This window comes from Aquaticitalea lipolytica, assembly GCF_014641635.1.
Classification (GTDB): Bacteria; Bacteroidota; Bacteroidia; order Flavobacteriales; family Flavobacteriaceae; genus Aquaticitalea; species Aquaticitalea lipolytica.
In genome coordinates this window covers 230,685-282,758 of the sequence record NZ_BMIC01000003.1, presented here as the reverse complement: position 1 = coordinate 282,758, position 52,074 = coordinate 230,685, and the positions used below count along the sequence as shown (strand labels likewise).

Here is a 52,074-nt window from a genome sequence, read left to right as displayed (position 1 = left end):
ACCGTTTTTAGCGGCTGCAAATATACAACCCTTTTTTATTACTAAACAAAACTTTTTTACCCTTTTTTTTACCTTTTTTTTTATGTGTTCATTTCTAGGGTTTTGCGACATGTTTTTTTTGCATTAACGATTGAGCTTTTGTTTGAACTCTTTTATAATTGTTGCAAAACAATTATAAAAAGTGAGTAGTGAAAGCGTGGTGGGTTACTTTTTTGTAAACCAAATGCCTTAATTAAAACATATATAATAATTTATACCTATATATATATTGTATGAAAGTATTTATACTATTATCTTTGCAGACTTAATTAGCATTTGAATTTATGATTAATATAACTCTACCTGACGGAAGTGTAAAACCGTTTGAGAATAATGTAACTCCAATGGATGTTGCAAAAAGCATTAGTGAAGGATTGGCTCGAAATGTTATTTCGGCTAGTTATAATGGTACTACTATTGAAACTAATACTCCTTTAAATGTAAATGGTTCTCTAATTCTATATACTTGGAATGATAAAGAAGGTAAGAAAGCTTTTTGGCATTCTACTGCTCACGTATTAGCACAGGCTTTAGAAGAGTTATATCCTGGTGTTAAACTGTCAATTGGTCCTGCAATTGAAAATGGATTTTATTATGATGTAGATTTTGGAAGTCAATCTATTTCTGAAAAGGATTTTAAATCTATTGAAGATAAAATGCTTGAGATTTCTAGAGAAAAGCATGACTTTATTATGCGTTCGGTAACTAAAGCTGAAGCGTTATCGTTATATAAATCTCAAAATAATGAATATAAGGTTGAGTTAATTGAAAACCTTGAAGATGGTACTATTACATTTTGTGATCATTCTACATTTACTGATTTGTGTCGTGGTGGTCATATTCCAAATACTGGAATTATAAAAGCTATAAAATTATTATCTGTTGCTGGTGCTTATTGGAGAGGTGACGAAAACAACAAACAGTTAACTCGTGTTTATGGAATTTCATTCCCTAAACAAAAAGATTTAACTGAATATCTTGAATTGCTTGAGGAAGCTAAACGACGAGACCATAGAAAACTTGGTAAAGAGTTAGAGTTATTTACGTTTTCAACTAAAGTAGGTCAAGGTTTGCCTTTATGGTTACCAAAAGGTGCTGCATTACGTGAACGTTTAGAGAATTTCCTAAAAAAAGCGCAAAAGAAGGCTGGTTATGAAATGGTTGTAACTCCTCATATTGGACAAAAAGAATTATATGTGACTTCTGGTCACTATGCAAAATATGGTGCTGATAGTTTTCAACCAATACACACACCTGCTGAAGGCGAAGAGTTTTTATTAAAACCTATGAACTGCCCTCATCATTGTGAGATTTATAACAATCGTCCTTTTTCATATAAAGAGTTACCAAAGCGCTATGCTGAATTTGGTACAGTATATAGATATGAACAAAGTGGAGAATTACATGGATTAACTCGTGTAAGAGGATTTACTCAAGATGATGCACATATTTTTTGTACACCAGATCAATTAGATAAAGAATTTAAAGATGTAATTGACTTAGTGTTATATGTCTTTGGTTCTTTAGGGTTTGAAAACTTTAAAGCGCAAGTTTCTTTAAGAGACCCTGAAACTCCTGAAAAATATATTGGTAGTGATGAAAACTGGAAAAAAGCTGAAGCAGCAATTCTTAATGCGGCTATAGATAAAGGTTTGGATTATGTTGTGGAAACTGGTGAAGCAGCATTTTATGGCCCTAAATTAGATTTTATGGTTAAGGATGCTTTAGGCAGAAACTGGCAATTAGGAACTATTCAGGTAGATTATAATTTACCTGAGCGTTTTGATTTAACTTATAAAGGCAGTGATAATGAACTACATAGACCTGTTATGATTCACAGAGCTCCTTTTGGGAGTATGGAACGATTTGTTGCTATATTACTAGAACATACAGGTGGAAACTTCCCTCTTTGGTTGATGCCAACACAGGCTATTATATTATCAATTAGTGAGAAATATGAAAAATACGCTGAAAAAGTTTTAAATTTGCTAGAAAATAACGAAATTCGCGCCCTCGCAGATAATAGAAACGAGACCATAGGTAAGAAAATTAGGGAAGCAGAAATGCAAAAAGTGCCTTATATGATTATCATTGGTGAGAATGAGGAAGGCGAAAACAAGATTTCAGTACGTCAACACGGAGGAGAAGATTTAGGCATGATTAGTGTAGATGAATTCTCGAAAATTGTTGAAAAAGAAATAAATAAGACATTAAAAACATTTAAATAAAAATAAGTTTAACTAAAATTATAAAGCCATAGCAATACGTAGAAACAGAGGTAGCTTCCAAAGAACAACTAAAGAAGAGCAGCACAAGATTAATTCGAGCATTAGAGTTGACAAGGTAAGACTTGTTGGTGATAATGTAGAGCCAGGTATTTATTCAACTAAAGATGCAAGAGCGCTAGCTGAAGAGCAAGGCGTGGATTTAGTTGAAATATCACCTAAAGCTGATCCACCAGTTTGTAAAGTTATGGATTATAAAAAGTTTCTTTACGAGCAAAAGAAACGTGACAAAGCTTTAAAAGCAAAGGCAACAAAAGTTGTTGTGAAAGAAATTCGTTTTGGTCCGCAAACTGATGATCATGATTACGAATTTAAAAAGAAACATGCTGAAAAGTTTTTAAAAGAAGGTGCTAAGCTAAAAGCTTTTGTATTCTTTAAAGGACGTTCGATTGTATTTAAAGAGCAAGGTCAAATTTTATTATTAAAATTGGCTCAAGATCTTGAAGAGTTTGGTAAAGTAGAACAAATGCCAAGATTGGAAGGTAAACGTATGACTATGTTTATTTCGCCAAAAAAAGGAAAATAGTTACTGAGATTAATTCAGTATAAAGATAATAAGCGAAAAGTAAATTAAAATTAGGAGAAAATGCCGAAAATGAAAACTAAATCAAGTGCTAAGAAACGTTTTAAACTAACTGGCACTGGTAAGATTAAAAGAAAGCACGCTTTTAAAAGTCATATTTTGACTAAAAAATCTAAAAAGCGTAAACTTGCTCTAACACATGACACTTTAGTGCATGCAGCAGACGAGAATAATGTTAAAATAATGTTACGTTTAAAGTAATATTATTTTAATTGGTTAAAACAAATTTATAAACCCTGGAGTTAGGCAAATAATATTTAGCAAGTGTCTTAAAGACCGCCTACTACAAAAAAACAATTAAAAAATGCCAAGATCAGTAAATTCAGTAGCAAAAAGAGCCAGAAGAAAAAAGGTTCTTAAGCAAGCAAAAGGTTACTTTGGAAGACGTAAAAACGTTTGGACAGTAGCAAAAAATGCGGTTGATAAAGCGATGTTATATTCGTATAGAGACCGTAGAGTAAATAAGAGAAATTTCCGTTCATTATGGATTACGCGTATTAACGCTGCAGCTAGATTACACGGAATGTCTTATTCAAAATTTATGGGTGGAATTAAAGCTAATAATATCGAATTGAACCGTAAAGTTCTTGCAGATTTAGCGATGAACAACCCAGAAGCTTTTGAAGCCATTGCAAAAAAAGTAAAAAAATAGGCGTTTCGCCAAAACAATAACAACTTTTCGTTTATATAAAAATCCGGTTCTTAATTGAACCGGATTTTTTTTTGTGTTAGTGGTTGTAGTGGCTTCCTTTTTATACATACTATAAAAAGATATAACGAAAAACACGACCTCAATGATAATTGAGGTAACGCCCTAAAAACACTAAGTTTTTTGTTTCTTTTTCTTAGCAGCTGGAAACAAGACATTATTTAAAATAAGCCTGTATCCTGGTGATGTTGGATGCAAATCGAGTTCTGTTTTTGGATCTCCTACTCTATGCGTGTAATCTTCTGGGTCATGACCTCCGTAAAACGTAAAAAAACCTTTGCCTTTTATGCCATGTATATACTTGGCCTCACTGTTAGATTTATTTTCACCCAATACTAGCACGTTAGACTTAATTTCATTTCGAGTAAATGAAGTTGTTTGACCCATAAACCCTTTTACTAAGGCAGTATGATTTTGGTTTAGCATGGTTGGAACTGGGTCCCATTTTGCTGAGAAATCCATTAATGTAAAATAATCTGTAGTTGGTGGGATTTGGCGCTTGTTAGTCATATCTATTGACGAAAATTCATAAATGTTTGGATTGCGCTCTAATATAAAATCTTTAAATGCAAAGGTTTTGTTGTAATCTATTTTACTTTGATAATTAGCATCACTCCCATCGCCATCAAACATTGGTTCGCAAATATCTACACCTTCTGCTGAGAGAGCTATATCAAAACTATCGGTTGCACTACACATAGCAAACATAAAGCCTCCTCCTATTACATAATCTCTGATTTTTAAGGCTACAGCTAGTTTTTCTTCAGAGACTTTAGAATATCCTAATTTAGCAGTCAGTGTCTCAGCTGCATTTTTTTCCTCAATATACCATGCTGCTGATTTATATGCTCTATAAAATTTTCCATATTGACCTGTGAAATCTTCATGATGTAAATGAAGCCAATCATAAAGTAGTAATGCATCACTTAATACCTCTTCATCATATATAACATCGTAAGGTATCTCAGCATAGGTTAACACCATTGTAACTGCATCATCCCAAGGTAAGTTCCCTTTTGGAGAGTAAACAGCAATTTTGGGTGCTTTTTCAAGTACTACAGCTTCCATGTTTTGTGATGGACTACTGATAAGCTCAAGTATTTCTTCGGCTTTAGAATTGGAAATAACTTCATAAGAAACACCTCTTATCTGGCATTCGCGTTGAATATCTTCTGCATCTGGTAATAAAAACGAACCACCTCTGTAATTAAGTAACCATTTTACTTTTAATTGTTTTTCGAGTGTCCAATAGGTAACTCCGTAGGCTTTTAAATGATTTTTTTGTCCTTCAGCATCCATTGGAATAAGAATATAAGACGCAAAAGTATTTGCTGAAATAAACAGGAATAATAATAAAGCAACTATCTTCTTCATAGACGAAATATACTCAAAAATTAGAGCTCACTGAAATACTTTAAGGAAATATTAGAGTTTATTTATAATTGTACTTCAAATTCTGGACAATCAATTCTGATGTCTGAATGTTGAAGTTCGGTATTCAAATAGTTACAAAAATGCCCATTTTCTGTTTTGCTATGAAACTTGCATGCATAACACATGCGTTGAACAGTCAACAAGCCAGAACGATTCAGCCCATAAATTAATTGAGTTATTGTTAGATACAATTGATCTAAATCTACATTATCAATAACACTCAATTGATCTTTAATAGGGTTTGCAAATTGCTCCGTTTGAAATACTACCGATTTGCCTTTTTCTGATAGAAAAACAGTATAGCTACGACTGTCTGATGAAGAATAATCCTTCTCTATAAGCTTCTTTTTTTCAAGCGCTTTAATGGCATCACTAATCGTTGGCTTGGTAATATTAAATTCACTAGCAAGATAACTAACAGTGCAATATTCTGCCTTATGATTGGCTATAAATACTAAGATTTGAATTTGTATCGGACTCAATCCATTAGCCTTTGCATGTTCCCAAAGCAATACTCTAAAAACTTCAGAAATGCGTTCCAAACCAACTACTATTTTACTTGAAAGGTTAGTTTGTTGATGTTCGATATTGAATATACTTTTTCCCATAAAAAGTCGCTAAGTTTGAAACTTAACAAACCTAATGAATTTATTGCAATGTTAATTGCAGTTTTGCATTTCTAAAATAAAATAACCTTTGTTATTGATTGATGCTATAACTTCTTCAGATGCCTTTTCAATATGGCAAAACTGACACTCTCTGGAAGTTAATTCTCCTGTTTTAAATGGTTTTGATTGTAAATAGTCTTTTCCAAAGCTAAAAATTTTAGAAGTATCTTTCAAATCATGTGGTACAAGAATATCAAAGTGCATGACTTTACCATCTTGTCGTTGAACATAGGTGTCCCAAACAGATATATACATAATTATGTGTTTTTAAAAGTTAGGATTCATTTTCAATAAAAAGAATCCTAACTTTTTAAATGATACAATTATCCTTTAACTGCATCTAAAGATGCCCCAAAATTGATGTGTAACACATGGCCATTTGGTGTTAACAAAGCTGGAACAGACTTCACTCCTGCCTTTTCGGCTTGCGAAATCTTTGATTTGTCTTCACCTAAATGTACAATTTCAACGTTTGAAGGTCCTACTAAATTAATAATATCGTGCTCTGCGCTTACACAAACTGGACAGCCTGCATGATAAAAAACTGATTTTTTCATAATAGTGAGTTTTTGGTAAATTGCATTATTGCAAAACAAATATAGTTAGGATTCCTAACTATAACAAATAAAATTTGTAAAATCATAAATACATTAAAAAATTACTTGATTTTTAGCTCATTGCCAGAAAGTAAGCTTGCAATAACTTTAGTGTTTGGAAACTGCTCTAAAATAATTTTAATAAAAACAGTTATTGGTATTGACATAATCATACCTGGTATTCCCCAAATAAAGCCCCAAAACATAAGCATTACTAGTACAGTAATAATGTTTATGGAGAATGATTTCCCCATAAAAATAGGTTCTAAAATACCTCCAAAAACCACTTGAACTAATGTGATTGATAGTATAAAAAAGAAAAGAGTACCCATAAGTTGTATTTCAACAAAGGCAAAAATAGCCAAAGCAATTACAGATATAAAAGAGCCTATCATTTGCACAAAATTGATAACAAAAGCGAAAAGTCCCCAAAAAATTGGAAAACTAACATCGAAATACACACAGGCTAAACCTATACCTATTCCTGTACCTAGACTTACTAAAAACTTTACTTTAATAAACTTAATAAGGTCTTTTTCAATTTTACGAAACGTTTTTACTGAAGCGTGCTTTTGTTTTAGAAGTGTAGCATTCATCAGTTTTTGAACATTTATAGATTCTGACAACCATAAAACCACAAAAAACGAAGTCATTAAAGCCATGCTCAAAAAATTGCTAACATAACCAAATATAGAACCTAAATTGTCTTTTTGTAAAATTTGAGTCATTATGTTTCCCTCTTTTTGCAATTGAACACCAAAAAACTCTTCTAATGAAATTGTTAATGCTGCTAATTTATCTTCAGCTTGCTGAAAAAAGGTACTATCTGATGACATTATTTGTTTGCTAGACAGATGAATTAATTCTGCTGTTATAGCCAAACCTCCAAGAATAATTAAAATAACTATAAAAACGCTTATAACTTTTGGAACACCACGTTTACCCAACCATCGTAATAATGGCAAAAACAATAAGGCAATAAACATTGATGACACCAATGGAATAAAGATAAACGATAAAATTTTAAGCAAATAAAATATGACTGGAATTACTAAAATGAGTAATAAAATATTTGTAGTACGTGTTTTATCCATGAGGCAATTGTTTTCTTTTAAAAGCCAACAAATATAACTTTTTAACTTTGTATTTATTGAAAGAAAAAGTTAAGTTTATTTTTAAAAAGGAACATCGTTATCCTCATCGTCGTCTAGAGATGGAGCATCAAAAGCATCACTTGGAGATGGAAAATGACTTGTTTTAAAAGTATCGTCATTTGCGGCTGCATTCATTTTGCTATGAAACTCTCCAAAAGGTGTGTCAAAATCATCTAAATTATCAAACTTACCAAGGTGCCCAATAAACTTTAAGCGTATGTTTTCTAATCCACCATTTCTGTGTTTAGCAACAATAAATTCTGCTTGACCCTCAGTTGGTGTATGCTCTTCATCATCCCATTCATCAATTTTGTAGTATTCTGGTCTATAAATAAACGAAACAATGTCTGCATCTTGCTCAATAGCTCCAGATTCACGTAAATCGGAAAGTAAAGGGCGTTTGCTTCCTCCTCTTGTTTCTACAGCACGAGATAATTGAGATAAGGCTATAACTGGAACACTTAGCTCCTTTGCTAGAGCTTTTAGGTTTCTTGAAATTGTAGAAATTTCTTGTTCTCTATTTCCTCCTTTTTGACTTCCTCCAGCTGTCATTAACTGCAAGTAGTCAATAATAATCATTTTAATTCCATATTGTGACGCTAAACGTCTTGCCTTTGCACGAAGGTCGAAAATAGATAATGAAGGTGTATCGTCAATAAATAGAGGTGCTTTTTCTAATGTTTTTACTTTAACGTTTAATTGCTCCCATTCATGCTTCTCTAGCTTTCCTGTACGTAGTTTTTCTGAAGATAGTCCTGTTTCACTCGATATTAAACGAGTTATTAATTGTACAGACGACATCTCTAAAGAGAAAAAAGCCACAGGAATATTGCTGTTTACAGCAATATTTCGAGCCATAGAAAGTGTTAGGGCTGTTTTACCCATACCAGGACGTGCAGCAACAATTATTAAATCACTTTCTTGCCAACCAGAAGTTAATTTATCAAGTTTTGTAAACCCAGAAGGAATTCCACTTAATCCCTCTTTATTAGAAATATCTTCAATTTTTTTCTTTGCTTGAATTACCAAACTCTGAGCTGTTTCTGTAGATTTTTTAATATTGCCTTGAGTAACTTCGTAAAGCTTGGCCTCGGCATTATCTAAAAGATCAAAAACATCTTTTGTTTCGTCATAAGAATCTTCAATAATTTCACTAGAAATTTTGATTAAACTTCGTTGAATATATTTTTGAAGAATAATACGAGCATGAAACTCAATATGAGCAGATGATGATACTCTTTGAGTTAATGAAATGAGGTAAAAATCACCTCCAACCAACTCTAATTTTGAATCTTTTTTAAGCTGACTTGAAACAGTTAATAAGTCGACAGGCTCACTGTTTTCAAATAATTTGAAAATTGCCTCAAAGATATGTTTATGAGCATCTTTGTAAAAAGCATCTGCGCTTAAAATGTCAATTACCTCGTCGACACCTTTTTTATCAATCATCATCGCTCCTAACACAACCTCTTCTAAATCAATGGCTTGCGGAGGGATTTTACCTTTTTCTAAGCTTATAATAGTGCTTTTATCAACTTTATAGCCTTGTATTTGGTTTGGTTGTTTCATGAATGCGAATGTAAATAAATTGTTAAGAAAAGCATTATTTTTAGAAAGCACAATCTTAACAACTCTTCAACAATTTAACTGTTAATAACTTAAAAATATTGTTAATAGCGATAAAAAAACTGAAGATGTTAGGCTTCAGTTTAGATTTTTATATGGCAAAGAAAAAATTAGCCTTTAAAAACTCCCATATTAGCATATTTATCCATACGCTCTTTTACCAATTCTTTTGGTGATAAGTTTTTAAGTTGGTTGTAATTTTTTTCAATTGCGTCTCTTACAGTTAAAAATGTTTTTTCTCTATCAATATGTGCTCCTCCTAAAGGCTCTTTGATAATATCATCAACTAGTTTAAGCTTTTTCATATCTGGAGCTGTAAGTTTAAGGGCTTCTGCCGCTTGCTCTTTATACTCCCAACTTCTCCATAAAATTGATGAACAAGATTCTGGAGAAATAACAGAATACCAAGTATTTTCTAACATCAATACTCTATCTCCTACACCAATACCTAATGCACCACCTGAAGCACCTTCTCCAATAATTACACAAATAATAGGCACTTTAAGCCTTGTCATTTCTAATATATTACGTGCAATTGCTTCTCCTTGACCACGCTCTTCAGCTTCTAACCCAGGATATGCACCAGGAGTGTCTATTAAAGTTACTACTGGAATATTAAATTTTTCAGCAGACTTCATTAATCGTAATGCTTTACGATATCCTTCTGGATTAGACATCCCAAAATTTCTATATTGTCTAGTTTTGGTATTATAACCTTTTTGTTGACCAACAAACATATATGTTTGATCACCTATTTTACCAAGGCCACCAATCATTGCTTTATCGTCTTTTACATTTCTATCACCATGCAATTCTAAAAAAGAATCACCACAAAGTGCTTTAATGTAGTCTAAAGTATAAGGACGATTAGGATGGCGAGATAACTGAACACGTTGCCATGCAGTTAGGTTTTTATAAATCTCTTTTTTTGTTTTTAAAAGTTTCTCTTCTATCTGTTTACATGTTTCAGTAACATCAACTTCACTTTCTTCTCCAATGATTTGGCATTTTTCTAATTGCTCCTGGAGTTCTTTGATTGGAAGCTCAAATTCTAGATATTCCATAGAATTAAGTTTAATTTTAGTTAGCATACAAACCTACATAAATTTTTCGTTTTTACTAGAATGAAACTAACGAAATATAACTTACAATTGGTCTGGTATTAAATTTAATTAATATCAAAGAGAATTCAAAAATTTAATTGTCTTTAGTTGATATTATTCTCTTTCTTTTTCTAATCTTAAAATTTTTAAAAACGCCATCTAATAGCACAGTAATTAATATTAAGATGGCTCCGTAATAGAATTGAGGACTCATTGTTTCGGTTGCAGGAAATAATAATAATGCTAATGCAATTCCATAAATAGGCTCAAGATTATACGATAAAATAACTGTATATGGGCTTATTAGTTTCATAACATGTACTGCGCCAATAAAAGCATAAGCTGTACATATTGAAGCTAATATGAATAGATATATCCAATCTGAAGATGATAGAATAAAAAATTCAACAGAAAACCCTCCTTTAAAAAAAAGTATAAAAAGAGTTATAAAAAAGACACCACTTATAAACTCATAAAATGAAATAACTGTTGCGCTATGTTTTTCAATAAACTTACCATTTATAACAGCAAATAATGTAGAAAATAATGCTGATGAAATACCTAGTAGTATTCCATTAATATATTTTATTTCGCTTTGAGTAATTAAAAAGACGCCTATTATAACTATAATTCCAAACAAAATTTCGTACCAAATTATACGTCTTTTATAAATTATTGGTTCAACAAAAGATGCAAAAAAGGCTCCAGTTGAAAACATAGCTAATGTTATAGATATGTTGGATTGTTTAATTGCTTCAAAAAAAGTTATCCAATGCAAAGCGATGATTATACCTGCAGCAAAAAACTTGATCATTGTACGTTTGTCAATAGCAATTTTTATCTTAATAATTTTAATGTATATCAACATTAAAACTCCTGCTATTAACATTCTATACCATACAAGTGGTATAGATCCAATTGAAATTAATTCTCCTAAAATGGCTGTAAAACCTGCAATAAATACTAAAAAATGTAAGTGCAGATAATTTTTTAGTTTAGCGTTTTGCATTGTACAGAAGATATATCGCTAAAATACCAAAAATAACATTTGGAAACCACACTGCAATTATTGGTGGAAAATCTGATTGAGATGCCATAACACCAAATACTTTGTCAAAAAAAACAAATACCATTGCGATACAAATACCAAAAGCCAAATTCACACCCATTCCTCCTCGTCGCTTAATTGAAGATACTGCAACTGCAATAATTGTTAATATGAAAATAGAAACAGGCAAACTCCATTTTTTATACAAAACCACTTCATAGCGGCCAATATTTGAAGAACCTCGTTCTTTTTCTTTTTTTATAAAACTGTTAAGTTCCCCATACTGTAAAGTCTCAGCGATATATTCAACAGGTGTTAAATCTTCTAAATCGAAAGTAAAAACAGTATCTTTTCTTCTTATGGTCTCAATGACATCATTATTATCACCAATTTTTCTCTTTACATAATTAAATAAGCGATATGTACTATCCTTCTCAGAAAAAGTTATTGCGTTAGCAAAAATTTTATACTTAAGTTTATTGCCTTCAAAATGTTCGTAAGTAAAATTATTTCCTGTTTTTTGACTAACGTCAAAATTGCTTACATATATATAATCGTTATCATTTATCTGTCTATAGATATTTTGAGTTTGTAACAATTGCTGATTACCAGATTTTAAGTGTTTGTAAATAAACTGATTATACCCACTACTCGCTTTTGGCGCTAAATATAATCCTAGAATTAATGCCATAATTGCAACAATAGATGCTCCAATTAAATAAGGTCTTAAAAATCTTGAAAAGGACACTCCTGAGCTTAAAAAAGCTACAATTTCTGTATTATTTGCAAGTTTTGAAGTAAACCAAATAACAGACAAAAACAAGAATAAGGGAAATAATAGGTTTGCAAAATAGATTGTAAAGTTTAGATAGTACATTGCTACCTCTCCAAACGGCACATTATTCTCTAATATTTTACCAATTTTCTCAGCAAGGTTTATAGTTATACCTATAGGTATAAACAGCAACAGCATCATTAAAAACGTGAATAAATACCGTTTAAGTATGTACCAATCAAGTATCTTCATTCTTTACAAACGATTATCCATTTGTTTTACCATCATATCTTTCCAAGTTCTAAAATCTCCTGCTAATATATGTTTTCTAGCCTCTCTAACCAACCATAAATAAAACCCAAGATTATGTATTGTTGCTATTTGAGCTCCTAATCTTTCATTTACAGTAAATAAATGACGTAAATAAGCTTTAGTATAATCTGTATCTACAAAGGTAATTCCCATTTCATCAACTGGAGAAAAATCGGCTTCCCATTTTTTGTTTTTAATATTAATTGAGCCATGTGCAGTAAATAACATACCGTTTCTTGCATTACGCGTAGGCATCACACAATCAAACATATCTATACCTAACGCAATATTTTCGAGAATATTGATTGGTGTTCCAACACCCATTAAGTATCTAGGCTTTTCTTCTGGTAAGATTGCAGTTACAACCTCTGTCATCGCATACATTTCTTCTGCTGGTTCTCCAACAGACAACCCTCCAATTGCATTACCTTGAGCGCCTGCATTTGCTATATATTCTGCAGATTGTTGGCGCAAATCTTTATAAGTACTTCCTTGAACAATTGGAAAAAAAGTTTGCTCATATCCATATTTATAAGGCAATTTATCGAGATGATTAATACATCTGTCTAACCAACGATGTGTCATATGCATACTACGTTGTGCATAACGATAATCACAAGGATATGGTGTACATTCATCAAACGCCATGATAATATCAGCACCTATTGTTCGCTGAATTTCCATTACGTTTTCTGGCGTAAACACATGATAGCTACCATCAATGTGCGATTTAAATTTAACACCTTCTTCTTTTATTTTTCTTCTTGACGATAAAGAATATACTTGATAACCTCCAGAATCTGTCAGAATATTTCTATCCCAATTCATAAACTTATGAAGTCCACCTGCCTGCTCTAATATAGCTGTTTGTGGTCGTAGATATAAGTGATATGTATTTCCTAAGATAATATCAGGATTAATATCATTTTTCAGCTCACGTTGATGCACTCCTTTCACAGAAGCAACTGTACCAACAGGCATAAAAATAGGCGTTTCAATAACGCCATGATCTGTTGTCATTACTCCTGCTCTAGCTTTACTTTGCGAGTCTTTTGCTTTTAATTCAAATTTCATAGGTGGCAAAGATAAATAACTCTATCACTTTGTTTCTTAATAAAATCAAAATTGTTAGCAAAACACCAAAATTCGTTAATAAGTGCACATATACACACTTTGTTTAAGGGTTATAAAACTTTATTTTTGCAACTGAAAAAACTAACAGTAATTATATGTCAAACACACAACAATTAGAAGATTTAGTCATTCAAGTAAGGAGAGATATCTTAAGAATGGTACACAAGGTTAATTCTGGTCATCCAGGAGGTTCATTAGGATGTGCAGAGTTTTTTGTAGCCTTATTTAATGAAATTATGGATAGAAAAGATGGATTTAATATGGATGGTATTGGAGAAGATATTTTCTTCCTTTCTAATGGACATATTTCACCTGTTTATTACAGTGTACTTGCCAGAGCAGGTTATTTTGAAGTTGAAGAATTAAATACTTTTCGATTAATAAATTCTCGTTTACAAGGACATCCTACAACGCACGAGGGTTTACCAGGAATAAGAATAGCTTCAGGGTCGCTAGGACAAGGAATGAGTGTTGCTCTTGGTGCTGCACAAGCAAAAAAATTAAACAATGATAGCCACTTAATATATAGTCTTCATGGTGATGGCGAATTACAAGAAGGTCAAAATTGGGAAGCAATAATGTATGCTGCTGCAAAAAAAGTAGATAATATTATTTGTACAGTTGATTTAAATGGTCAGCAAATCGACGGTTCTACTGATGATGTATTGCCAATGGGAAGTATTAAAGGTAAGTTTGAAGCTTTTGGATGGGTTGTTATTGAAATTGAAGAAGGTAATAATATAGATGCCATTCTAAAAGGAATGACTGAGGCGAAATCTAAAACTGGAAAAGGAAAACCAGTTTGTGTGCTATTAAAAACTGTAATGGGTAACGGTGTAGATTTTATGATGCATACTCATGCATGGCATGGTAAAGCACCAAATGATGAGCAATTAGCCATTGGTTTAGCTCAAAACGCTGAGACTTTAGGAGATTATTAATCATCAATTAAAAAAGACAAATGAAAACATATACAAATACAGGAAATAAAGATACACGCTCAGGTTTTGGAGCAGGATTAACTGAATTAGGAAAAACTAACGAAAATGTTGTCGCACTTTGTGCTGATTTAATTGGTTCTTTAAAAATGGATGATTTTAAAAAGAATCATCCTGAACGCTTTTTTCAGGTTGGAATCGCAGAAGCAAATATGATTGGCTTAGCTGCAGGTTTAACTATTGGTGGAAAAATTCCTTTTACAGGAACTTTTGCAAATTTCTCAACAGGAAGAGTTTATGACCAAATAAGACAAAGTGTTGCTTATTCTGACAAAAACGTTAAAATATGTGCTTCTCATGCTGGTTTAACACTAGGTGAAGATGGTGCAACTCACCAAATATTAGAAGATATTGGTTTAATGAAAATGCTGCCAGGAATGACGGTTATTAATCCTTGTGATTATAATCAAACTAAAGCAGCAACAATTGCTATTGCTGAACATCATGGCCCAGTTTACCTTCGTTTTGGAAGACCTAGTGTAGCTAACTTTACTCCAGAAAATCAAAAATTTGAAATTGGTAAGGCTTTACATTTAATTGAAGGAACAGATGTAACTATTGTTGCTACTGGTCATTTAGTATGGGAAGCTTTAGAAGCAGCCAAAACTTTAAATGAAAAAGGTATATCTGCCGAGGTCATAAATATTCATACTATAAAACCTCTAGACGATAAAGCCATTTTAGATTCTGTAACTAAAACTGGTTGTATTGTTACTGCTGAAGAGCATAATTATTTAGGTGGTTTAGGAGAGAGTGTTGCTCGCGTTTTAGCTAAGCACAAACCAACACCACAAGAATTTGTTGCAACAAATGATACTTTTGGTGAGTCAGGAACTCCAGCTCAGCTAATGGATAAATACGGATTAAATAGTGCTGCAATAGTTAAAGCTGTTGAAAAAGTAATGAAAAGAAAATAATATTTGTTTGGCAGCGTTTTTGATTATACAAATCAAATCTTAAAACGAATATTATGAAAAAATTGATTTTTAGTACAGTTTTATTTTCTTTCTTATGCTTTACGTCTTTTGCTCAAGTTGGAAGCGGCTTTGGTATTAAAGGCGGATTAAATTATAATGCTAATGGTGATTATTTTGAATCTATTGGAGATAATGCACAGCATCCAGATAGAAACATTGGCTACCATTTAGGACTTTTTGGCAAAATAGGTAACAAACTTTATTTTAAACCTGAACTCATTTATACTTACACAAAAAGTGATTATAATAATGATGATTTTATAATGAAAAAATTTGACGCACCTCTTTTAGTTGGTGTAAAAATTTTAGGCCCTGTTAGTGTCTTTGGAGGACCATCATTACAATATATTATTGATTCTGAGTTTGATGGTATCACCATAGATAATGTACACGATGATTTTACTATAGGACTTAACTTTGGAATTGGTCTAAACTTCAAAAACATAGGTATAGATGTAAGGTATGAAAGAGGCTTTAATGATAATGAAGCTACTTTTATAAATAGCAACTTAGGCTCTAGTACTGCAAGTAGAATTGATACTAGACCAGATCAACTTATATTGAGTTTATCTGTAGGACTATAAAAACAAAAAAGCCACTTAATAATTAAGTGGCTTTTATTTTATTACTTAAAATCTTATTGATTGTAATTTATTGTAATTGATGACTGTAAATAATCAGCAACACCATTAGTATCTGAATCTACTGTTTTAACAGTTTTAATAGTTATTATTCCATTACTAACAGTTCTACTTCTTTCATATTCGCCAGCAGCTAAAACCGGTTCTTGTTCTCCCATATTGGTGTCTACGGTATATGTAGTTTTCTGTAGCTCATTAATAGTTAAAACACCATCTCCATCGTCATCTAAATCTAAAAGATTAGGTATATCATCCGCATCTGTATCATCATTAAAAGGGTTCTCATCACCATCTAAATCTTCAATATGAGAAGGAATACCATCTTCATCATGATCATTCATTTCTGTTTGAAATAATTCAAACTTAAAAATTAAATTAGCATAAGCAGTAACTCCAAAAGGAGGTGAGGCATAATATGCTAAACCAGAAGGCAAAAACATTACACCAAGACCATAATTATCATAACTAACAGTTCCGTCACCATTTTCTACATAGCTTTCAGCAGTATTAAATGTAGGCATAATTAATCTCCAACCTTGAATAAGGTTTAATAAATCTATGGTTGTTGGGGTTACTGTACTATCAAAAATTTCTTCGTCTAATAAATTACCTGAATAATTAACTCTAACGTCATATGAAAACTTAGGAGCAACTCCACCACCTTGGTTCAAATTTAAAACATAATACTCGTATTCTGTTTCTAAGTAAGTAGTAGTTAAAATAGTAACATCATCTATTAACAAAGTATTATTCGCAGGATCTGGTAATGGCAAATAATTACCTGCGGCATCTTTAGGCAATTCAGAAATAATGATTTCTGATATAGTATGATTCGTTCCAGATTCAAATACTGAAGAATTATAATAATGCGTTTGTAAATAAAGGAGTAAAGAATCTTTGTCAGCTGCTTGCTGCTCTGTTCGATCTCTTTCTACAGGAGGCACATAACTATCATCATCTTTTTTACATGATGAAAATGTAACCATTAAACCAAAAACTAATAAAGTTAATTTTCCTAATTTCATTATTGCGTATTTTTGTCGCAAGATACGATTTTATAATATTTTTGTACAACAACATTAACGTTGTTTTTATAATTTTAATATGCGAGTAGATAAATTCCTTTGGTGTGTGAGATATTACAAAACAAGAAGCTTAGCAACAGAAGCTTGTAAAAAAGGACATATTAAAGTTAATGAACAGGTTGTAAAGCCAAGTAGAGAGGTATATCCAACCGATAAAATTGAACTTAGAAAAGACCAAATTTGGTATCAACTTACAGTAAATGACTTACCTCCAAATAGAGTTGGAGCAAAATTAGTTGACATTTACAGGGTAGACACTACTCCTAAAGAAGCCTTTGCAGCACAAGAACTTTTAAAATATTCTAAAGACTATTACAGAAAAAAAGGCGCTGGAAGACCGACAAAAAAAGACCGAAGAGATATTGACGATTTTTATGATGAAAAAGAATAAGCTTAATAAACTCTTTTGGGAAGAAAGGTATAAAAGCAATGACACTGGTTGGGATATTGGTGACATCTCTACTCCTATTGAATCCTATATTAATCAATTAGAAAATTTTGATTTAAAAATTTTAATCCCTGGAGCAGGAAATAGTTTTGAAGCTGAATATCTTTGGAAAAAAGGATTTAAAAACACTTATATTCTAGATATTGCTGAAATGCCTTTAAACAATTTTAAAAGAAGAGTTCCAGAATTTCCTGAAAATCAAATAATACATTCCGATTTCTTTAACCTAAATGATACTTTCGATTTAATTATTGAACAAACTTTCTTTTGTGCTTTAAATCCAGAATTGCGTGAAGATTATATTAAACAAATGAATAAGTTATTAGTAAAAAATGGAAAGTTGATTGGCTTATTATTTGATTTTGAACTTACAGAAGATGGTCCTCCTTTTGGCGGAAGCAAATTGGAATATATAAATAGGTTTTCAAAATTTTTTAGTATTAAAACACTTGAGCCTTCATATAATTCAATAAAACCAAGAGAGAATAGAGAACTCTTTTTTATCTTTGAAAAAACTAACTAAAGATGGCTGTAAACAAACACATAATCCTTAATCACCAAGAAATTAATCATAAAATTAAACGAATTGCTTATCAAATTTATGAAAGCAATGTTGATGAAAATGAAGTTATCTTAGCTGGTATTGATTCCAACGGTTATTTGTTTGCAAAAAAATTAAAATCTAATTTAGATAAAATATCAGATTTAAAATCTACACTTTGTAAAGTTGTAATTGACAAGAAAAATCCATTATCTGAAGTAAAAACTTCTTTGGTGACTGAAGACTATAAAAATAAATCTATAGTATTAATTGATGATGTTTTAAACTCTGGAAGTACTTTAATTTATGGTGTTAAGCATTTTTTAAATGTCCCTCTTAAACAATTCAAAACTGCAGTATTAGTAAATAGAAACCATAAGAAATATCCTGTAAAGGCAGATTTTAAAGGCATTTCACTTTCCACTTCTCTAAATGAACATGTAGAAGTCGTTTTAGACGGAAAACAGTTTGAAGCGTATTTAAAATAACTGTAAAATTACCTCTTCAACAATACTGTTAACAGATTTATTATCTACTGATAAGGTAACATTAGATTGGTTGTAAAAAACAGATCTTTCAAATAAATGTTTGCCAATAAATTCAACAAGTTGCTCTTCACTCTTTAGATGAGAAATTAATGGCCTTTTATTTTTCTCATCTTTTAAACGCATTACTAATTGAGGTATTGATGCCTTTAAATAAACGCTTTTAGAATCTTCAGCCTCAGTTATCAATTTCATATTATCGCCATAACAAGGGGTTCCTCCACCTAAAGAAATTACACTATTAGGCAATATTAAAACTTCTTCTAAATATTTCTTTTCAATTTTTCTGAAATAAATTTCGCCTTTTGTTTTAAAAATACCTGAAATAGTATTCTTTTCTTTTTCTTCAATATAATTGTCTAAATCTACATATTCAAAATCTAAAATTTGTGATAATTTCTTACCAATTGTAGATTTTCCAGAGCCCATATATCCAATTAAAATAATATTCATAAATCTGTTATAAATTGATTTTAAAAACCTTAGGAATTAATTTATAAAAAAAAACAAATTTATATTAAAAAAGCGTTGCATTATAAATTAATCGTCTTTATATTTGCACCCTCGTTAGAGAAAAAGACTCGATAGCTCAGTTGGTAGAGCACAACACTTTTAATGTTGGGGTCCTGGGTTCGAGCCCCAGTCGGGTCACAAAAAGTTAAGCATTTTGCTTAACTTTTTTTTTACCTTTAAACTTCATAAAGCGCACGTGGCGGAATTGGTAGACGCGCCAGCTTGAGGGGCTGGTATCCGTTTAGGATGTGGAAGTTCGAGTCTTCTCGTGCGCACTTTGCTTTTTCTTTTCATTATTATATAAATTAATTTTTCTATTTTTGTTTAATATTTTTAATTAAAATATGAACAATATACAAACTACTTTTAGCATTAAGGATCTTGAAAACTTATCTGGCATAAAAGCTCACACAATAAGAATTTGGGAAAAAAGATACAACCTTCTAGAACCAGAAAGAACAGAAACTAATATTAGGTATTACAATTTAGCAAGCTTGCAAAAGCTATTAAACGTGAGTTTTTTAAATAATAATGGCTATAAAATTTCTAAAATAGCCAAACTAAAAAGAGAAAGCATTCCTCTTTTAGTTAAAGAAATATCTGAAAAATCAGACTCAAAAGAAAATTCCATTAATGCTTTTAAGCTTTCAATGCTAAATTTTGATCAGGCTTTATTTTATAATACTTATGAAAGTCTTGCAAAAGAAAAGTCATTCAAAGATATATTCTATAATATTTTTATTCCACTGCTTTCAGAAATTGGAGTGTTATGGCAAACAGACTCAATAACTCCTGCTCATGAACATTTTATAACAACTCTTATTAGACAAAAAATTTTAGTAAATACAGAATTACTTCAAGCAAAGAATATAAACAAAACTTCAAAGACTTTTGTTCTCTATTTACCAGACAATGAAATACACGAACTTGGTCTTATGTTTATTAATTATGAAATAATAGCTAAAGGTTACCATAGTATTTTTCTTGGGCAAAGTGTTCCTCTAAATAATCTAACAGACCTTTTAAGTTTTTACCAAGACATTACTTTTATTTCGTATTTTACAGTTAAGCCAGATAAAGAGGATATTTTACATTATTTAGTTGAACTTAACGAAAAAGTGTTAAAAAATAGCGGCTCACAATGCTGGATTTTAGGTAAACAATTAGAAGAGTTTGATTTTAAAACACTTCCAAAACAAATAACTCCTTTCAGCACCATTGAAAGTTTAGTTAAAAAACTATAAAATATTAAGCAAATAAAATATTTTGTTTAACTTTTTTGTATATTTGTTAAACAATGAATAAATCGGTATCAATAATTGGCTCAGGATTTTCTGCTCTCGCAGCAGCATGTTACTTAGCTAAAGACGGAAATAAGGTTACTATATTTGAAAAAAATCAAACTATAGGAGGAAGAGCTAGGCAATTAAAAAAAAATGGTTTTACGTTTGACATTGGACCAACTTGGTATTGGATGCCTGATGTTTTTGAACGTTTTTTTGCAGACTTTAATAAACTTCCTTCAGATTATTACCAACTCGAAAGATTAAATCCTGCTTATAGCGTCTATTTTGGTCAAGATGACTATATAACTATTGAGGATACATTAGAAAAAATATGTGTTGCATTTGAAAGTGAAGAAACAGGAAGTTCAAAAAAGCTTAGAAAGTTTATAGCAAATGCACAACATAACTACAATGTTGCGATTAAAGATTTAGTATACAGACCAGGTATTTCGCCTTTTGAATTAATGACTCCTGTTACTATAAAAAAGATAAATCAGTTTTTTAGCACTATAAAAAAGGATGTAAGGAAAGAATTTAAGAATGACAGACTTTGCAAAATTTTAGAATTCCCAGTATTGTTTCTTGGTGCTAAACCAGACAACACTCCTTCATTTTATAGCTTTATGAATTATGCCGACTTTGGTATTGGTACATTTCATCCAAAAAAAGGAATGTATGAAGTTATTCTAGCAATGGAAACTTTAGCTCAAAGTTTAGGTGTAACTATAAAAACTCAAAACCCAATTGATAGAATTGTCGTAGATAAAGGTGAGGCAATTGGTATAATTTCTAATGGAGAAACTTTTATAAGCGATATTATTTTGAGTGGAGCTGATTATCATCATACAGAACGCTTATTAGACCAAAAATACAGACAATACTCTGAGCGTTATTGGGAAAAGAAGATTTTTGCACCTTCTTCTCTCCTATTTTATGTAGGCTTTGATAAAAAAATAAAAAATGTAAATCACCATACTTTATTTTTTGATGTAGATTTTGATACGCATGCTAAAGACATATACGACAACCCAAAATGGCCAGAAGAACCATTATTTTATGCAAGTTTTCCTTCTATAACAGACAATAGTACTGCTCCAGAAGGTAAAGAAGCTGGTATATTTTTAATCCCGCTAGCACCAGGTTTAAATGACACAAATGAGTTAAGAGAAAAATATTTCAATAAAATTATATCCCGATTTGAAAACTTAACATCACAAGATGTTAAACAACATATTCTGTTTAAAGAAAGTTTTTGTGTAAACGATTTTGTAAAAGATTATAACTCTTATAAAGGTAATGCTTACGGAATGGCAAATACCCTTATGCAAACTGCTTTTTTAAGGCCTAAATTAAAAAGCAAGAAAGTGAAAAATTTATACTTTACAGGTCAATTAACAGTACCTGGCCCTGGAGTTCCACCTTCATTAATTTCTGGAAAATTGGTGGCAGAACTTATAAAAAAACATCATAATAACTAATCTATGAAAGCATTATTCGATACCGTTTCTCATCAGTGTAGTAAGACTGTCACAAAGTCTTACAGTACATCATTTTCTTTAGCTACAAAAATGCTTTCTAATTCAATTAGACAAGATATTTACAATATTTATGGCTTTGTTAGATTTGCAGATGAGATTGTTGATTCGTTTCATGATTATGACAAAGAAACGCTATTTAATAATTTTGAAAATGATTTAAAGTTAGCTTTAAATCAAAAAATAAGTTTAAACCCTATTTTAAACTCTTTTCAAGAAACGTATCATAAATACGGTATTGAAAAACATTTGGTGGATTCTTTTATGGATAGTATGAGACTAGATTTGCATAAAAGCACATATTTATCGGCTGAAGAATACAAGGCTTATATATATGGCTCTGCTGATGTTGTTGGCTTAATGTGTTTAAAAGTATTTGTAAAAGGCGATGTAGTAAAGTATGAATCGTTAAAAGACTCAGCGATGAGTTTAGGATCAGCATTTCAAAAAGTGAATTTTCTAAGAGATCTTAAAGCAGATTATGAAGATTTAAGCAGGACTTACTTTCCTAATACTGATTTAAGTAAGCTAGATGAAGCATCAAAACAAGAAATAATTGCTGATATTGAGAATGATTTTTCTAAAGGTCTGCAAGGTATAAAACAGCTTCCACTAGAAGCTAAGTTTGGTGTATTTATGGCTTATAGATACTATAATCAACTTTTAAAAAAATTAAAAAAAACACCAGCTTTAGAAATAAAATCAACACGAATTAGAGTGCCAAATTATAAAAAAATAGAACTGTTAACTCGTAGTTATGTAAAATATCAACTTAATTTAATGTAATTTTGAGTATGCAAATTCTCTATTGGATAGTAATTTTTTTAGGCACATTCTTCATCATGGAATTTATGGCTTGGTTTACACATAAATATGTTATGCACGGATTTTTATGGAGTTTACACAAAGACCATCATAAAAAAGACCATAAAAGCTGGTTTGAGCGTAATGATGCTTTTTTTATTTTTTATGCAATTGTTAGTATGATTTGCTTCTACTTATGGAACTATGAAAACGTTTGGTTTTGTTTGCCAATTGCTCTAGGAATAATGGCTTATGGAGCTACTTATTTTATTGTACATGATATTTTTATTCATCAGCGTTTTAAACTCTTCAGAAATGCAAATAATTGGTATGCTAAAGGTGTAAGACGAGCTCATAAAATGCATCATAAACATTTAGGCAAAGATGAAGGAGAATGTTTTGGAATGCTAATAGTCCCTTTTAAATACTTTAAAAAGTAAATAATGAATCATTTATATCTATTATTAAATTTAGGTTCATTATCAATTCCCTTTTTATTTAGTTTTCATCCAAAATTGAAATTTTATAAGAAATGGAAATCATTGTTTATAGCCATTGCTTTAACAATGCTAATATTTATTCCTTGGGATATAATATTTACCAAAAATGGTATTTGGGGATTTAATGATTTTTACTTTTTAGAAGAACGCCTTTTTGGGTTACCAATTGAAGAATGGTTGTTTTTTATATGTATTCCTTATGCATGTGTTTTTACTCATTATGCATTAATATATTATTTTCCAAGTATTCAATTAAGAAAAAAAAACACAACAATACTCACTCAAGTTAGTGTTGCCATGCTATTGTTGTTATGCTTTGTATATTATGACAAATGGTACACCTTTGTTAATTTTTTATACGCAGTTATTTTACTACCAATAGTTTTAAAATATGATATAGAACTGCTTCGAAAATACTTTCTTACATTTTTAGTGATGCTCATTCCTTTTTTTATAGTTAATGGAATACTAACAGGTAGTTATATAGAAAATGAAGTTGTTTGGTATAATAATTCTGAAAACTTAAGTGTAAGATTATTCACAATCCCTATTGAAGATACTATTTATGCATTTACTTTAATATTGACGAATTTATTCCTGATGGAGTTTCTTGAAAAGAAATTATTCCAAAAGTAATGCATCTATTTTATCTCTAACTGTTTCACTATTCCAATTTGCTGCTCCAGACTTATCAATAATTATTTTTCCTTTCTTATTTAATAAAAATGTTCTAGGAATACTTCTTACTTCAAATAATTTAATTTGAGGAGTTTCAGATGGTATATATACATTAAATGAATAGTTTTTTTTCGATAAAAAGCTTTTTAAAACATCTTGCCCTTCATCAGATATAAAAACAAAATCTACTTTATCGCTATAGTCATTATATAATTCTTGCATGCTTGGCATTTCTGCTATACAGGGTGGGCACCAAGTTGCCCAGAAATTCACTAAAACAACTTTGCCTTCAGATTGATTAAAATTATACGCAATTCCGTTTATATCTTTTAATTTCCAATTATAATTTGTGATGTTTTTTAACTCAGATTCATCTTCTATACTTGGACTAAAAAGCGCTAACCCTTTATGCAATACAATTTGTATAGGTTGTCTAGTTTGCGGAATTAAAATAAGCGCAATTATGACTAAAAATATAATATTGTTTCGCTGTTTTTTAGAGATATTCATAACTAATAAAATTAAAGCATAATCTCTAAGTCGAAATTATGCTTTAAATCTAACAAAAAACAAAAGGTTTGCAAACCTTTATCTTGTTACAGTTCCTGATAGTGATGTAACAGGTCCTGCTCCCATAGATATAGTTGTATGGTTCATTGCGTTAATTGGCACTGTGTGGGCTAATGGTTTAAGTGTAAAAGGTAATGGGCTATTATCAGGACTAGGCTCTACAGAAATAACTATAGTGGCTCCTTTTAAATCTGTAGGAAACGTTAGTCCTGTTGGAGCATTTTGAAGGTAATCTTCACCTGGATAGGCTGGACCATTTCCAATATTGCCTTTAAAAGGCGATGTAGCCGCATTATCATCAGCCGCGTTAACATTAGTAAATGTACCTGTACTAACTGGCGTTCCGTTAATTACAGCCCAACCTTCATATTTCCAGCCTGATTGTAATTCTGGTAAACTTAAACCAGCAACAGCACTTCCTGAAGAGTTGTCTAAAAACCATACACCACTTGCTTCATTAGTATTATCGTTATCCGTTGGAGTTGCTAAAATATATTTTCCTGCAGAACTATTAAAATTCCCAACAATCGCATTAGAATTTACATTTGCCATTCCTCCCGAAAAACTTCCAGATAATACTTTAGTGGCTGCTGGCATAGGATCAGGATCTGTAGCTGGTTCTATAGATAAAACAAAATCTGTTGCACTACTTAATTGTTGTGCATTTACAACAAACGTTTGAGGAAATGTAACATTAGTAAATGTACCTGTTGAAACAGGTGCTCCATCTACAATTATCCATCCTTCATAAACATAATTGCTCCCAAGAGCTTCTAAACCACTTAAATTTAAGGTCAAATTTGAAGTTGCAACACTATTATCGTCGTCGCTACTACAAGATAAAGTCATAAAACCTATAACTATTACTACAAAAAACATCTTTTTCATTTCTTTTTTTTTAGAGTTAATACTCCAAAATTAATAGATGCTTTTTTCGTAAAATGTTAGCTATCTAACATTAAGCAATTTTTTTTAAAATTCTTATTTCCTTTCTACTGAAATCTATAACGTTTTCCTCTTTTAATTCATTCATCATTATATTTAACGTTGGCCTTGAAGTTCCTATTAATGATGCAATATCTTTTTGAGTATATGGATGTTCTATTACCTTATCGCCTGTTTTTTCACAGTCATGACCATATTCGCCACATAAATCTTCTAAAAATTCTAATAGTCTTGTTTTTGTGTCTTTAAATAGTAATAACTTAAGACGCCTTTCCATTTTTTTGAATTTAAATCCTAAGAATTTATACACCTTAAAGCTAAAGGTTTGATTATCTCTCATTAGATCAAACATTGTTTGAACACTAATAGGACAAATAGAAGTTTCCTTTTCAATAGATTGAGCAAATTCATCTCTTATATTATCACCTAGAATTGCTTTTTCACCAAACAATTCACCTTTTGTTAAAATGGCAATTATAACTTCATCGCCAGATTCGTTATAGTAACCTATTTTAACTTTTCCTTTTTCTATTAAATATACTTTTGATGCTGAATCATCTTCAAAATAGATATAATCTTTTTTTGAATAATAATTAAAAACATGAGCCTTTTTATAGGTCTTAAATTTGTGAGGACAAAGAATATTGAATAAGTTGACATCTTCAAAAAACCAATGAGAATTCATTATGAGTTTTGTTTTTGTTTTTGTTAGTAGTAAAAAAGTCGAAAACTCTTTGTTTTACTTACATGTATTCATAAAAAAAACTCCTGATTTCTCAGGAGTTTCTTATTTATAGTTTACATCTTTAAATTAAGATGCATTCTCTTTCTTAATTAAATTTAATGCAGAACCTTCATTAAACCAATCTATTTGTGATTGATTATAAGTATGGTTTGCAACAATTACATCTTTACTTCCATCTTTATGTAAAAACTCTAATTTAAGAGGTTTTCCTGGCGAAAATTCATTTAAATCTAAGAAGTTAATAGTATCATCTTCTTGTATTTTATCATAGTCATTCTCATTTGCAAAAGTTAAACCTAACATTCCTTGTTTTTTAAGGTTTGTTTCGTGAATACGTGCAAACGATTTTACTAAAACTGCAGCTACACCTAAATGTCTAGGTTCCATTGCAGCATGTTCACGAGAAGATCCTTCACCATAGTTGTGATCTCCAACTACTATAGATTTAATGCCTTTAGCTTTATAAGCACGAGCCACATCAGGAACACCTTCATAATCACCAGTTAATTGGTTTTTTACAAAGTTTGTTTTCTTATTGTAAGCATTTACAGCGCCAATTAGCATATTGTTAGATATATTATCTAAATGCCCTCTAAAGCGTAACCAAGGTCCTGCCATAGAAATATGGTCTGTTGTACATTTACCAAATGCTTTTATCAATAATTTTGCACCTTTAATTTCATTTCCGATTGGCTCAAAAGGCGTTAGCAATTGAAGTCTTTCAGAAGTTGGGCTGACAGAAACATCTACTTTACTACCATCTGCAATAGGCTCAACGTAACCAGCATCTTCAACTGCGAATCCTAATGGAGGTAATTCTAAGCCTTTAGGCTCATCTAATTTTACTTCAATTCCATCTTCGTTTAGTAAAGTGTCATTCATTGGATCAAAATCTAAACGTCCAGAAATTGCGATTGCAGCAACCATTTCTGGCGAACCAACAAATGCATGAGTATTAGGATTACCATCAGCACGCTTTGAGAAATTTCTATTAAACGAATGTACAATCGTATTTTTCTCATCGCCTTTTAAATCGCTCCTATCCCATTGACCAATACATGGTCCACATGCGTTTGTAAATATAGTGGCATCTAAATCTTCAAATATTTTAAGAATCCCATCACGCTCTGCCGTAAAACGAATTTGTTCAGAACCAGGATTAATTCCAAAATCAGATTTTGCTTTTATTTTTTTATCTACTGCCTGTTTAGCAATTGAAGCTGCACGAGTTAAATCTTCATAAGAACTATTAGTACAAGAACCAATAAGTCCCCAATCTACTTTAATTGGCCAACCATTTGCTTTAGCTTTAGGTCCTAACTCTCCAACTGGTGTTGCCAAATCTGGTGTAAAAGGTCCATTAAGATGTGGACGTAAAGTATCTAAATCAATTTCAATAACCTGATCAAAATAAGCTTCAGGATTAGCATACACTTCAGCATCAGCTGTTAGGTATTCTTTTATTTTATTTGCTTCGTCAGCTATTTCAGCTCTATCTGTAGCGCGTAAGTAGCGTTCCATTGAAGCATCATAACCAAATGTAGATGTGGTAGCACCAATTTCTGCTCCCATATTACAAATAGTACCTTTTCCTGTACAAGATAAGTTTTTAGCACCTTCTCCAAAATATTCAACTATAGCTCCAGTACCACCTTTTACAGTTAAAATACCAGCAACTTTAAGAATAACATCCTTTGCAGACGTCCAGCCATTAAGTTTTCCTGTTAATTTAACACCAATAAGTTTTGGAAATTTTAATTCCCAAGCCATTCCAGCCATAACATCAACAGCATCTGCTCCACCTACTCCAATGGCAACCATTCCTAATCCTCCAGCATTTACAGTATGAGAATCTGTACCAATCATCATTCCTCCAGGAAATGCGTAGTTTTCTAGAACTACTTGGTGAATAATTCCTGCTCCTGGCTTCCAGAAACCTATTCCATATTTATTTGATACTGATGCTAAGAAATCGAAAACTTCATTACTAGTTTCATTAGCACGCTTTAAATCTGCTGCTGCACCTTGCTTTGCTTGAATTAAGTGATCGCAATGTACTGTTGTAGGAACTGCAACTTTAGCCTTCCCTGCTTGCATAAATTGCAATAAAGCCATTTGTGCAGTAGCATCCTGACAAGCAATTCTGTCTGGAGCAAAATCAACATAATCTTTACCTCTTACATAAGCTGTTGTTGGATTTCCATCCCAAAGATGCGAGTATAAAATCTTTTCAGAAAGCGTTAAAGGTTTACCTACTACTTCTCGTGCTTTATCTACACGTTCAGCCATAGTTGAATACACTTTCTTAATCATATCAATGTCAAATGCCATAAGTTTTATTTAAAGGATGAATATTTGTTTTTAATGTGTTGCAAAATTACAAATTTTTAATCATATTTAAAAATGTGTAACAAAATCTAAAAATTGATGAATATAATTCAAAGAATGATTTGTTTTTCATTGTATTTTTAGATATTTCATAATTTTTTATAGAATAAAATAATAAATTAACAAAATAAATCTATTTAAATTTATTCTTAATTACAGAAGAATCTCTTAAATCTGTCATAGGCTTTTCATAAAATCTGTAAACTAAGTACGATAAAAAAATGGTCATAGATAAATAGACTATTACATAAATGATACTATCAAATTTTGGCAAATCATCTGATGGTAAATAATATTTAAGTAGTTGCAGTATTATTGAGTAATGTAAAACATACATTGCATAAGAAATAAGACTAATATAGGTTATAGGCTTTAATATTAACTTGGTAGCTGAATTTATCTGACTAAATAATGGCAGAGTAAGCATTATAGCTATTGTATTTATTGGTAAATACCAAACATTCCAAAACATTGGATAAGATTCAATAAAAAGTCTTTTAATTGGTATAATAGCATTTAATCCTAAAAATATTACAGCGCCTAAAAAAAACGCTAAGTATTTTATATGCTTCCAAAAATTTGGTCTAACTATAGAAATAAATGCGGCGAAAACACCAAAGTAAATTGCATCTATTCTATAAATAACAACGGCTTTTAAATTAGCATTCCAATACACCATGCTTCTTGTATGGTCATTTAAACTATAAATCAATTTTGTAATTGTAAATAGCATAATTATCAAAAGTGTTATATATAAGAACAACTTATCCTTTGATAATTTTGTCTTTATAAACAAAGTGCAATAAAGTAATAATGGACCAATAATGTATGCAAATTCTTCAATTGACAAGCTCCAGGACTCTATAAATAACGAGGGTGTTTCCCAAGCAAAATTTTGAATAAAAAACACATATTGCCATAGTGCTTCAGGTAATTTTATTCCTATATAAATTGCAATTCCAATATTTAGTATTAAAGCTAAATAATAGTTAGGAAGGGTTCTAAACCAACGTCTAACCCAAAAGTAAGACACGCTTTTAAAACTAAAATCTTCAGACTGATATAAGTTATAAATTATTCGTCCTATTAAAAACCCACTAAGCACAAAAAATATTTCTACGCCAATAACTCCAGCTATACTCATTAAATCTGGAATGAATCCCTTGGTTTTTGGTATAATCCAAGTAATATGAGAAAACACTACTAAAATTATTGCCACAGCTCGCATTAAGTCTAAACCAAAAATTCGTTTGTCATAATTTATTTGCATAAAAAAATAGTACTTTTAATGTGTGAAGACTAATGTACTAAAATATTCAGTTTTATTATTGCTTTTAGCAATTTGTGTTGGTGGAATTTACTATCTAAATCTACCTAACAGACATAAAGCTATTGTTAAAACACAGATAAACCATAAGCTTGGATTGGTTGATAATACTTGGAATATTAACAGTACAGACTCTTCTATCTCATTAATTACTCCAACCTTCGTTATTGACAATATTTACAAATCTATGGAAGGGCCAAAAGTGATGAGCTCTTTTCAGTTAGATTATAAAAAAAACGAATTGGTTTGGATAACATCTTTTGAGACAAAGGCAATTAGCACTAATGAAATTGACCAGCTTTCAAACGATTATGTTTGTCATACTAATGTAGATTTTTATGATGGTGAACACTATTCGCGTTGGAATCTTAATAACCGAATTGGAGAACAATACCCTAGATTAACATCGATGAGCAATGGTATTGAGCAATATGCCTTTCCTGAAGGGTATGGATTTCCTGTTTTTACAAATGAAAATTTATTTTTAGCCACACAAACTCTAAACCACAATATTAAAACCGAACCGTTTTCTTTAAAGCATGAAATAAATATTGGATTCAAAAAACATAACAACACTATGAAACCTTTAATGAGTAAAACGGTTTTTGTGATGTTACCATATAATAGTGAAAATCCATTTGAAGGATTGACAGAAAACAATCCAAACATGTGCCTTCCTGTTGAAACTAAAAACCACAGTTATACAAATAATAATGGAGAAAGTCTATCTGGACATTGGGTGGTTTTCCCTGGAAAAGAAATGTACAAATATGACATTACTCATCAATTACAGCTTAAAGACAATACAACAATGCATCATATAGCAACGCATTTACATCCTTTTGCTGAAACTCTAGCATTTAGAGACAAAACGTTGGATTCAACTTTATTTATTTCTAAAGCAGAAAATTATATTGACAAAATTGGTCTTAAAAAAGTAACTCATTTTTCTAGTAAAGAAGGTATTATGCTCTATCCAGATCATGATTATGAGTTAGTACTAACAGTAAATAATACAACAAAAACAAATCAAGATATGATGGCTAGTATGTTTGTATTTTTATACGATAAGGAAATGGACAAAAAATTAAAAAGCTATAATCCTGCTCAATAATGAAAATAGTTTTACTTTTTTGTTTTTATTTTTTAGTTAGTTGTAATAGTAATGATAAAAACTTACCAGTTTTAAGTTATAAAATTGATGGTTCTGGAAACAAATCATACTATACTATAAATTACAAAGAGTTTACAAATCAGTTAGATGAAGACTTTAAAGTTTCTGATAAAGTTTTCATTGCTAACTTTTTCTTTACACGCTGCCCAAGTATTTGTCCTCCTATGCGATTACAACTAATAGATATTGCAGAAACATTTAAAAACGAAAATGATTTTATAATAATTTCTCATACTATCGATCCAGAAAATGATACTGCTCTTATATTAAAAGACTATCAGGAAGCTACAGGAATTAAATCTAGCAAATGGCAGTTTTTACGTTCAACAGTTGATAACACTAAGCTACAAGCAGAACTTTACATGACTAACTTTAAACCTAACCAAGATGGTACAGATTTTTACCATAGTAGTTATGTTACACTAGTTGATAGAGAACAACAAATAAGAGGGTTTTATAATATTTTAGCTGCTACAGATGTAGAGCGACTAAAAAAAGATATTAATATATTATTGAATTAGAATAAACTCTTAATTATCTGATCGTCTGAAATACCTTCGGCTTCAGCTTTGTAGTTTTTAATAATTCTATGACGAAGTATTCCGCTAGCAACGGCTTGCACATTTTCGATATCAGGAGAAAATTTACCATTAATTGCAGCATGAGTTTTTGCTGCAAGAATTAAGTTTTGCGAAGCTCTTGGTCCTGCTCCCCAATCAACAAACTCTTTTACTAAATCTGGAGCTGTTGTTCCATTAGGACGTGTTTTGCTAACCATAGTCACAGCATACTCTATAACATTATCAGCAACTGGAATACGACGAATTAATTTTTGAAAATCTATAATCTCTTGTGCAGAAAATAATGGATTTACTGTTGCTTGCACATCTGTTGTAGTCGATTTAACAACTTGTACTTCTTCAGTAAATGAAGGGTAATCTAAATTTATAGCAAACATAAAACGGTCTAATTGTGCTTCTGGTAATGGATAAGTCCCTTCTTGCTCAATTGGGTTTTGTGTTGCTAATACAAAATATGGTAAACTTAATTGGTAATGATGACCAGCAACAGTTACAGCTCTCTCTTGCATAGCTTCTAATAATGCTGCTTGAGTTTTTGGAGGTGTTCTGTTAATCTCGTCTGCCAGAATAATATTGGCAAATATTGGTCCTTTTATAAACTTAAAGTGTCTATTTTCGTCTAAAATTTCACTACCTAATATATCGCTAGGCATTAAATCTGGAGTAAACTGTATACGTTTGAAATCTAAACCTAAAGCTTGTGCAATGGTGTTAACCATTAACGTTTTTGCTAAACCAGGAACACCAATTAATAAGGCATGACCACCAGAAAATATTGAAATAAGGATTTGATTTACTACCTCATCTTGACCAACAATTACTTTAGCTACTTCGTTTTTTAAACTTTTATATTTATTTACAAACTGTTCTACAGCTGCTACATCAGACATATATTATTCTTTTTTTAACCAGTTACTATTAAAAACGCAATCTCTATACTCACCATTTATATTGATGTAAGTATCTTTAATTTTTTCGTTTTGCCACTTTTCAATTTCTTTAAACTGTTTATCTTGTTCTGCTAAGTTTTTAATTTTTAAATAATCTCTAGCAAAATTTGCCTCATGCTCATCTATTCTATCAGTAACTGTAAGTATTTTAAACTTTATTCTGTTAATTCTATCTTCATCTTGAAGCACTAAACTCAACTCATTGTCTTTAAGATTTTGTATTTGAGAATATAATTCAGGATCCATTTTTGTTAACTCAAAACTGTAATCTTGAGTACGAGGGTTGATTAATTGTCCTCCATCATTTCTAGTTTCTTTTTCGTCACTAAACTGTCTTGCTGCATCAGAAAAAGTAATTTCTCCATCAATAACACGTTGTCTTATAGTATTGATTTTTTCTTTTGCCTCATTAATTGACGCTTGTGTTACTTCTGGACGAAGTAATATATGACGAACATCATATTCTTGTCCTCTAATTTTTTCTAGTAAGATAATATGGTATCCAAAATCTGTTTCAAATGGTTCTGAAATTTCGCCTTCTTCTAATGAGAAAGCAACATCTCTAAACTCTTTAACCATTTGTGGTCGTTTTCTATTAAGTGTATACATTCCACCATCTTTTCTTGAAGCTATATCATCAGAGTACAATACCGCTTTAGAAACAAAGCTAGCTCCATTTTCAATAATATCAGCTTTAAAAGATTTTAGTCTATCTACAACTTTTTTCTTTTCTTCTTCAGATACTTTTGGGATAATTACAATTTGTGCAACTTTTAGTTCTGTACCAAATATTGGACGTTCGTCTTTTGGTATGCTATTAAAGTATTCTCTAACTTCTTCTGGAGTTACTTCAATATCTTCAACAATTTTACGTTGCATATCTGCCGCAAGTTTTCCATCTCTATTGATTTCAAACATTTCTTCACGCAAACTTTGCTCTGTATCTTTATTATAAAATTTTAAAAGCTCATCCATTGAACCATTTGTTTCTTGTAAGAAGGCATTAATTTGTTGATCAATATTAGAGCGTATTTCTAGCTCATTTACTGTAATACTATCTTGTATTGCATTATGTGCGTACAATTTATCTTCTAATAATTTACCAAATAATTGGCAACGTGTAATATCTGCAGTTGAAACTCCTCTAGCCTTTAATTGAATAAATTCTTTATCAATATCAGAATCTAATATTACATAATCTCCAACAACTCCAATAACACCATCTATTTTAACACGTTGGTTACTATTAATTGTAGTGTCTTTTTTTGATTTAGCTTCAACTTTGTCTTCAATAACTTCTTGAGCCGAATTAATATTAAAACTTAAAAGCGTTAATAATGTAAGTGCTAACTTAGTGTTAGTTGTAAATTTCAAATTGATTGTTTTTAATTGCATCTTTTGTAATATCAGTTTCGAGTTGTTTTATTAACTCTAATTTTCTTTTGTTAATTATAATTTGATTTATGGTAGGTCTAACGTACTCTAATGGCGCATAATCGTTTTGCAATAACACATCATTAATTTGCATCAAATATAGGCTTAAAGAATCTTTGAGTTGTATAAAATTAGATTTTTTTAACAGTTCTTTTTTGTTCTCTGCATTGACTACAGGAATTTTATGCATCACTTGAGAAGTCTTAATCCATGTTGAATCCTTTAATGAATAAGATTTGAATTGCACAGAGATAGAATCTAAAAACTTCTTATCCTTTTTTGTGTATCTTTTAAAACGATTTTCTATATCGTCTTTATTAAGAGCATTTAGCGGAATATTTATATATCTGAATTTTATTAGCTCTTCGTTTAGTTTAAAGGTCTCTTTATTAGTTTCGTAAACTTTTTTTGCCTCTTCTGGAGTCACCAATGTATCCATTGTTTTGTTTACTAATGCTTCTAAATAAGCTTTTGTAAATAAGTCTTTTTTATACTGCTCTACTAGTTTAATAAATTCTTGTTGTTGCTCTTCTGGTAAGTTACGCTCAGAACCATCAACTAATAATAGCTGAGTTGCCCAACGCGTAATGAATCCGTTTACAACAAGTATACTGTCTTTTGGTGAAGTTCCTTCGGCCACTAAACCTTTAATATCATCTTCATATAAATAATTATCGTTTACTCTCGCTACAGGAATCCTATCATCTGATTCTTTAAAAAAATTACATGATAATAAAGAACAAAAGCAAACAAGAATAGTTATATGACTTTTTTTAATCAATTTAATTTAGTTTTTAATTTGAGATTTCACCTTAGTTAATACATCTTCATTCACTATTACTTTGTAGCGATTATTTAACGTGTTTAACCAGTTTTCTTCAATAAATCCTTGATAATCGCTAGTTGCTTTTCCTTTTGCCTCATCAAAAGTTTTATTTGAAGCTGGTTTTATACTATTAATTAAAATTACATGAAAGGCATCATTATAATTATAAATTTTTGAAACACCTTCTTTAAGTTCTAAATCAATTGGTAATGATTGATTAGAGGTCTCCATAAGTCCTTTTGTAAAAATTACCTTTTGGATTTTATCAGAGTTTAATTCTTGACTAATATCTTCATCAGACTTATCTTTATTCATTAAGGCTTTAACTTTTTCAATGTCTTTTTGTTTTGCCGCTGTAGCAATAACAACATCTACTCTAGTATTCCAAACATAAGTAGACGCATTTTTTTCAAAATAAGTTTTTAGACCAATGCTGTCGTTTATTGCTGCACTCCACACTTCTTTCTCCATTAAATCAAACAATAACAACCCATCTCTATATTCTTTTAAAATTTGAGCAAAATCTTCATTTACAAACTCTAAATTTTCTTCATGGTAAGCTAATATTACAGCTTCTTGATATGATTTATACTCTTTTCTTATAATATCACTAAATGCCATTTGTTTTTCAAAATAAGCTTTTTGAACTGCAGCTAAATGATTTGCAAAATCACTATACAATACTGTTTTACTACCAACTTTAAACAGTTCTTTGTTTGCTTCTACATTAGAAGGCACTATCCAGCCTCTAGAAAAATAACTTGGTGTTAAAATAGATTCAAAATAAATTAATGCTTTCTCATTATCTTTCACATCGTATTGCTTTTTAAGCTTACTAGCTAAAGCGTCATTAATAAGGCTAGAGCGTGAATCTCTTTTAACTCTATTTTCTACTTCATTTTTAATTTTTTCGATTGGTTGCAAACCTTCTTTACTAATCAACTTAATAATGTGCCAACCGTAATTAGATTTAAAAGGTTTAGATATTTCGCCTTTTTCTTTAAGGCTAAACGCCACTTTTTCAAACTCTTGTGAGCTTAATTGACCTCCTGTAAATGGAGTAAGAAGACCTCCTTTATCTGATGAACTTTTATCTTCTGAAAACTGTTTTGCTAATGATTCAAAATTTTCACCTTGATTAATCTTTTTATAAATTTCATTTATACGAACTTCAGGATTAACCAAACTATCTTTTTGGTTGTTCATTATCATTATATGCTCAACTGTAACTTCGCCAAGTGTAGGTCTTTTATCTTCCACAATAACAATATGGTAACCAAATCGGGTTCTAAAAGGCATAGAAATCTCTCCTACTTTTGTACTAAACGCAGCATTTTCGAAAGGATAAACCATTTTAAAAGCTGAAAAATAACCTAAATCTTCAGCAAAAACCGTCTCACCATCATGAACTTCACTTTTAACTTTTTCAAACCCTTCACTCAAAACACGTTTGCGCAAATCGATTAATTGGTTATAAACATTAAGAGTGTCTTTTTCGTTTTCATCAATTCTAACTAATACATGCTTAGCTTTTATATCGTAAGCCATTCTGTCGTAAGCCTCTTTTATTAATGCTTCAGTTACATTAGAATCAGACATGTAGTTTTTAGATAATTGCTTTTTGTATCCTAAAAACTCTCTTTTATAAGTAGGTATTGTATCTAAACCTAAACGTTTAGCTTCTTTAATTTTAAGTTTATAATTAATAAATAATTGCAAATAAGTATCTACATCTTTTTGCGATTCGTCTTTAACTAAATCTAAGTTTTTATTATAAACCCTAACAAACTCTGTAGCACTAACAGGCTCGTCATCAACAGTAAATAAAACATCGTCAGAGCTTTTTTGAGCAAGACTATTTGCTGTTATAAACAGCGACAAAAAAAATATTGAAAATTTAAAATTCATAACTTAAACTAATTAACAATTACAGCAAAAATAACACAATTAACACATTATGCAAGTTGCTTTTTTGAAACGACCATAATATTGTTTTAGTATGCCTTTAAACATAAGATTTTCATAAAAAGTATAGCCTAATTTGCTAATTAACTAATTTTTTAGCTATTGAACTTTCAATGACTATTATTTTTTAGAATCTGTATATCTTTATAACTTCTATTTTTAAAATAAAAATGAAATATACTACTGAAATAATTGTTGAAGTACCAATTGAAACATTCATTAAAAAATTTGACAGTGCCGAAAACATGAAACATTGGCAAAGAGGTTTAGTTTCTGTAGAGCATGTTTCTGGTGATCCTGGTCAATTAGGTGCAAAAATGAAATTAAATTATAAATTAGATAAAAGAGAGTTTACTTTACTTGAAACCATAACACATCGCAATTTACCACATGAGTTTCATGGCACATATACAATGAAAGGTATTCATAATACTCAAGAAAATTATTTTAAATCTACAGATGAAGGTTATACAAAATGGACCTCAGTAAGTGATTTTATGCCTTTAAACTTCACAATGCGAATTATGACGTATTTAATGCCAAAAGCTTTTAAAAAACAATCCTTAAAGTACATGAAAGACTTTAAAAACTTTGTGGAAAAAGGTATATCTGTATCAAATGCGTAAACTAAAACTTATTTGGGATTTTAAAGGACCTACAGCGAGTAAAATTGCTGAACACCATCTTATTCACTTAAAAGAATACATCAATATTAATAATGTAGAAGTATTAGCTACAGGAAATGAAGTTATAAACGAACTTCATGCAATAGCTTTTATTGTAGTGAATGAAAGTGATATGAAGCCCATTAGAGATATACTAAAACCACATAGAGGACAGGTATATCAACTTTAATTACAATAGTTTTTAAGAATTAAAGTTATAATTAAACTTACCTGTAAAAATCAACCTATGGTAAATAAAACCACTATATTATTAATTAGTTTGCTTTTTATATTTACTAATAAAGCTTTATCGCAAACAATAGAACCTAACAGCACACATGAAAAATGGGAGTTTGTTTTAGAAGATACTGGCGATGTACTTCAAATAGCTATTCCAGTAGCTGCTGGTCTTACAACACTTTTTAAAGAAGATTGGGATGGAACAAAGCAATTTGTATTCTCTTATGCTACGAGTTTAGTAGTAACACATTCTTTAAAAAAAATAATTCGAAAAGAACGTCCTGAAGATAGAAACTTATACGATGCATTTCCTTCAGGGCATACAACTTCGGCCTTTTCCGGAGCATCATTTATTCAAAGACGTTATGGTTGGAAATATGGTAAATGGGCTTATTTAGGCGCAGCTCTCGTAGGCGTTAGCAGAATGGAAGGACCAGATGGATGGCATGATATTTGGGATGTGTTAGCAGGTGCAGTAGTTGGCATTGGTAGCACTTATATATTTACTACGCCTTATGAAAAAAGCAAAGTAGATGTCGGATTTTCATCAAATGGCGACACACATGTTTTTACTTTAATTTATAAATTCTGATATCAAATAATAATTAAAAATCAACAAACAATATTTATTGTATTTTGCAACCCTTAAAAAACTAAACAAAATGAAAAAAACTTTACTTACTATTATTATCGCATGTATTGCTATTACAAACTTTTATGCTCAAAGAGCTATCTCTGAAGAGGTAAGTTATTTTGATATAAGAATACCAAATCAGCCATTAGAGAGTTCGGTAAAAACTTATAAAGTAATTGTAGATACACCTTATACCTTAACTGTTGAAGAATTAGAAGCACAATCTAAAGCCGATTTTGAAGCTGAAAAAGCTAACTATGGTAATATTCTTAAAGAAAGTGAAGCAGAATATCAAGACCGCTTAGCTAATCATGATGACGAAGTAAAAAAGGCAGAAGCCCGTTATGACAAAGAAATGGCAGATTTTAAAGACCTTTCGTTATTAGAGCGCCTTGCATTAACTGACCAAGGTAAAAAGCCACAACTTATTGTACCTTCTAAACCAACATATGTTAAACCTAGAGAGCCTCAATATATTCAACCTAACCTTGATGACCATTTAATTTTTGATAATCAAGTACTTGCAGATGGTGTTGAATTACTAGGTTATGAAAAAGGAGGATCAGATGTTTTGTTTATTATAAACATTTCAAAAATGGTGTTTCAAGATAATGGAGGACAAACATTTTATAGTCAACCAACAACATTAAAAGTTATGAAAGGAAGCGCTGTTATTAATGAGAAAACTTTTGATAACGAATTCCAATTTTTAACCTCATCGTCTAGTAATACCATTAATTTAGATCGTCATGAAAAAAATAACGTTAATAAAATAATGAGAAATATATCTACATATATAAATGAAGAATTTGGTCATATACCAGTAGCTTCAAATATTATGATAGAATATCCTAAAAATAAAGACAGAGAATACGACGCTCTTGAAAACGCAAAAATTAAAGCTCTTTCTGCTTACAGAAAACTTAAAAAAGATGCCACTACAGAAACTAGAGAACGTGCAAAATCTGAGTTAGAAGCTGTAAGAGAAGTTTGGAAAGCCGAACTTGCTAAAATAGATTACAACGACAAAAAAGCTGTAATGAACAAAGATGTTGCTAAAATGATTTTCTTCAATCTTATGCGTGTTGATATCAGTTTAAAAGATAAAGCTCAAGCAGAAGAAACTCTAGCTGCAATGCAAGAAAAACGTATTGATTTAGATTTAAGTTACGACGAGAAAAACACATTTACACGTTTAGAAGAGCAAGTATATAAAATGTAAGTAATGACAAAAAACATAATAATCTCTGCAATTGCTATCCTTACTTTAAACTTTGGATTTGCCCAAACATTCCAAACACAAGTTGGACCAAGCTTCAAAAAAGAAAGTGAAAAAGATATTTATCATATTGTATTCCCTTCTGCTTATGGATTTATGACACTTCATCATTTAGACAATGTAATGATGGATAATACTAAAGCAATGGTTTTAACCAAATATGACCAAACGATGCAGTCTATTGAAACTAAAACTTTCAATTTGCCTAAATTAGGTCAACGAGCTGCCGATTTGCAACGTGTTATTGAATTAGATGATAAGTTAATTTTCTTATCAACCTCAATGGATAAAAAAACTGGTGCTCATCAAGTATTCGCACAAGTTTACAATCAAAAAGATAATAGTGTAAGTGCTGAAAAAGTATTAGCTTCAATACCAATTGAAGGTTATTCAAATTCTGGGTATTACCAAATTGCTGTGTCTCCAAACCAGTCTAAAATAGCCATATATGCTAACATGCCTTTCGAAAAGAAGATGCAGGAAAAAGTTCAGGCGTGGATGTATGATATTGAACTAAACAACCTTTGGGAACATTCAGAAACGTTAAGTTTTGAAAGCGAAAGAGCTTATCAAGAAGAAACTTTCGTTAGTAATGAAGGTCAGCTATATGTATCTAAAGTGACCGATTTTTATAAAAAAACTAGAACTACTCATCTTTTAAAATGTAATGGTAAATCTTTTGAGAGTTCTGTACTATCAGCCGATGGTTTTCAACCAATGGACATGTCACTTATTAATGTAACTGGAAAGCCAATGTTAGTTGGGTTTTTCTGGGATGGTACAAAAGGAATTATAAAGGTAAATTCTGAAGAAGGCAATGATAATGATGGCGCTTTTTTATATGATTTATCTGAAAGCAAATTAATAGGTATTCATAAATGGAGTACTTCTTTAAATACAAGTGATCTTAAAAGTCTTGAAGTTGTTGATGTAAAAGTTGTTGGTGACGATATTTTTATGATTGGTGAAAAAAGATTGGAAAAAAGTGAATTCAGAAAAAATGGCTCTACTCCTACTATGGATTTAGATTATTTCTACACTTTTGGGTCTAGCGTTATAGTAAATTTAGATACTAAAGGCACACTTAAAAGTTTTACACCTCTTATGGGTTCAAAACTATATAAAAACACAGATAAAGAAAAAGGATCTGTTGCTGCTTTATATCTAGAAAATGGCTTACGTATATTTTCTAACAACGATTATATTCGTTGCGATTCTTTTTTTACACAAAACAAAGCAACTTTTAACTCTCCTTCTGTTAGGCCAAACGGAATAGGAACAACTCCATATATTATTCCTGCTACTGTAAGTGAAGTAAAAAAATATAATTTAGTGTATTATATTACTAATTATGGTGACCAATATTGGTTGAATAAAATGAGTTGGTAAAATTTATCTTTCAATAATAAAAAACGTCCTAAAAGTGAATTTACTCTTAGGACGTTTTTAGTTATATTTAATACAATTAAGAATTAAGACGCAACCTTTTTACAAAAAACACATCTATAAAAAAAGTGTTAACTTGTTAATATATAACTATATGAGAAATTTAATTTTACTTTTCATTTTTACAATTACATTAATTTCATGTAATAATGATGATTCGCAAATAGATAAAAATACAACCAATAGTGTTGTTTTATTAAAAGTTGATTTTTTAAATAGCACTTTTGAAGGAGGAAAAGAGATTGTTTTCCCAGAGACAAACACATTCACAATTACGCATACTTATCATCCACCAGGTGATTTTGGAAGTGTACAATTATATTATCAAGAATTAAATCAATTGTTATTTGATGGTGATATTATTTGGATGGGATTAGGAGACGTATCATATCCTTCAACAATAGATTTACCAGAAACATTTACTACTGTTAACTCAAATTTACCTTTACCTAATTTAAATCAGTTTAAAAAAGTAATGTATGATGAGTTTGCTTATTATCCAGACACAATTGATTATTCCAGTATTTGGAACTCAATATCTAATTTAGAAATTGTCAATAATTATTTAAACTCTAATCCTAATGGAAAAATAAATTTATTCCTATATACACCAAGTGTCGGAATTGGTAATCCAGCAGATTGGGATTGGTACATTATACTTAAAAATTAAGTCTTTTATTAAGGGTTATCTCGAATAATTAGGAGATTCTTTTGTTATAGTAACATCGTGTGGATGACTTTCATTTATACCTGAAGCAGTAATTTTCACAAACTGCCCTGTGTTTTGTAATGTTGCAATATCTTTCGCTCCGCAATAACCCATTCCTGCACGTAAACCACCAACAAACTGATGTATACTCTCAAATAAATCGCCTTTGTATGGCACACGACCTACAATACCTTCAGGAACTAATTTTTTAATATCGTCTTCAACATCTTGAAAATAACGGTCTTTACTACCTTGCTTCATAGCTTCAACAGAACCCATTCCTCTATACGATTTAAACTTACGTCCTTCATAAATTATGGTCTCTCCAGGTGACTCTTTTGTTCCTGCTAATAACGACCCTAACATAACTGTGTCTGCTCCAGCAGCAATAGCTTTTGGTATATCTCCTGTATAGCGTATTCCACCATCTGCAATAACTGGAACTCCACTTCCTTTAATAGCTGCAGCAACTTCTAATACTGCAGAAAATTGTGGAAAACCAACACCAGCTACTACTCTTGTTGTACAAATAGAACCTGGCCCTATTCCAACTTTTACCGCATCTGCACCTGCTTCAACTAAATATTTAGCTGCTTCGCCTGTAGCTATATTTCCAACTACAACTTCTAATTTAGGAAACTGCTGCTTTATAGCTTTTAAAATAGTTACCACTCCTTTTGTATGACCATGAGCTGTATCAATAATTACTGCATCGACACCAGACTTAACTAGTGCTTCTGCTCTATCAACAGCATCTGCAGTAACACCAAGTGCAGCCGCAACACGCAAACGTCCAAAACTATCTTTATTAGAAATTGGTTTTTGAGTCAGTTTTGTAATATCTCTAAATGTAATTAATCCTGCAAGTTTGTAGTTATCATCTACAATAAGTAATTTCTCAATTTTGTTTTTTTGAAGAATACCTTCAGCTTCTTGCAACGAAGTACCAACTGGAGCTGTTACTAAATTATCTTTAGTCATCACTTCAATAATTGGTCTGTTGTTATCTTTTTCAAAGCGTAAATCACGATTTGTAACAATACCTTTTAAAGCACCTTTATCATCAACAATAGGAATTCCGCCAATACTATGTTCTGCCATATTTTGCTTGGCATCTAAAACCTTAGCAGTTAGTGGAAGTGTTACAGGATCAGTAATCATTCCGCTTTCAGCACGCTTTACTTTACGAACTTCGTTAGCTTGCTCTGCAATAGTCATATTTTTATGCAACACACCAATACCTCCTTCGCGAGCAATAGCAATAGCCATAGCGCTTTCGGTAACTGTATCCATAGCTGCGGAAACAATAGGAATATTGATTTTAATATTACGTGTAAATTGTGTTTGAATATTGACTTCGCGAGGAAGTACTTCAGAGAAAGCTGGAACTAAAAGGACGTCGTCGTAAGTTAGTCCTTCACCTACTATTTTATTTTGATGTGCTATCATTTTGCAATTAAAATTTAATTGCATGCAAAGATACAATTATTATTGCTAATACCGTTTTAAGTGAATATTATTTATTTTATTTCTGAAATACAATATGGTCTAAGTATGTTTAATGCATAATTGAATCGCTCTTGAGGATTGGCAATATCGCCTTCAAATCTAATCTGTTTGGGCACAACTAAACTATACAAAAACTTTCCTTTTGCCATCCGTTCAATCTTTTTTAAACTACGCTCGTCCATCAAAAGATAAATATCTTCAATCCAAACAAACTGCTCTTCATATAAAATAGTTTTATCCCAATTTAAAGCTTCTTCACCTTTTAAAACAGTTTCAGACAGATATACTTCTTGTAAAAATTCAAACGAATTAAAAAACACTTCTTCACTCCCTTGATTAGCATAACCTTTAACCTTTTTATTAGTAAAAATACTATAAGGAAATGCTTCAACTAATCGCAATTTTTTCGAAATATAATAAGCCATTTTTGGCCACACTACTTCATGCTCTTTAGTATCTAGTTTAGCAATTATCCAAGAGTAAAAATCTCGACGTTGCTGAATTGAAGTATATTCTTCTGGTTTATTATTTGTGAGATTGTAATTGTTTGCTTTTTGCCAAACGTCTGTATTGTGCTTTCTATCAGATTTTAGCCAATCTTGAGGCAAGAGTTCATTATTTTGAGTTGACTTCTGATAGTCTTTTAGGCTTTTCCATTCTCTGGAGAATGTTGTAAAAGAAAAAAGTAATAAAATTGAAAAGACTATTAGCTTCATGTATATATATTCAATGTCGAATAAATATACGAGAATTTATGCTGTAGTGGTTTTATTTTTAAACAATTGAAATAAGATGATTAGCACTGATGCTGTAAAAGTTAATGTCATTAGAATACCTGAAAGCATTACAATATATTTCATCCAAAGCAATCCAGTCCATAATAAATATAAGCCACCAAAAGTAAGAACTACTGATACAAATGGCTCTACAATTAAAAACAGTTTTAGTTTTTGATTAAGCTTTGTTGTACTCAAAACTAATCCAACTAAAAAAAAGATAATCGACATCGATAAAATGTGATTATGTACTAAAGTGAGTATTTCCTGTTCACTTTTTTTAAACTTCATAACTTCTGCATCTTCATCGGTTTCGTTTCCTAAATACTGCTCTTCAATACCATTTGGAGCAGCAGATGACGTTTCACCAACAAAAAGTAGTCCTGTATAAAAACCAATACTTAATACTAAAATAAAAGCACCTATAAGTAGCTTAATTTCTTTTGGTAAAGTATATATAAGACCGTTTAGCTGCATTATAAGATGTTTTTAGAATGAAGTATTTTTAATGATTTTAACAAATCATTCATAGCATTTGTCATTGACCGAACTGAAATTGTAGCACCAGAAATAGCAACTACAGTATCATTATATCTCAACTCGTCATTTTGTGTTTTACCAATAAACTGTTGCAACCAACGCTTACTACCAATTTCGCCACCATAATCTTCTCTGTAAACTAATATTTTGGCCTTTTTTACAATTAAATCAGTATCTAATAGTACTAAATAATCAAACTCATCAGTTTTACTTGGCGCTTTAGACACATAAGCATAACCTATGGTTTTTGTTTTAGATTTTATTTCGAATAAATTATCTGAACCAAATTTTGAAGGTAAATTAGAAGCTACTTTTGCATCAATAATTTTAGATTTAAACTCAAATACCTCAACATTATATGTGTCTTTAATCTCCTTATCTACCTTTTTTTGAAGGTGCTTTGGAAGTCCGAAAGACAAAAAAACAAATGCTGTTAATAAGATTGTAAATTGTTTAAATTTCATTTTGCAAAGGTATTTAATTAATTGTTGTTAGTACAACATAAATGCCAAATAGCTAAAGAGAAAATTTCTTTTCACCTTTAGCCATAGGACAATTAAAAACTAATTCACTCTAAAAATATTTTTGTTTCTAGAACCATACGCCTAATCCAACATTTAATTGGTTTGGTAAATCTGCATTGGTTGCATTATCTTTTATTTGATAATCTGCTTTTACCACTGCTCCAGGAGCTACTTTATAGCTTAATCCTAAAGTCCATTCGTTTCTATTATAAGCATCATTCTTTACTAAACCACCATCAACAGAGGCATGAGTATCATAATCTTCATAGCGTGCAAAAGCAAACAATTGTTGTTGTTTATCTGTAGGCAACAAATTATATGCAGCCTCTAAATACCAACCTTGTAAAGCACTTCCTAAATCTGTTGAGTATAATGTGTTATAATCTTCTGTATCATTTAAGCTAGCATATATAAATTGACCTCTTGCTGTAAAACGTTGGTATGCGTAGCGTGCATCAAAACCTAACATTGAAATTCCTACTGAAGAACCATCTATATCATCTACATCATCTTCAGCTTGAGTACGACCAAAATACCCTGATAAACCTAAACGTAATCCTGGTAAGCCATAGTAATCTAATTTAGCTGCAAAGTTTGGAGAATCTATTGTAGATTGAATTCCTTTTTGACGTCCATTACGTAATGCGTTACTACCACCTAAAACCTTTGTACCATTTACAGATGCAAAACCATTAAATACGTAAGCTTGATACCCTAAAGATATTTCATTAAAACGCCCTGAAACTCCAGCACCTATTTCTCTCCACGTTGTTGGTACAATACTTCCATCTATACTTGGTCGCTCAACTCCATTAAAAGTAGTTGGTTCATGATATTCGTTTACGATTCCCATTGGCACTAACATTAAACCTCCACGAAGGTTAACATTATCTGATAAGTTATACTGCAAAAAAGCTTGCTCTACAAAAACTTCTTCAACATGCTCTAACTCAATTTCTGTTACAAATTGTACTTTATCATTAAACTTGTAACCAAAAAGTAATACTAAACGCTGTACATCTAATTCTCCATTATTTCCTTCAGGTTGGTTATAAGTAATCTCACCATAACCACCAACTGTTACACCGCTATTAATGTTTCCAGACAGAATACGTTGCGCAGCATTTTGTTGATTTTGAGGGTTTGTTGATAAAGAATCTGGTACTGTTTGCGCAAAAGAAGTTGCGCATATAAAACTTGCAAAAAGTAGGGTTAATTTTTTCATTTTTTTGATTGTTGTTGTTTTTATTTAGACTTGTTATAAATAATTATTTCTAATTCGAGTGCAAAAATAATAGGACATTTTAATTTTGCAAAGTTTATTTAGACTTATTTTAAATAAAAAAAATGAAGATTATCTAACTAATTAATTAACAACGATTAAGAGAATAAAAAATTAATGGTAAGCTGTGAAAATTTTTGTGGCCTCATTATAGGCGCTTTCAAAACTTAATGCGTTTAAGCTGTTGTTTTGTTTAGAAGTAAAATATGATAATAGTTTTTCTGTTGGCATATTGCCAGTAAGATCGTCTTTTGCCATTGGACAGCCACCAAAACCTTGTATTGCGCCATCAAAACGTTTGCATCCTGCCTTATGTGCTGCATCAACTTTTTCAAACCATGTATTAGGTGTTGTATGTAAATGGGCGCCAAACTCTATTTGTGGGTACTTTGGTATTAAGTTAGAAAATAAATAGTCGATATTTTCAGGATTAGATGTTCCTACAGTATCACTTAACGATAGTATTTTTACTCCCATTTTAGCCAAACGTTCAGTCCACTCGCCTACTATTTCAACACTCCAAGGGTCTCCGTAAGGATTACCAAATCCCATTGAAATATAAACTACAACCTCCTTATTGGTTTTATTAGCAATCTCTAAAATCTCACTTAAAGTTACTACAGATTGTGCTATGGTTTTGTGTGTATTACGCATTTGAAAGTTCTCAGAAATAGAAAACGGATAACCAAGATAATCTATCTCACCATGTTTAGAAGCATCTTCAGCTCCTCTTGTATTGGCAATTATAGCAAGTAATTTACTAGAGGTTTTTGATAGATCTAATTTTGATAAAACTTCTGCTGTATCTACCATTTGAGGTATTGCTTTTGGAGACACAAAACTACCAAAATCAATAGTATCAAAACCAACTCTTAATAACGATTGAATGTACTGTACTTTTTTATCAGTCGGAATAAAGTCTTTAATGCCTTGCATAGCATCTCTAGGACATTCAATGATTTTTACTGGCTTTGACATTCAGCTTTAATTAGATTGTAAAATTACTATTATTTTTCTGATAGTAAAATGAAAATTGCAATACCAACAAATACTATGATTTGTAACCATTTAAGTATAAAACCTACATTCTTATGCTTTTTTATATATTCTGAAATTAATCCTGAAAGGACAGCTATAATAGAGAATATAATAAACGATACGATCATAAAAATAAACCCTAAAACATAAAATTGCGTAATGGTGTTTAACGTAGTGCTAAATAAAAAACCAGGAAAGAAGGCCAAAAAGAAAATAGACACTTTTGGGTTTAGAACATTCATAATAAACCCTTGTTTAAATAATTGTGTGGTACTTTTTTTAGGGATATTACTAGAATTTAAACTCAATTCGGCATCGCTTTTATAGACATTAAAAGCTAAATAAAGCAAATACAATGCTCCAAAAAGCTTAATAATAAAAAACAGTGAGTCATTTTGTTTTATAATTGCTGAAACACCAAAAGCTACTAAAGTAGTATGAACTAAACATCCTGTTATTAGCCCACAAACTGTTGCTATACCATACTTTTTCCCATTAACTAAACTTTGCATTAAAACATAAATATTATCTGGTCCAGGAGAAATTGCTAAAGCAGAAGTAGCTAGTATAAATGATAGTAAAAGGTCGTAGTTCAAGTTGGCTTTATTTTTTAAGTAAAAATAATATTAAAAAAAGTAGCAAAAAAATGTAAGTAACCCTTACTTATTTTCGACATAATTATTTCAATACTAACTCTATACAAATGAAAAACTTTACTCAAACCTTAAAAACCCCAATTTTTCTCTTTGCATTGCTTATTGTGTCAAATGTTTTTGCGCAATCTGTAGCAAATTATGATGTATCTATAACTACAATATGGAATACAACAGATCATACTTCAGTACCTGGAAACGCACATTGGTCTGATCTCATTGGAGCAACACATAATACAGAAAATGAATTTGTAGATTTAGGTGTTTTTGCAACTTTAGGTATTAAAAATGTAGCTGAAGGTGGTGATAATGGTGCAATTACTAATGAAATAAATTCAGTTATTACTGCAGGAAGAGCTGACCAATTATTACAAGACGACTTCCCTTTTGCAGCAGTTAGCACTGCTGGTTTTACAGGTTTACAAGTAAGTGAAGACTTTCCTTTTATAACTTTAGTGTCGATGGTTGCGCCAAGTCCAGATTGGTTTATTGCAGTAAACAGTTTAAATTTAAGATCCGGAAATAATGCAATAAATAATGGATGGAAAGATACATTTACATTGGATGTTTTTGCTTATGATTCTGGTACAGATAGTGGTACTAATTATACTTCATCAGATAACCCAAATGCTCCAGTACCAGTATTTATGATTACAGGATTCCCTATTAATGGAAATAAAATGGCAACAATAACATTCACCTATAACTCATCTACATTAAGTGTTGAGAATTTTAATTCTGTGAAAAAAGTTGAAATCTACCCTAATCCATCTTACGGAATTGTAAACATAAAAACCTCTGGAGCAAATAGTGTTGCTTTGGCTTCTATATACGATGTTTTAGGGAAACATGTTGGTAATTTTAAAAACATTACTCAATCAGATAAATTTAAAATAAATACTTCAAACTTTAAAGACGGAATTTATGTTTTAAAACTTAGTTTAACTGATGGTTCAATTGTTTCAAGGAAGCTTATTTTAAACTAAATCAGATATCTAAAAATTTATACAATCCTTTGTTTTTAACAATATTTGGCTATTTTTACCCAATAAATCTTAACCTACTAACTAATGATTATTAGATTTTTACCTCTTAAAAACATATTCTTTGTTTTAAGTATAGCACTATTAGTTTCTTCAAATGGTTATTCTCAAGTAGAGCCTGTTTGCGGTTTTGTTGCTACACCTGAAGCTCAAGAACGATTTGAAAGACTTCTTCCTCAAATTAAAAAATATGAGCAAGAATATTATAACAAGTCTTTATCAAGATCATCAACAGCTATAAGCTCTATTCCCATTAAAGCCCATATTTTAAGAACATCATCTGGTACTGGTGGCTTAACTGTTACTCAGTTGAATGATGCAATTGCAAATATGAATGCGTATTATGCAAATGCTTATATAGAATTCTTTTTATGTGATGGAATAAACTATATAGATGATTCAACATATTATGACTTTGAAACCAATGAACAAAGTGCTTTAACAAGTGGAAATAATGTAAATAATGTTATTAATATTTACTTTGCGAATACAGTAACAAGTAGTGATTCTGGTGGTGGATTATGTGGTTATGCCTATTTTCCTGGTGGTCCAGAAGTTATTTTAATGGATAATGGTTGTGCGATAAATGGTAGTACATTACCTCACGAAATGGGTCATTTCTTTGCATTATACCATACTCATGGACCAAGTAATTCTGCATTAACAACAGAATTAGTAAACGGAACTAATTGTGATTCTAATGGTGACTTAATTTGTGATACACCTGCAGATCCTCAATTATCATATAGCAATGTTACTGGTGCATGTAATTATATTGGTACAGATACAGATGCAAATGGTGATACATTTGTACCAGACCCTCAAAACATAATGTCGTATTCGAGAAAAGAGTGCAGAACTTTATTTTCGCCACAACAATATGCTCGCATTTATGCAACTTTTCAAACGTCAAGAAATAATCTATCATGCCCAAGCTTTAATGTGGCTTTTGATGCAAATTACACAAGAGATTGCAGTAATTCGTTAACAGTTAATTTTACTGATTCTAGTGTTGGAGCGACATCTTGGCAATGGGATATTGATGGCGATGATATTATTGATTATACAACTCAAAATCCAACACATGTTTATAATGAAGGTGTTTTTGATGTTACCTTAACTATTTCTAATGGAACAAGTTCGTTAACAAAAGTGTATTCCGAACTTATTGAAGTAGGTTCTAATCCTATAAACACAACTCAGCTTCTTTTTACATTAACAACAGATAATTGGCCTGCTGAAACAACTTGGGAGTTTAAAGATAGTAATGATATCGTTTTATATTCAGGAGGTCCATACATAGAAGGAACTCATGATTTTACAACTTTTAATGAAACTTTTAATATTGTAGCTGATGAGTGTTATACACTAACTGTTAGTGATAGTTATGGTGATGGTATATGCTGTGCATCAGGAACTGGATCATACGAGTTAAAAACTCTTGAAAACGTGGTTATAGCAACTGGAGGTGATTATGGCTTTGGAGAAGAAACTTATATGTCTAATCAATCTTTAGGTGTTGATGATTATTTTATTAAAAATAAAATTAGTGTTTATCCAAATCCTACAAATTCAATTTTAAACATAACACTAAATCAGAATAGCAATCTACCAGATAGTTATAAAATATATAATATGCTTGGGCAACTAATAGATACTAAAGAGATTAATAACATCTCACATTTAAAAATTGAAACTAGTACTTTAAACAATGGTATGTATTTTATAAAAATATTTAAGGATGATCAATTCACTTCCATCCCATTTATTAAAAACTAAAAACAACAAAAAAGAGGATTGAAATTTCAATCCTCTTTTTTTATAAGTGCTTTATTAATTTGTTTAATAAGATTAGGGCCTTCATAAATAAAGCCAGTATATAGTTGAATTAAATCTGCACCAGCTTCAAGCTTCTCTAAAGCGTCATCAACTGTATGTATCCCTCCAACTCCTATTATTGGAAATGCTTTATTACTTTTTTCAGATAAAAACCTAATTACTTCAGTAGAGCGATTGGTTAAAGGCTTTCCACTTAAACCTCCAATCTCAGTTTTATTAATATCGTGCAAACCATCTCTAGAAATAGTTGTATTGGTTGCTATAACACCATCTATCTTAGTATCAGAAACTATATCAATAATATCTAAAAGCTGCTCATTTGTTAAATCTGGAGCTATTTTTAATAATATTGGTTTAGGATTAGGTTTCTCTTTATTTAAGTTTTGAAGTGTTTGTAGAAGCTTAGTAAGTGGCTCTTTATCTTGAAGCGCTCTTAAATTTGGTGTGTTTGGAGAACTTACATTAACTACAAAATAGTCTACATAATTAAACAAAGCATTAAAACAAATAATATAATCTTCAACAGCATCATCGTTAGGTGTAATTTTATTTTTTCCAATATTACCTCCTATAAGTACATTATTGTTCTTCTTTAATCGCTCAACAGCTTCAAATACACCTCCATTATTAAAGCCCATTCTGTTGATTATAGCTTTATCTGCTTTCAGCCTAAATAATCTCTTCTTAGGGTTTCCTTCTTGAGGTTTTGGAGTTAAGGTTCCTATCTCAATAAAACCAAAACCAAAATTATTAAGCTCATTAAACAATTTGGCATCTTTATCAAAACCAGCAGCTAATCCAACAGGATTCTTAAAAGTTAATCCAAATAGATTACGCTCTAATTTTTTATCATTTACTTGATAAACATTCTTAATAATTGAAGATACAAAAGGTATTTTGTTTATAAATCTTACAGCCGAAAATGTAAAATAATGTACTTTTTCAGGATCAAAACAAAATAATAAAGGGCGGATA

54 protein-coding genes and 2 tRNA genes (1 of these 56 cut by a window edge) are annotated in these 52,074 nt (G+C 30.8%); 27 read left to right on the top strand and 29 right to left on the bottom strand.

Annotated features, from left to right (window positions below; all coding sequences use genetic code 11):
• The first annotated feature begins 323 nt into the window (after positions 1–323).
• From thrS to rplT, 4 genes are all read left to right on the top strand, one after another.
• Positions 324–2,267, top strand: a complete 1,944-nt coding sequence (thrS, locus tag IEW41_RS10285) for a threonine--tRNA ligase (protein WP_188606266.1) — start codon at positions 324–326, stop codon at positions 2,265–2,267.
• A 28-nt stretch (positions 2,268–2,295) separates the two neighbouring features.
• Positions 2,296–2,850: a translation initiation factor IF-3 gene (infC, locus tag IEW41_RS10280; RefSeq protein ID WP_262891381.1), complete on the top strand. Its 555-nt coding sequence runs from the start codon at positions 2,296–2,298 to the stop codon at positions 2,848–2,850.
• Between the two features lie 60 nt (positions 2,851–2,910).
• Positions 2,911–3,108: a 50S ribosomal protein L35 gene (rpmI, locus tag IEW41_RS10275; RefSeq protein WP_188606265.1), complete on the top strand. Its 198-nt coding sequence runs from the start codon at positions 2,911–2,913 to the stop codon at positions 3,106–3,108.
• A gap of 103 nt (positions 3,109–3,211) precedes the next feature.
• Positions 3,212–3,559, top strand: a complete 348-nt coding sequence (rplT, locus tag IEW41_RS10270; RefSeq protein ID WP_188606264.1) for a 50S ribosomal protein L20 — start codon at positions 3,212–3,214, stop codon at positions 3,557–3,559.
• A gap of 171 nt (positions 3,560–3,730) precedes the next feature.
• Here rplT and IEW41_RS10265 read toward each other — a convergent pair whose 3' ends face one another.
• The 10 genes from IEW41_RS10265 to tgt all read right to left on the bottom strand — a co-directional run bounded on the left by IEW41_RS10265 (position 3,731) and on the right by tgt (position 13,406).
• Entirely contained in the window at positions 3,731–4,915 is a 1,185-nt protein-coding gene (locus IEW41_RS10265; protein WP_373282960.1) for an asparagine synthetase B, read from the bottom strand.
• Between the two features lie 137 nt (positions 4,916–5,052).
• On the bottom strand, positions 5,053–5,658 hold the full coding sequence (locus tag IEW41_RS10260) for a MarR family winged helix-turn-helix transcriptional regulator (protein WP_188606262.1): 606 nt from the start codon (positions 5,656–5,658) through the stop codon (positions 5,053–5,055).
• A 51-nt stretch (positions 5,659–5,709) separates the two neighbouring features.
• Complete coding sequence (locus IEW41_RS10255) at positions 5,710–5,973, bottom strand: DUF2024 family protein (protein ID WP_188606261.1); 264 nt, start codon at positions 5,971–5,973, stop codon at positions 5,710–5,712.
• 68 nt (positions 5,974–6,041) lie between these two features.
• A complete protein-coding gene (locus tag IEW41_RS10250) occupies positions 6,042–6,275 on the bottom strand; it encodes a thioredoxin family protein (RefSeq protein ID WP_188606260.1) in 234 nt (77 codons plus the stop codon).
• Between the two features lie 101 nt (positions 6,276–6,376).
• Positions 6,377–7,408, bottom strand: a complete 1,032-nt coding sequence (locus IEW41_RS10245) for an AI-2E family transporter (protein ID WP_188606259.1) — start codon at positions 7,406–7,408, stop codon at positions 6,377–6,379.
• Between the two features lie 81 nt (positions 7,409–7,489).
• The gene (dnaB, locus tag IEW41_RS10240; protein ID WP_188606258.1) at positions 7,490–9,037 is read right to left on the bottom strand and encodes a replicative DNA helicase; all 1,548 of its coding nucleotides are present in this window, start codon (positions 9,035–9,037) and stop codon (positions 7,490–7,492) included.
• Positions 9,038–9,204: 167 nt separating this feature from the next.
• A complete protein-coding gene (locus IEW41_RS10235) occupies positions 9,205–10,158 on the bottom strand; it encodes an acetyl-CoA carboxylase carboxyltransferase subunit alpha (protein WP_188606257.1) in 954 nt (317 codons plus the stop codon).
• A gap of 133 nt (positions 10,159–10,291) precedes the next feature.
• Complete coding sequence (locus tag IEW41_RS10230; RefSeq protein WP_188606256.1) at positions 10,292–11,206, bottom strand: DMT family transporter; 915 nt, start codon at positions 11,204–11,206, stop codon at positions 10,292–10,294.
• On the bottom strand, positions 11,193–12,272 hold the full coding sequence (locus IEW41_RS10225) for an LptF/LptG family permease (RefSeq protein WP_188606255.1): 1,080 nt from the start codon (positions 12,270–12,272) through the stop codon (positions 11,193–11,195). Before IEW41_RS10225 ends, IEW41_RS10230 begins: the two co-directional genes overlap by 14 nt.
• 3 nt (positions 12,273–12,275) lie before the next feature.
• Positions 12,276–13,406 (bottom strand): tRNA guanosine(34) transglycosylase Tgt, encoded by a 1,131-nt coding sequence (gene tgt / locus IEW41_RS10220; RefSeq protein ID WP_188606254.1) that lies wholly within the window; start codon positions 13,404–13,406, stop codon positions 12,276–12,278.
• 155 nt (positions 13,407–13,561) lie between these two features.
• On the opposite strand from tgt, the gene IEW41_RS10215 reads away from it, so the two are divergent.
• From IEW41_RS10215 to IEW41_RS10205, 3 genes are read left to right on the top strand one after another with little or no spacing between them, the layout of a single operon-like run.
• Positions 13,562–14,407 (top strand): transketolase, encoded by an 846-nt coding sequence (locus tag IEW41_RS10215; protein WP_188606253.1) that lies wholly within the window; start codon positions 13,562–13,564, stop codon positions 14,405–14,407.
• Between the two features lie 20 nt (positions 14,408–14,427).
• Positions 14,428–15,381, top strand: coding sequence for a transketolase family protein (locus IEW41_RS10210; RefSeq protein ID WP_188606252.1), 954 nt, complete (start codon positions 14,428–14,430; stop codon positions 15,379–15,381).
• A gap of 53 nt (positions 15,382–15,434) precedes the next feature.
• Positions 15,435–16,025 (top strand): outer membrane beta-barrel protein, encoded by a 591-nt coding sequence (locus IEW41_RS10205; protein ID WP_188606251.1) that lies wholly within the window; start codon positions 15,435–15,437, stop codon positions 16,023–16,025.
• Between the two features lie 53 nt (positions 16,026–16,078).
• Here the strand turns inward: IEW41_RS10205 and IEW41_RS10200 are convergent, their stop codons facing one another.
• On the bottom strand, positions 16,079–17,107 hold the full coding sequence (locus IEW41_RS10200) for an FKBP-type peptidyl-prolyl cis-trans isomerase (protein WP_188606250.1): 1,029 nt from the start codon (positions 17,105–17,107) through the stop codon (positions 16,079–16,081).
• 79 nt (positions 17,108–17,186) lie between these two features.
• On the opposite strand from IEW41_RS10200, the gene IEW41_RS10195 reads away from it, so the two are divergent.
• From IEW41_RS10195 to IEW41_RS10185, 3 genes are read left to right on the top strand one after another with little or no spacing between them, the layout of a single operon-like run.
• Complete coding sequence (locus tag IEW41_RS10195; RefSeq protein WP_188606249.1) at positions 17,187–17,558, top strand: RNA-binding S4 domain-containing protein; 372 nt, start codon at positions 17,187–17,189, stop codon at positions 17,556–17,558.
• Entirely contained in the window at positions 17,542–18,138 is a 597-nt protein-coding gene (locus IEW41_RS10190) for a methyltransferase domain-containing protein (RefSeq protein ID WP_229660210.1), read from the top strand. The genes IEW41_RS10195 and IEW41_RS10190 overlap by 17 nt, the downstream gene beginning before the upstream one ends.
• Positions 18,139–18,140: 2 nt before the next feature.
• Positions 18,141–18,644 carry a phosphoribosyltransferase family protein gene (locus tag IEW41_RS10185; protein ID WP_188606248.1) on the top strand — a complete coding sequence of 168 codons (504 nt, stop codon included), beginning with the start codon at positions 18,141–18,143 and terminating at the stop codon, positions 18,642–18,644.
• Here IEW41_RS10185 and IEW41_RS10180 read toward each other — a convergent pair.
• Positions 18,636–19,154, bottom strand: coding sequence for a shikimate kinase (locus IEW41_RS10180; protein ID WP_188606247.1), 519 nt, complete (start codon positions 19,152–19,154; stop codon positions 18,636–18,638). The genes IEW41_RS10185 and IEW41_RS10180 overlap by 9 nt on opposite strands.
• Positions 19,155–19,279: 125 nt before the next feature.
• On the opposite strand from IEW41_RS10180, the gene IEW41_RS10175 reads away from it, so the two are divergent.
• The 7 genes from IEW41_RS10175 to IEW41_RS10145 all read left to right on the top strand — a co-directional run bounded on the left by IEW41_RS10175 (position 19,280) and on the right by IEW41_RS10145 (position 23,975).
• Positions 19,280–19,352, top strand: a tRNA-Lys gene (locus IEW41_RS10175).
• 52 nt (positions 19,353–19,404) lie between these two features.
• Positions 19,405–19,489, top strand: a tRNA-Leu gene (locus tag IEW41_RS10170).
• A gap of 69 nt (positions 19,490–19,558) precedes the next feature.
• On the top strand, positions 19,559–20,458 hold the full coding sequence (locus tag IEW41_RS10165) for a MerR family transcriptional regulator (RefSeq protein ID WP_188606246.1): 900 nt from the start codon (positions 19,559–19,561) through the stop codon (positions 20,456–20,458).
• 53 nt (positions 20,459–20,511) lie between these two features.
• Entirely contained in the window at positions 20,512–21,978 is a 1,467-nt protein-coding gene (crtID, locus tag IEW41_RS10160; protein ID WP_188606245.1) for a bifunctional phytoene desaturase/3,4-desaturase, read from the top strand.
• Between the two features lie 3 nt (positions 21,979–21,981).
• The gene (locus IEW41_RS10155; RefSeq protein ID WP_188606244.1) at positions 21,982–22,821 is read left to right on the top strand and encodes a phytoene/squalene synthase family protein; all 840 of its coding nucleotides are present in this window, start codon (positions 21,982–21,984) and stop codon (positions 22,819–22,821) included.
• An 8-nt stretch (positions 22,822–22,829) separates the two neighbouring features.
• Positions 22,830–23,279 (top strand): sterol desaturase family protein, encoded by a 450-nt coding sequence (locus IEW41_RS10150; protein WP_188606243.1) that lies wholly within the window; start codon positions 22,830–22,832, stop codon positions 23,277–23,279.
• 3 nt (positions 23,280–23,282) lie between these two features.
• Positions 23,283–23,975 carry a lycopene cyclase domain-containing protein gene (locus IEW41_RS10145; protein WP_188606242.1) on the top strand — a complete coding sequence of 231 codons (693 nt, stop codon included), beginning with the start codon at positions 23,283–23,285 and terminating at the stop codon, positions 23,973–23,975.
• On the opposite strand, the gene IEW41_RS10140 is transcribed toward IEW41_RS10145, so the two are convergent.
• The 5 genes from IEW41_RS10140 to IEW41_RS10120 form a co-directional block, all read right to left on the bottom strand.
• A complete protein-coding gene (locus tag IEW41_RS10140; RefSeq protein WP_188606241.1) occupies positions 23,961–24,527 on the bottom strand; it encodes a TlpA family protein disulfide reductase in 567 nt (188 codons plus the stop codon). The two genes, IEW41_RS10145 and IEW41_RS10140, sit on opposite strands and share 15 nt — an antisense overlap.
• Before the next feature lie 78 nt (positions 24,528–24,605).
• A complete protein-coding gene (locus tag IEW41_RS10135) occupies positions 24,606–25,475 on the bottom strand; it encodes an anti-sigma factor (protein WP_188606240.1) in 870 nt (289 codons plus the stop codon).
• A 70-nt stretch (positions 25,476–25,545) separates the two neighbouring features.
• Positions 25,546–26,217: a Crp/Fnr family transcriptional regulator gene (locus IEW41_RS10130; protein ID WP_188606239.1), complete on the bottom strand. Its 672-nt coding sequence runs from the start codon at positions 26,215–26,217 to the stop codon at positions 25,546–25,548.
• Positions 26,218–26,343: 126 nt separating this feature from the next.
• Positions 26,344–28,608 carry an aconitate hydratase gene (locus IEW41_RS10125; protein ID WP_188606238.1) on the bottom strand — a complete coding sequence of 755 codons (2,265 nt, stop codon included), beginning with the start codon at positions 28,606–28,608 and terminating at the stop codon, positions 26,344–26,346.
• A gap of 190 nt (positions 28,609–28,798) precedes the next feature.
• Entirely contained in the window at positions 28,799–29,935 is a 1,137-nt protein-coding gene (locus IEW41_RS10120; RefSeq protein ID WP_188606237.1) for an acyltransferase family protein, read from the bottom strand.
• A gap of 22 nt (positions 29,936–29,957) precedes the next feature.
• On the opposite strand from IEW41_RS10120, the gene IEW41_RS10115 reads away from it, so the two are divergent.
• Entirely contained in the window at positions 29,958–31,106 is a 1,149-nt protein-coding gene (locus IEW41_RS10115; RefSeq protein WP_188606236.1) for a hypothetical protein, read from the top strand.
• Positions 31,106–31,687: an SCO family protein gene (locus tag IEW41_RS10110; RefSeq protein ID WP_188606235.1), complete on the top strand. Its 582-nt coding sequence runs from the start codon at positions 31,106–31,108 to the stop codon at positions 31,685–31,687. The genes IEW41_RS10115 and IEW41_RS10110 overlap by 1 nt, the downstream gene beginning before the upstream one ends.
• Here IEW41_RS10110 and IEW41_RS10105 read toward each other — a convergent pair.
• Genes IEW41_RS10105 through IEW41_RS10090 form a run of 4 tightly spaced genes read right to left on the bottom strand, consistent with a single transcriptional unit; the run spans position 31,684 to position 36,865 of the window.
• A complete protein-coding gene (locus IEW41_RS10105; RefSeq protein WP_188606234.1) occupies positions 31,684–32,637 on the bottom strand; it encodes an AAA family ATPase in 954 nt (317 codons plus the stop codon). The two genes, IEW41_RS10110 and IEW41_RS10105, sit on opposite strands and share 4 nt — an antisense overlap.
• Positions 32,638–32,640: 3 nt before the next feature.
• Positions 32,641–34,071 (bottom strand): peptidylprolyl isomerase, encoded by a 1,431-nt coding sequence (locus IEW41_RS10100; RefSeq protein WP_308419852.1) that lies wholly within the window; start codon positions 34,069–34,071, stop codon positions 32,641–32,643.
• Positions 34,055–34,912, bottom strand: coding sequence for a peptidyl-prolyl cis-trans isomerase (locus tag IEW41_RS10095; RefSeq protein ID WP_308419851.1), 858 nt, complete (start codon positions 34,910–34,912; stop codon positions 34,055–34,057). The genes IEW41_RS10100 and IEW41_RS10095 overlap by 17 nt, the downstream gene beginning before the upstream one ends.
• Positions 34,913–34,918: 6 nt before the next feature.
• Positions 34,919–36,865: a peptidylprolyl isomerase gene (locus IEW41_RS10090; RefSeq protein ID WP_188606232.1), complete on the bottom strand. Its 1,947-nt coding sequence runs from the start codon at positions 36,863–36,865 to the stop codon at positions 34,919–34,921.
• Between the two features lie 227 nt (positions 36,866–37,092).
• Here IEW41_RS10090 and IEW41_RS10085 point away from each other — a divergent pair, with 227 nt between their 5' ends.
• From IEW41_RS10085 to IEW41_RS10060, 6 genes are all read left to right on the top strand, one after another.
• The gene (locus tag IEW41_RS10085) at positions 37,093–37,548 is read left to right on the top strand and encodes an SRPBCC family protein (RefSeq protein ID WP_188606231.1); all 456 of its coding nucleotides are present in this window, start codon (positions 37,093–37,095) and stop codon (positions 37,546–37,548) included.
• A complete protein-coding gene (locus IEW41_RS10080) occupies positions 37,541–37,777 on the top strand; it encodes a hypothetical protein (RefSeq protein WP_188606230.1) in 237 nt (78 codons plus the stop codon). The genes IEW41_RS10085 and IEW41_RS10080 overlap by 8 nt, the downstream gene beginning before the upstream one ends.
• A gap of 57 nt (positions 37,778–37,834) precedes the next feature.
• On the top strand, positions 37,835–38,419 hold the full coding sequence (locus IEW41_RS10075) for a phosphatase PAP2 family protein (protein ID WP_188606229.1): 585 nt from the start codon (positions 37,835–37,837) through the stop codon (positions 38,417–38,419).
• A gap of 70 nt (positions 38,420–38,489) precedes the next feature.
• Entirely contained in the window at positions 38,490–39,683 is a 1,194-nt protein-coding gene (locus tag IEW41_RS10070) for a hypothetical protein (RefSeq protein ID WP_188606228.1), read from the top strand.
• Positions 39,684–39,686: 3 nt separating this feature from the next.
• A complete protein-coding gene (locus IEW41_RS10065) occupies positions 39,687–41,129 on the top strand; it encodes a hypothetical protein (protein ID WP_188606227.1) in 1,443 nt (480 codons plus the stop codon).
• Positions 41,130–41,280: 151 nt separating this feature from the next.
• Positions 41,281–41,856, top strand: a complete 576-nt coding sequence (locus IEW41_RS10060) for a hypothetical protein (RefSeq protein WP_188606226.1) — start codon at positions 41,281–41,283, stop codon at positions 41,854–41,856.
• A 15-nt stretch (positions 41,857–41,871) separates the two neighbouring features.
• On the opposite strand, the gene guaB is transcribed toward IEW41_RS10060, so the two are convergent.
• From guaB to IEW41_RS10025, 7 genes are all read right to left on the bottom strand, one after another.
• On the bottom strand, positions 41,872–43,344 hold the full coding sequence (gene guaB / locus IEW41_RS10055; protein WP_188606225.1) for an IMP dehydrogenase: 1,473 nt from the start codon (positions 43,342–43,344) through the stop codon (positions 41,872–41,874).
• A 71-nt stretch (positions 43,345–43,415) separates the two neighbouring features.
• Complete coding sequence (locus tag IEW41_RS10050; RefSeq protein WP_188606224.1) at positions 43,416–44,120, bottom strand: Insecticidal toxin complex protein; 705 nt, start codon at positions 44,118–44,120, stop codon at positions 43,416–43,418.
• 36 nt (positions 44,121–44,156) lie between these two features.
• Complete coding sequence (locus IEW41_RS10045) at positions 44,157–44,657, bottom strand: Aq_1264-related membrane protein (protein ID WP_188606223.1); 501 nt, start codon at positions 44,655–44,657, stop codon at positions 44,157–44,159.
• Positions 44,657–45,184, bottom strand: a complete 528-nt coding sequence (locus IEW41_RS10040; RefSeq protein ID WP_188606222.1) for an FMN-binding protein — start codon at positions 45,182–45,184, stop codon at positions 44,657–44,659. Before IEW41_RS10040 ends, IEW41_RS10045 begins: the two co-directional genes overlap by 1 nt.
• A gap of 127 nt (positions 45,185–45,311) precedes the next feature.
• The gene (locus IEW41_RS10035) at positions 45,312–46,469 is read right to left on the bottom strand and encodes a porin (RefSeq protein ID WP_188606221.1); all 1,158 of its coding nucleotides are present in this window, start codon (positions 46,467–46,469) and stop codon (positions 45,312–45,314) included.
• A gap of 171 nt (positions 46,470–46,640) precedes the next feature.
• On the bottom strand, positions 46,641–47,504 hold the full coding sequence (locus tag IEW41_RS10030; RefSeq protein WP_188606220.1) for a hydroxymethylglutaryl-CoA lyase: 864 nt from the start codon (positions 47,502–47,504) through the stop codon (positions 46,641–46,643).
• A gap of 29 nt (positions 47,505–47,533) precedes the next feature.
• Positions 47,534–48,160, bottom strand: a complete 627-nt coding sequence (locus tag IEW41_RS10025) for a LysE family translocator (RefSeq protein WP_188606219.1) — start codon at positions 48,158–48,160, stop codon at positions 47,534–47,536.
• Between the two features lie 107 nt (positions 48,161–48,267).
• Here IEW41_RS10025 and IEW41_RS10020 point away from each other — a divergent pair, with 107 nt between their 5' ends.
• Both IEW41_RS10020 and IEW41_RS10015 read left to right on the top strand, forming a co-directional pair.
• Positions 48,268–49,203, top strand: coding sequence for a T9SS type A sorting domain-containing protein (locus tag IEW41_RS10020; protein WP_188606218.1), 936 nt, complete (start codon positions 48,268–48,270; stop codon positions 49,201–49,203).
• A gap of 84 nt (positions 49,204–49,287) precedes the next feature.
• A complete protein-coding gene (locus IEW41_RS10015) occupies positions 49,288–51,039 on the top strand; it encodes a zinc-dependent metalloprotease (protein ID WP_188606217.1) in 1,752 nt (583 codons plus the stop codon).
• Positions 51,040–51,065: 26 nt separating this feature from the next.
• Here IEW41_RS10015 and IEW41_RS10010 read toward each other — a convergent pair whose 3' ends face one another.
• A protein-coding gene (locus IEW41_RS10010) for a quinone-dependent dihydroorotate dehydrogenase (RefSeq protein WP_188606216.1) crosses the window boundary here: on the bottom strand, positions 51,066–52,074 show its 3' portion. 14 nt of this gene lie beyond the right edge of the window; the window shows 1,009 of its 1,023 coding nt (coding positions 15–1,023); the start codon falls outside the window, past its right edge; the stop codon is at positions 51,066–51,068.

Bases quoted from the DNA above. Each gene is read 5' to 3' on its own strand.
- guaB (WP_188606225.1), bottom strand. From the start codon at position 43,344: ATGATAGCACATCAAAATAAAATAGTAGGTGAAGGACTAACTTACGAC.
- dnaB (WP_188606258.1), bottom strand. From the start codon at position 9,037: ATGAAACAACCAAACCAAATACAAGGCTATAAAGTTGATAAAAGCACT.
- IEW41_RS10145 (WP_188606242.1), top strand. From the start codon at position 23,283: ATGAATCATTTATATCTATTATTAAATTTAGGTTCATTATCAATTCCC.
- IEW41_RS10110 (WP_188606235.1), top strand. From the start codon at position 31,106: ATGAAAATAGTTTTACTTTTTTGTTTTTATTTTTTAGTTAGTTGTAAT.
- IEW41_RS10035 (WP_188606221.1), bottom strand. From the start codon at position 46,469: ATGAAAAAATTAACCCTACTTTTTGCAAGTTTTATATGCGCAACTTCT.
- IEW41_RS10045 (WP_188606223.1), bottom strand. From the start codon at position 44,657: ATGCAGCTAAACGGTCTTATATATACTTTACCAAAAGAAATTAAGCTA.
- IEW41_RS10185 (WP_188606248.1), top strand. From the start codon at position 18,141: ATGGCTGTAAACAAACACATAATCCTTAATCACCAAGAAATTAATCAT.
- IEW41_RS10245 (WP_188606259.1), bottom strand. From the start codon at position 7,408: ATGGATAAAACACGTACTACAAATATTTTATTACTCATTTTAGTAATT.
- IEW41_RS10250 (WP_188606260.1), bottom strand. From the start codon at position 6,275: ATGAAAAAATCAGTTTTTTATCATGCAGGCTGTCCAGTTTGTGTAAGC.
- IEW41_RS10090 (WP_188606232.1), bottom strand. From the start codon at position 36,865: ATGAATTTTAAATTTTCAATATTTTTTTTGTCGCTGTTTATAACAGCA.
- IEW41_RS10135 (WP_188606240.1), bottom strand. From the start codon at position 25,475: ATGAAAAAGATGTTTTTTGTAGTAATAGTTATAGGTTTTATGACTTTA.
- IEW41_RS10105 (WP_188606234.1), bottom strand. From the start codon at position 32,637: ATGTCTGATGTAGCAGCTGTAGAACAGTTTGTAAATAAATATAAAAGT.
- IEW41_RS10155 (WP_188606244.1), top strand. From the start codon at position 21,982: ATGAAAGCATTATTCGATACCGTTTCTCATCAGTGTAGTAAGACTGTC.
- IEW41_RS10020 (WP_188606218.1), top strand. From the start codon at position 48,268: ATGAAAAACTTTACTCAAACCTTAAAAACCCCAATTTTTCTCTTTGCA.
- IEW41_RS10070 (WP_188606228.1), top strand. From the start codon at position 38,490: ATGAAAAAAACTTTACTTACTATTATTATCGCATGTATTGCTATTACA.
- IEW41_RS10230 (WP_188606256.1), bottom strand. From the start codon at position 11,206: ATGCAAAACGCTAAACTAAAAAATTATCTGCACTTACATTTTTTAGTA.
- IEW41_RS10205 (WP_188606251.1), top strand. From the start codon at position 15,435: ATGAAAAAATTGATTTTTAGTACAGTTTTATTTTCTTTCTTATGCTTT.
- IEW41_RS10150 (WP_188606243.1), top strand. From the start codon at position 22,830: ATGCAAATTCTCTATTGGATAGTAATTTTTTTAGGCACATTCTTCATC.
- IEW41_RS10180 (WP_188606247.1), bottom strand. From the start codon at position 19,154: ATGAATATTATTTTAATTGGATATATGGGCTCTGGAAAATCTACAATT.
- rpmI (WP_188606265.1), top strand. From the start codon at position 2,911: ATGCCGAAAATGAAAACTAAATCAAGTGCTAAGAAACGTTTTAAACTA.
- IEW41_RS10030 (WP_188606220.1), bottom strand. From the start codon at position 47,504: ATGTCAAAGCCAGTAAAAATCATTGAATGTCCTAGAGATGCTATGCAA.
- IEW41_RS10075 (WP_188606229.1), top strand. From the start codon at position 37,835: ATGGTAAATAAAACCACTATATTATTAATTAGTTTGCTTTTTATATTT.
- IEW41_RS10050 (WP_188606224.1), bottom strand. From the start codon at position 44,120: ATGAAGCTAATAGTCTTTTCAATTTTATTACTTTTTTCTTTTACAACA.
- IEW41_RS10235 (WP_188606257.1), bottom strand. From the start codon at position 10,158: ATGGAATATCTAGAATTTGAGCTTCCAATCAAAGAACTCCAGGAGCAA.
- IEW41_RS10085 (WP_188606231.1), top strand. From the start codon at position 37,093: ATGAAATATACTACTGAAATAATTGTTGAAGTACCAATTGAAACATTC.
- IEW41_RS10065 (WP_188606227.1), top strand. From the start codon at position 39,687: ATGACAAAAAACATAATAATCTCTGCAATTGCTATCCTTACTTTAAAC.
- IEW41_RS10260 (WP_188606262.1), bottom strand. From the start codon at position 5,658: ATGGGAAAAAGTATATTCAATATCGAACATCAACAAACTAACCTTTCA.
- IEW41_RS10210 (WP_188606252.1), top strand. From the start codon at position 14,428: ATGAAAACATATACAAATACAGGAAATAAAGATACACGCTCAGGTTTT.
- IEW41_RS10120 (WP_188606237.1), bottom strand. From the start codon at position 29,935: ATGCAAATAAATTATGACAAACGAATTTTTGGTTTAGACTTAATGCGA.
- IEW41_RS10255 (WP_188606261.1), bottom strand. From the start codon at position 5,973: ATGTATATATCTGTTTGGGACACCTATGTTCAACGACAAGATGGTAAA.
- tgt (WP_188606254.1), bottom strand. From the start codon at position 13,406: ATGAAATTTGAATTAAAAGCAAAAGACTCGCAAAGTAAAGCTAGAGCA.
- IEW41_RS10215 (WP_188606253.1), top strand. From the start codon at position 13,562: ATGTCAAACACACAACAATTAGAAGATTTAGTCATTCAAGTAAGGAGA.
- IEW41_RS10190 (WP_229660210.1), top strand. From the start codon at position 17,542: ATGATGAAAAAGAATAAGCTTAATAAACTCTTTTGGGAAGAAAGGTAT.
- IEW41_RS10130 (WP_188606239.1), bottom strand. From the start codon at position 26,217: ATGAATTCTCATTGGTTTTTTGAAGATGTCAACTTATTCAATATTCTT.
- IEW41_RS10015 (WP_188606217.1), top strand. From the start codon at position 49,288: ATGATTATTAGATTTTTACCTCTTAAAAACATATTCTTTGTTTTAAGT.
- IEW41_RS10200 (WP_188606250.1), bottom strand. From the start codon at position 17,107: ATGAAATTAGGAAAATTAACTTTATTAGTTTTTGGTTTAATGGTTACA.
- IEW41_RS10060 (WP_188606226.1), top strand. From the start codon at position 41,281: ATGAGAAATTTAATTTTACTTTTCATTTTTACAATTACATTAATTTCA.
- IEW41_RS10125 (WP_188606238.1), bottom strand. From the start codon at position 28,608: ATGGCATTTGACATTGATATGATTAAGAAAGTGTATTCAACTATGGCT.
- IEW41_RS10165 (WP_188606246.1), top strand. From the start codon at position 19,559: ATGAACAATATACAAACTACTTTTAGCATTAAGGATCTTGAAAACTTA.
- IEW41_RS10265 (WP_373282960.1), bottom strand. From the start codon at position 4,915: ATGGATGCTGAAGGACAAAAAAATCATTTAAAAGCCTACGGAGTTACC.
- rplT (WP_188606264.1), top strand. From the start codon at position 3,212: ATGCCAAGATCAGTAAATTCAGTAGCAAAAAGAGCCAGAAGAAAAAAG.
- thrS (WP_188606266.1), top strand. From the start codon at position 324: ATGATTAATATAACTCTACCTGACGGAAGTGTAAAACCGTTTGAGAAT.
- IEW41_RS10195 (WP_188606249.1), top strand. From the start codon at position 17,187: ATGCGAGTAGATAAATTCCTTTGGTGTGTGAGATATTACAAAACAAGA.
- crtID (WP_188606245.1), top strand. From the start codon at position 20,512: ATGAATAAATCGGTATCAATAATTGGCTCAGGATTTTCTGCTCTCGCA.
- IEW41_RS10080 (WP_188606230.1), top strand. From the start codon at position 37,541: ATGCGTAAACTAAAACTTATTTGGGATTTTAAAGGACCTACAGCGAGT.
- IEW41_RS10040 (WP_188606222.1), bottom strand. From the start codon at position 45,184: ATGAAATTTAAACAATTTACAATCTTATTAACAGCATTTGTTTTTTTG.
- IEW41_RS10225 (WP_188606255.1), bottom strand. From the start codon at position 12,272: ATGAAGATACTTGATTGGTACATACTTAAACGGTATTTATTCACGTTT.
- IEW41_RS10140 (WP_188606241.1), bottom strand. From the start codon at position 24,527: ATGAATATCTCTAAAAAACAGCGAAACAATATTATATTTTTAGTCATA.